Source organism: Brucella sp. TWI432 (assembly GCF_039674445.1).
Lineage (GTDB): Bacteria > Pseudomonadota > Alphaproteobacteria > Rhizobiales > Rhizobiaceae > Brucella > Brucella chromiisoli.
On the sequence record NZ_JBDJNL010000002.1, the window covers coordinates 1 to 57671 of the forward strand.

Sequence of the window (57671 nt, forward strand, 5' to 3'; positions counted from 1 at the left end):
CGAAGAATGAAGATAATTCCACTCAAGACACGTCTGTCATCAACGCGTGGTCGTCCATGGCTCTTGGGAAAAAAGGGGCGAAGGCGTGACATCTGTCCTTCGCTCAGCCAGTAAAGATTGCTCATCGTTCAGTCTCCTCAAGCGAAACTGAATCAGCTCTTCATTCTCAAATCAATGGGTCCTGAGCCTAGGCTGTTCGGATGGATTTCCGTATGTAACGGAAATGGGGGGAGGGCGGTTGAGCTTTGTCTGATTCATGGCATGCGGACTGATTTGGAGGTCGGCATGAGCACGAAGATCACGGGCGAAGATTGGGCCGTTGCGCTTGAAGTGTTTCAAGCGTCCTTGCCTCGTCGGGGCGACAAAGGCTGCAACAACTGGCTTTTTCTGGAAGCTATCCGTCATTGCGCTCAACATCTTGGTGACAAGTGGCACTTGGATGAACACGTGATATTGATCAAAGGTGAGCAATACATTTTGTGGTGAGCGGTTGATCAGGATGGTTTTGCTTGGGAGGTTCTGGTCCAGAAACGCCGCAATACCAAAGCCGCCAGGCGTTTCATGCGCATGCTCCTATCTGGTCAGGGCTATGCGCCGCGACTCGTGGTCACCGACAAGTTGGGATCAGTCGATCCGGGGACGCGAGCGGGATATGAAGCGTTTTTAAGTCAGCGCGGCATGTGCAAAGATTCACGTCGATACACGATCCGGTCGACAATTTTCATTACTTTCCTCGCAATCAATTTAACGCTGCTGGTCATTGTGAGTTGCGGCGTTCCGCTACCAACATGGGGCGAGAAATTGCACGCCTGAAGCGCGTATAGGAATTGTGTCAAAGACCGAGTTACATCTGCGCTTACGTTAACGTATCAGTGCCATATTAGCCGCTCTCGCCTTCAACAAGTTTCATTGGCCAGACGATCTGGGTTTGCTGGATTGGATATGCAGAGCTGTATGATGGCATGGTGGAGAGCAACAATTGGCCTACCGATATGCCCAATTCACGCAAAGATAGCCGGAAGCTCGTCAATGGTGGTTGCAGGAAGCGTCCACGGGATTCTTCGCGAAACCCAATGACTGCGATATCGCTACCGGGAGAGACGCCCACCTCTTCGAGCCGTCTATATAAACCCAGAGCCATGAGTTCATAAATCAGAACAATTGCTGTGGGGCGTGGTGACATCTGGAGTAATTCGCTGCCCGCGTGATAGCCACCCTGTTCACTGGATTTTGCGCGAATAATCAGGGAAGGGTCAAACGAGATTCCGTTCTCAGCAAGGCCCAGTTTATAACCATCCAGGAAAAGATAGCCGAGATTGGTTTCATTGTCCGGAACTGCGATTGCTATGTATCGATGGCCGTTGGCTACCAGTCGGTTGACTGCGCAGCGCGCCACCCCTTCAAAGTCCAGATCAATCCATGCATGGGAACCGCCCGATTGTGAGCGTCCAAGCGCGATGAACGGTAATCGTGCCCGGATCAGAAAATCGATGCGCCGGTCGATGCGTTTAGTCGAAGAAATAATCATGGCGTCCACCATGCGGCGGGCGACCATACGTTTGATATATTCTTCGCTGTCTTCGCCTTCGGGGCAGGGGAGAAGAATGAGATCGAGATTGTGTTGCGACAGCACGCTCTGAAGCCCATCTGTCAGCCCCACGAAGAAATTATCAGCATTTTCGACGGTTTCGGGTGTGCTGCCGGTCATAAGCCCGACGACATTTGTCACGCCTTTCCTCAGGCTGCGCCCTGACTGATTGGCGACATAACCCATTCTTTCCGCTGCTTCGAGCACACGCTGGCGCGTTTCTTCGTTGACATCGGGTTTGCCATTAAGCGCTCTTGAAACAGTGCCGATGGAAATATTCAGATGCTCCGCAAGTTGGCGTATACCCTTCATGATACTCTCCCAAGGCGCAATTTCTTGTTCTGGTTTTTCAGGTCTTGACATAAATAGCACTCATCGCATAGCGTCGTAAACGTTTACGGAATATGTGCGTTAAGGGGAATGCACGCTGTAATCGGGAGGAAATCGTGACATTGAATGCCGTTATATGCGGATGCGGAGCTATGGCCAAAGGATGGCTGCGCGCAATCGTATCGTCTCCGGAGCTGTCTTCAGCGATCCGCATTGCCGGGTTGGTTGATCTGCACCAAGAAACTGCAGAACGCTTGGCGCAGGAGTTTAATCTATCTAGCGCGGTGATCGGCACTAATCTTGCGGAAGTGCTCAGCACGACAAATGCCGATATCCTGTTTGATATTGTCGTTCCGGCGGCACGATTTTCTGTGGTTTCCATTGGTCTTGCCGCAGGGTGCCATGTTTTGAGTGAAAAGCCGATGGCGTCATCGCTTGACGAGGCGCATCAGCTGATTGATCTGGCAAAAAAAGCCGGAAAGATTCATGCTATCGTGCAAAATCGACGCTTTATCGCAGGAATACGCCGGTTGCGGCGCGCTGTGGAAGAAAGTCTGATCGGTGAAATCTCCGCGATACATTGTGATTTCTTCATTGCGCCACACTTTGGTGGATTTCGTGAGGAAATGCAGAATGTTTTGTTGCTTGATATGGCAATACACACATTCGATGCGGCAAGGTTCGTTGCTGGTGAGAAGCCGGAAGCCGTCTATTGTCTCGAAACCAATCCGACAGGTTCGTGGTATGCACATGGCGCGGTTGCCAATGCGGTTTTCGAGTTTTCCAACAATGTGGTTTTCACGTATCGCGGGTCGTGGTGCGCGGAAGGAGAACGGACGAGTTGGGAAAGTCACTGGCGTCTTGTCGGTTCAAAGGGGATGATTACCTGGGACGGCGAGGATCATCTGCGGGCCTCCGTCTCGGGGCATGAAGAGGGGCTTCTGCATGGTTTTGTGACCGTAAACGTTTCTGAGCCGAAGAGTGCGCGCGAAACACAGGGGCATGCGAGCGTTATCTCGTCGTTCCTGCATGCGGTTCAAAATGGAACGGTTCCAGAAACCGTATCCTTCGACAATATCAACAGTCTGGCGATGGTGGTTGGCGCGATTGAAAGCGCCCGCCTGCGGCAGCGCGTAACAATTGCAGCATGAGGTGCAGACAGTGAACAATCCGGCAAAATCCGTTCGCATCGGTACAATGGTCAGCGCTACCAAGGGCGACGCGGCAAAGCGCATCGGGCAGATTGCCGATCTGGGCTTTGAGAGTTTCGAGCCATTTTTCTGGCAAACTACAAATAGTCAGGATCTGGCAGAACTGGGCAAACGTTGTGTTGAGGCAATTGGAGATCGCGATATTACGATCTCAACGCTTGGCATGTTTGGTAATCCTCTGGAAACCACGGATGTAGATCTTGAGACGTTGCAGGGCTGGAAAGATTGCATCGATAATGCGCATCACTTCGGTGCGACTTGTGTTGCTGGTTTTACGGGGCGTGTGCGCGGCAAGCCGCTGACGGACAGTCTGCCGCGCTACAAGGAAATCTGGAGTGAGCTGGCCAAGCGGGCCGCTGACAAAGGTTTAAAAATCGCATTTGAAAATTGTGCGATGGATGGCAACTGGGCAACTGGTGACTGGAACATCGCCCATAATCCTGATGCTTGGGAATTGATGTTCAATGAAACCACGGATGATCACATTGGCATCGAATGGGAGCCGTGCCATCAGATGGTTTATCTGATTGACCCAATACCGCAGATCCGCAAATGGGCTAGCAAAATTTTCCACGTCCATGGCAAAGATGCGACCATTCGCTGGGATGTCATCAAAGAGCATGGGATTTTTGGGAAAGAAAAGTTTGTTTTCATGCGGACGCCGGGCTTTGGCGACACGAACTGGACGGATGTCATTTCGGAACTGCGTCTGGCTGGCTGGTCGGGATCTATCGATATCGAGGGTTGGCATGACCCGGTATATCGGGATCAACTTGAAATGACAGGACAGGTCCACGGATTGAATTACCTTAAAAAATGCCGTGGGGGAGAATTTATCGTCGATCCGGTATGACTGAGCGGATAGGTGGCCGAGGGAGCGGCACCTGTCAAACTATTGAACGCGATAACCAAAGAGGAGGAGACTATGGGTATCGTAAACTATTTAGCTGTTGGCGTTTTGGTGCTGACCGGGGTTTCGTTTCCATTGATTGAAGCCCAGGCTGAAGACATCACAATCAATGTCTGGGCAGTGGATAGAGAGATCCAGCCTGCCCCTAATATGATCAAAGACTTCAATAAGCTTAACACCGGTATCCGTGTAGAATACCGGCAAATCCAGTTTGATGATGTCGTTAGTGAGGCGATGCGCGCCTATTCCACGGGCAATGCACCCGATATTATTTCAATCGATAATCCCAACCATGCCATGTTTGCGTCGCGTAACGCTTTTCTAGACCTGACTGATAGGATCGCTGCATCAGACGTGGTGACGGTGGAGAATTATTTTCCAGGACCTCTCAAATCGACAATGTGGGATGGCAAATATTACGGTATCCCGAAAGCCACCAATACGATTGCGCTCTATTATAATAAGGATTTGTTTAAAGCCGCAGGACTTGACCCGGAAAGCCCACCGAAAACTTGGGAGGAGTTGGTAGATGTTGCACGTAAACTGACCGATCCATCAAAGAATGTTTACGGACTGGCGTTCTCTGCCAAAGCCAACGAAGAAGGAACATTCCAGTTTCTTCCATGGGTGCAGATGGCCGGTGGTTCTTATAAGAACATCAATGCCGATGGTGCGGTGAAGGCGCTGGAAACCTGGAAAACCATTCTTGACGAAAAGTTGGCCTCTCCGGATACGCTCACACGCAGCCAGTGGGACGCAACAGCGACCTTTAACGCCGGCAATGTCGGTATGGCTATCTCCGGTCCATGGGAAATTGACCGAATGGTCACCGACGCAAAATTTAGCTGGGGCGTGGCGCTCTTACCTGTGCCGAATGCAGATGCTTCACGTTCATCTGCGATGGGGGATTACAACTGGGCGATCTTCTCTACCAGCAAGCATCCAGATCAAGCATTCAAAGTTCTCGAATATTTCGTGTCCCAGGACAAAGACATGTTCAAGAACTTTGGGCAGTTGCCAGCAAGATCTGATATCGCGGCGCCTTCGACTGGTAACCAGATGAAAGACGAAGCACTTAAGGTCTTTGTCGAACAGCTGCAATATGCTCAGCCGCGTGGGCCGTCGCCGCAATGGCCTAAGATTTCAAAGGCGGTACAGGATGCAATTCAAGCCACATTAACGGGCCAAATGTCGGCAAAAGAAGCGCTCAATCAGGCTGCAGATAAGATCAAGCTTATTGAGGGCTGAGGATCCTGAAACGTACCATGTTTGGATGGTCAGCCTTTCGCAACAAAACCGAGCTTTATCCTCCCGGATGGGCTGTTTGTCACTGAGTGACAGGCAGCTCAATTGGAACCAAGGGATGTCAGATGAAGAAGATATTTTCCAGCATGAGCGATGGTCGCGGCTTCGATATCATGTTGCTAGCCGTGCCATTTGCGTTTCTATTCGTGTTGGCCGGCATACCGCTTGTTTACAACATTGTAATGAGCTTTCAGGAAGTTGACATGTTTAGCCTTGGCACTTTTGCCAGGCCTTTTGTTGGGTTTCAGAATTATATTGATTTGTTCAAACAGCCCGAAACGCTCCCCATACTGATCAATACACTCGTGTTTGTTGTTGCTTCCATCGTCGGGCAGTTTCTGATCGGATTTGGACTCGCATTATTTTTCTGGAATGATTTTCCTGGCTCAACATGGTTGCGTGGTGTGTTTCTCGTGTCCTGGGTAATGCCTGGACTTGTGGTGGGGGCGATATGGAACTGGATACTTTCCGGTGACTTCGGCGTACTCAACTTCATGCTCCGAGAGAGTGGTATTATCGATGGCAATATTTTCTGGCGTTCGGACCCTGATTTTTCGCTTTGGGCGGTTGTTATTGCCAACATATGGCTGGGAACATCTTTCAATATGATCCTGTTATCGGTTGGACTTGCCGCCATACCGGCAGATCTTTATGAAGCCGCGGAGCTTGATGGTGCGAATGCATGGCAGCGCTTTTACACAATTACGCTGCCGATGATGCGGTCGACAATTGGTGCAATGATCGCGCTCGGGCTGATTTTCACCCTTCAACAATTTGATCTTTTTGCTGCTATCACTGACGGTGGCCCTAACAATACATCAAACGTGGCTCAATATTGGGCTTGGGATCTATCGTTCCGGCAATATGACTTTGGTAAGGGCGCTACAATCTCGGCCATCATGCTCGGTTTTGTCATGCTCGCTTCAGTTGTCTATGTGCGCTCGACTCGTCATGAGGTGCGCGGATGAGCCGGAAAACCCGTAATCGCCTCATGCTCGTGATCGGACTGGTTCTGGCAACGGTGTATTTGTTTCCGCTTTATTGGATGTATATTACATCGCTTAAAAGCGGTTCGGAGATGTTTGCCACGCCGCCGACGTTGCTGCCGCGTTCCGCACAATGGGAGACTTACGCGAATGTCTGGCAAGGCCGCAATTTGGGGCGCTATCTGTGGAACTCGATCGTTATTGCGCTCGGTGCAGTCAGCCTGATAACTGTTCTTGGTGTTGGATGTGCCTATGTGCTTGCGCGCTATCGCAATGTCTGGATTGATATCGGGCTTTTTCTGATCCTGACACTTCAGGTGTTGCCGCCATCGCTCATGATAACGCCAATTTTTGTCGGGTTCTCGCAGGTTGGTCTTCTTGATTATCCGCGATTTGCTGTTGTTTTGGCCATCGCTGCCAAGAGCCTGCCATTCTTTGTCGTTCTGGTGCGCGCGACATTTATGGCCGTGCCGCAAGAGCTTGAGGAAGCAGCCCTTGTGGATGGCAACTCCAGAATCGGTGCTTTCTTCCACATAGTGTTGCCACTCGCACGCAACGGCATTCTCGTCAGCGCGATCCTGATCTTCATGCAGGCCTTTGGCGAGTTTGTTTATTCGAAATCGCTCATTCAAGCTGTCGAACTTCAGCCAGCCAGTGTCGGGCTTAATTCCTTCATGGGGCCCAATACGAGTGAATGGAACAACATCATGGCTTACGCGGCTATGTATGTTACTCCCATTCTTGCTCTTTTCATCCTCTTGCAGCGCCGTATTGTATCCGGCCTAACCTCGGGAGCGCTCAAATGACCCTCCAGATCGAATTATCTAACGTGAATAAGCATTATGGTAATTATCATGCGCTGAAGAATATCAACCTTTCTATTGAAAAGGGCATGTTCGTAGCGCTGGTCGGCCCTTCAGGTTGCGGAAAGTCGACTTTGCTGCGATCTCTCGCAGGACTTGAAAGCATTTCCGGTGGGGATATGCGTATTGGCGGCAGGTTGATGAATGGTGTGCCACCTCGCAAACGAGATGTCGCAATGGTCTTCCAGTCCTACGCGCTATATCCGCATATGACGGTCGAGGAGAACCTGACTTACTCACTTAAAGTACGTGGTGTGAACAAACGTGAGGCGCGAAAGGCAGCTGAAGAAGTCGCGGCTACGACAGGGCTTTCTCATCTCATGAAACGTTATCCGCGCGAATTGTCGGGTGGTCAGCGACAGCGTGTGGCTATGAGCCGGGCGATAATTCGTAATCCGCAAGCTTTTTTGTTTGATGAGCCGTTGTCCAATTTGGACGCCGCTCTGCGTGTGCATATGCGTAAGGAAATCCGTGCGCTTCATGACCGGCTTCACGCCACATCAGTCTATGTTACGCATGACCAGATTGAAGCCATGACAATGGCAGATCATGTTGTTGTGATGAAAGATGGCTTGATTGAACAGCAGGGCACACCAATCGATCTTTATGATAAGCCGGTCAATCGCTTTGTCGCCGGCTTCATTGGTTCTCCCGCAATGAATTTTATTCCTGCTGTTGTTGGTGCGGACGGACTCACCTTGCTGCTGGAATTGGGTGCAGATACTGTGAAACCGTTACGCGCACCACGGGTTCTGCAATCAGGGCGACGTGTTGTTGTCGGGGTACGGCCAGAACACATCAGCCTGTCTTCATCGAGTGACACGTGTCTTAGTCTTGAAGTCGCAACAGTTGAGACGACAGGCTCATCGACATTTATTTCGCTTAAAACGGAACCTGAAATTTCATTCGTTCTTCAGGGGCGGAGCGATGTTAGAGCCGGAACTACAGTTGGCCTTTCGTTTGAAACATCGGCAATGCATCTGTTTTGCGATGAGAACGGAATTCGCATCTGAGTCAATAATTCAGGCGTTGTGCATTCTCCTGAATGCCCAAACGCGGCTTTAAGTTCTAGGCTATTTCATATGAATCAGCATGTTTCGTGCCGGTTCTTTTTTTGCAGCAAATTTACCGTTGTTTAGAAAATTATTATAAACTGTAACGTTACAGTATCCAATCAACGGCTACCCTTGTGCCCCTGGATACTGCTAGTGGCCTGCTATCTCCACAAATCCGCAGGAATTTTACGTAATATCTGCCAGTTCCGAGGGGCGTGCCTAAATAAGCGCTTGCATCCGGTGACAACTTGATTAGTCTACCTGTAACGTTTCAGATTTGGGAGGAAATGAAATGTTCAGCTTAAAGTCGGCCGTTGTGGCTTTGTCCGTTGGTACAATTTTGACAACTCTGCCGGCGGTCGTGGGCGCGCGGGCTGCAGACCTTGAAGTGACCCATTGGTGGACATCCGGTGGCGAAGCCGCGGCGGTCAGGGTTCTGGCTGAAAAATTCGACGCACTTGGCGGTGATAAATGGGTGGATGGTGCAATTGCTGGCAGCGGGTCCACCGCCCGCCCAATCATCATCAGTCGTATTCTGGGCGGCAATCCGATGGGGGCAACGCAGCTTAATCACGGTCGGCAGGCTGAAGAGCTCGTTGAAGCCGGGCTCATGACGGATATGACCGAACTGGCGGAAAAGGAAGGTTGGGCTGACTTTATTCGTCCCAAAAGCTTGCTTGATTCCTGCACATTCAAGGGCCGACTTTACTGTGTGCCGCTTAACATTCACTCATGGGAGTGGATGTGGCTTAATCCGCAGGCTTTCCGCGATGTGGGCATTAAGCCGCCGGAGAATTGGAATGATCTGGTTGCTGCCGCGCCAAAGCTCAAAGAGAACAACATAGTCCCGCTCGCAGCCGGAGATGGCTGGCAGGTCAATGGTATTCTAACGGTTCTCATGGTTTCTATTGGAGGTAAAGAGCTTTATCTGAAAGTAAACCGGGACAAAGATGCTGAGGCTGCACGCGGACCGGAGATGAAGAAGGTCTTTGAGGCGTTTGCACAGGCGCGCGATCTTGCCGATCCTGGCTATGTCGGGCGGTCCTGGAATGAGGCAACGGGCATGGTCATGTCCGGCCGTGCCGGTGCTCAGATCATGGGTGACTGGGCGCAGGGAGAGTTTAGCACCGCGGGTAAAGTTTCGGGTAAGGATTATGATTGCCTGCCAGGGTTGGGTGAAAAACCCTATCTGGATACGGGTGGAGATGCAGTTTATTTCCCGAAGAATAAAGATCCAGAAGTCACCAAAGCCCAGCTGAAGCTTGCCAGTATGCTGGTGGCAAAAGATACGCAGGTGGCATTCAATCTCGCAAAAGGCTCATTGCCTATTCGGGGTGACGTTGATCTTAATACGGCCTCAAGCTGTATGCGTGCCGGCATCGACATCCTTAATAAGGCAGACAATATCGTACCATCGATCGATCAGTTGCGCGCACCTGATACGCACGGACAGATGGAAAGTCTTGCGGCGGAGTTTTTCGCCAATCCTGACATGACGGTTGATGAGTTGCAGGAGCGTTTTGCGGAGATCATTGAACAAGCATTTTAGCGCATCAGCTTATCTGAAGCCAATATGTCTGAGAAGGCTTCGAAGCTGAAACTGGTGTGGTCTGGGAGGGCTATGCTTCATTATCGGCGATGACAGCGAGGACAGTCATGGCAGTGACGAATGGAGGCGGTTATCGAAAACCGTCACGCTTATTTCGAAATCTGAATGCAAAGGTCGCAGCGCTTCCGATGATTGCCACAGTGTTGGTGGTTTTTATCGGCTGCACGGCTTGGACCATTCTCTATTCTTTTACATCCTCGAGGTCGCTTCCGGTATTAAACTTCGTCGGTGTTGATCAGTATGTGCGGTTGTTTGGCGCTTCGCGCTGGCACATCTCGGTGCGTAACATCGCCATTTATGGCGTGTTGTGTATGGGGTTTTCGTTGTTTGGCGGGTTTGTTCTCGCGGCGTTGATGGATCAGAAAATCCGTTTTGAAAACACGTTTCGCACAATTTTTCTGTACCCCTATGCTCTCTCATTCATCGTGACGGGTCTTGTGTGGCAGTGGATTTTCAACCCTCAACTGGGGCTTGAACAGGTCGTTCGGGATATGGGGTTTGATAATTTCCAGATGGCGATTTTGTCGAGCCGCACATATGTCATTTATGCCATTGTAATTGCTGGTCTTTGGCAAATGACCGGGCTTGTGATGGTACTGATGCTTGCCGGTCTGCGCAATGTTGATGACGAAATATGGAAGGCCGCACGTGTTGATGGCATTCCAAAATGGAAAACCTATCTTTTTATCATTTTGCCGATGATGCGGCCCGTGCTGGTCACAACTGTCGTGATGATCGCTACTGGTATCGTCAAACTTTACGACCTTGTTGTCGCCATGACGAATGGTGGTCCGGGCATAGCCTCTGAAGTGCCTGCAAAATATGTCTACGATTTCATGTTCGGCTGGGCCAATCTTGGGCAGGGCCTCGCTGCCTCTACGGTCATGCTGACCACAGTGCTGGTTATCCTTGTTCCCTGGGCAATGCTCGAATTCGGACGGAGGAAAACGCGATGAGCGAAGCTGTTGTGAACCGCAAGATGGAAAGCGAGGGCGGGCATCACAGGCAAGGTGTTTTTGTGCCTGCGGTGCAAGGCAGAGAGCCATGGGGGCGCAAGCCGAAGCAACGCTTCGCACCTGCGACCATCATGCTCTACAGCATCTTGTTTGTTGCCGCAGTTTATTATCTGTTGCCGCTTTATGTAATGGTGGTCACATCGCTCAAAGGCATGCCCGAAATCCGGCTTGGCAATATTTTTGCCCGGCCCGTCGATATCACTTTTGAGCCATGGGTAAAGGCATGGAGCCAGGCCTGTACGGGGCTTTATTGCGAAGGTATCAGTACAGGTTTCTGGAATTCTTTGAAGATTACAATTCCAAGCGTTATCGTCTCAATCGCCATTGCTTCTGTGAATGGCTATGCGCTTGCAAACTGGAAGTTTAAAGGTTCGGAAGTCTTCTTCACAATACTGCTTTTCGGGGCGTTTATCCCTTACCAGGTTATGCTTTACCCGCTGGTTATCATAACGCGCGAACTCGGAATTTTTGGCACTCTGACAGGTGTCGTTTTTATCCATACCATCTTTGGCATGCCTATTTTAACGCTCCTGTTCCGTAATTATTTTACGGGGCTTCCGCCTGAGCTCTTTAAGGCTGCGCGCGTGGACGGCGCAGGGTTCTGGCGCATCTTCTTCCAGATCATGTTGCCAATGTCATTACCGATTTTCGTGGTTGCAATTATTCTGCAGGTCACGGGGATCTGGAATGACTTCCTGTTTGGCGTGGTGTTTGCAGGAACGCAAAATTTTCCGATGACAGTGCAGCTCAACAATATCGTCAATTCGGTGCAGGGCGTGAAGGAATACAATGTCAATATGGCTGCAACCATTCTCACCGGTGCTGTGCCGCTGCTCGTTTACTTCGTGTCGGGGCGCTATTTCGTTCGCGGCATCGCCGCAGGTGCCGTGAAAGGATGAACATCATGCAATCAAGTGTTTCTGTCCAGGATCTGTCTCTTGGTTTCGGCTCAGTCGATGTGCTTAAAAACCTTAATCTGGAAATCAATGAAGGCGAATTTCTCGTTCTTCTTGGGCCATCCGGATGTGGCAAGTCCACACTTTTGAACTGCGTTGCCGGGCTGCTCGATATTTCGGAAGGCAGTATATATATCAAAGGACAGAACGTGACCTGGAAGGAGCCAAAGGACCGGGGTATCGGCATGGTTTTCCAGTCTTATGCGCTCTATCCGCAGATGACCGTTGAGAAAAACCTGTCATTTGGTCTGCGGGTTGCGGGGCTGCCAAAAACTGAGATCGACAAGCGCGTTAAACACGCTGCTGCAATTTTACAGATTGAGCCCTTGCTGCAACGCAAGCCGTCTGCGCTTTCCGGCGGGCAGCGCCAGCGCGTTGCCATCGGCCGTGCTCTCGTGCGTGATGTTGATGTCTTTTTGTTTGATGAGCCGCTTTCAAACCTTGATGCCAAACTGCGTTCCGAGCTTCGGGTCGAAATCAAGCGATTGCACCATAAGCTTGGCAACACGATGATCTATGTAACGCATGACCAGATTGAAGCCTTGACGCTGGCTGACCGTATCGCTGTGATGAAAGGCGGTGTGATTCAGCAATTGGCTGATCCGCTGACCATTTATAATCGTCCGTGCAACCGCTTCGTTGCTGGTTTTCTCGGATCGCCGTCAATGAATTTTTTCTCTGGTGAGATCAAGGTTCAGGACGGTCTTCCCTATTTCCATATCGGTGACGCGGCCATTCTTCTTGATGGTTATGATGGCTCTGTCGAGCATGGGCGCAAGGCGACACTTGGCATCAGACCTGAACATATTTGTTTGGATCAACAAGATGGCTTGGAGGCAACTGTTGATCTGGACGAACCCATGGGGGCTGACAGCTTGGTCTGGCTTCGCTTCGCCGGGCACCCCATCTCAGCGCGTGTTGAAGCGAGCAAACGTTATCGGGCAGGCGATAAGGTCAGGATCGGATTCAAGCCTGACACGCTTTCGTTGTTCGACGCCCAGACAGAGGAAAGGCTTTAGATGATCAGCAATATGCTCTCCTCCTAATTCCCCGCGCAATTCCAGTTGTTTCAGCAACGTGATTGAAGAGCCATTTCAATCACGCGGGATTGTTATTGCCTTTTAAAAGGCAGGCCTATCAGCGATTAAACAAAGGTTTAAAATTATGAATGGGTATTCCTATCAGCTTTATAGTTCGCGGAAGTTTCAGCCATTGAAGCGAACTTTAAAAATGCTGCGTGATCTCGGCTATCGTCAGGTTGAGGGTTATGGCGGAATTTATAATGATCCAGCTCAACTCAGGGCGGAACTGGATAGTCTCGGACTTTCCATGCCGACGGGACATTTCGGGATCGACATGCTTGAAAACGAAGTCGATCGTGTGCTGGAAATTGCCAGGGTCATCGATATGAAGGCTATTTTCTGTCCTTATCTTGATGCTGAACGCCGACCCGATACACCTGCCGGATGGCAGGCGTTTGGTGAGCAACTTGCTGCAGCAGGCGAGCCATATCGAAAGGCGGGATATGCCTTTGGCTGGCACAATCACGATTTTGAATTCCGTCCCTTGTCAGATGGTTCTGTCCCACAGGAGCACATTCTCAACGCATCACCAGACCTTGTCTGGGAGGCGGACATTGCCTGGATTATCAAAAGTGGCGCTGACCCGTTTGAATGGATCAAGCGTTATGGAGATCGGATGATTGCTGTCCATGTTAAGGACATTGCCGAAACTGGCGAGAAGGCGGATGAAGACGGCTGGGAAGATGTGGGGCATGGTATCGTCGATTGGCCGCGGCTCATCGCGGCGTTGCGCAAAACACCTGCCCGCTATTTCGTCATGGAGCATGACAATCCGTCTGATGACACGCGTTTTGCAAGCCGTTCTATCGATACAGTTCGCGATTTATAAGTGGAGAATGTAATGATCAGGACACTGGGTGTTGGCATCATTGGATGTGGAAATATCTCAGCCGCTTATTTGCGACTGGCTCCCTTGTTTCGCAACATCGAAATCAGAGCCTGTGCAGATATCAATCCGCAGGCTGCAGAAGCGCGGGCCGCTGAGTTCGGGATTATTGCGCAGTCGATTGATGCGCTGCTGCAGAACGACGACATTGATATTGTGGTCAATCTAACGGTTCCAGATGCGCATTATACCGTTTCAAAACAGATTCTGGCGGCAGGAAAGCATGTCTATTCTGAAAAGCCCCTGGTGCTTTCAGTTGAGCAGGGGCTCGAATTGAAAGCACTTGCGGACGGGCGATGCCTGAAAGTGGGATGCGCACCGGACACTTTTCTCGGTGGTGCGCATCAGCTGGCACGGCGTGAAATCGACAGCGGAAATGTTGGGCGGATTACCTCGGGAACCTGCCATGTGATGAGCCATGGCATGGAGCATTGGCATCCAAACCCCGATTTTTTCTTCAGGGCAGGAGGTGGTCCAATCCTTGATCTGGGACCTTATTATATTGCCAATCTCATCAATCTTCTGGGCCCCGTTCAGCGGGTTGCCGCGCTGACATCTGCAGCAACGAGTACTCGTGTCATTCGCTCCGAACCAAGAAAAGGCGAGATCATCCCGGTTGAAACGCCAACCACTATTCAGGCATTGCTGGAGTTTGAACAGGGGGCCACAGTTACGTTGATGGCAAGCTGGGATGTTTGGGCACATCGTCACGCCAATATGGAACTCTATGGCACGGAAGGTTCGCTCTATCTGCCGGACCCGAACTTTTTTGGCGGTGAGGTGCTGCTGGCAAAACCTGAAAACGCTGCCGTTGCCGTAGAAGCCTGGGACCATCCTTTCGGTGTTGAGAATGAGCAGCATTCCAGTGGAATGATGGCGAATTATCGCACTGCAGGGCTGGCTGATATGGCTGCGGCCATTCTTGGAGGGCGCGAAATGCGATGCTCTCTTGAGCGTGCATTGCACGGTGTGGAGGTTATGCTTTCAATTCTTAAATCGGGTGAGGAGAAGCGCTTTATCGATATCCAAACCACATGCACGCGGCCTCAGGCACTGGGTATTGCCGATGCCGAGGCACTCCTGCGTCCGATGGATATGCACAGGCGACACGCCGCCAGTTAGAACGGCTTAGTGCGCTCAATGGGGCGCACGGTCTTTCCATGTGTTTAAATTAGATCAGTGCTTTAAGACCTTTTCTTTGAAGCACACTCTTATTGATACTCGCCATCGTTTCAACAGGACTTTATGCTCTAGCCTACCGTTTGCAGGGATGAAATATCCAGTCCATTGATCCGCCCCAGGATAGCTTTGCCTAATTGCTGACCGGCAAGTTTGAAGCTTTCTTCAGCAACAATCAGTTCGGGTCGGAACCAGTGCAGTATCTCGGTTGACTGTTTAGCCGCAACGTCCACGTCTTTACCAATGGACAAGCCGGCATCTTCTATTCCTGCGACCACAGCCAGCGTTGCGGCGCTGCCAGAACAAATAATGCCATCTGGCCGCGCCGGCAATTTCATTCGTTCTGCGATGTAGCGGCGCAAGTGCTGAAGGGGGCTGTCCAGGTCGACATTTTCCAGCGTTGAACCATTGCACCCAAACTGACGCAAGCCTTCATAAAATCCAGAAACCATATGACTGTAATAGGTGAGTTGCGCCGGGGGTGTCAGGAGAACAAGATTCTTACGCCCAAGCGAGGATAACCGGTCGACCATATCTCGCGCAAAGGCATGATTGTCAAAATCATGATACGGGTGTTCAATTCCGGTATTTGTGCGGCCGTGCGTAGCAAAGGGGAAGTTATGTTCGGTCAGATAATGGACGCGCTGATCATCCGGTTCAGTTCGCGAAAATATAATCCCGTCAGCTGAGCCTGTTTCAACGATATAACGGATCGGCTCAATTGATGCGCCGGAACTGAAATAAGGTGTGAGAATAAGATGATATTGTGTGTCGGCCAGCATATCCGCGACACCATGGATCACTTGACTTGTAAAACCCATGATCTCGTCTTGCGTGTTGAGGACGAGCGCAATGACATTTGTTTTCCCGGTGCGCAGTCGAACACCCGCACGGTTCGGCCGATAGCCGATCTGGCGTGCGATAAGCTGGACACGCTTTCGGGTTTCCGGACCGATTTCCGGTGCATCTTTGAGTGCACGCGAAACTGTAGTCACGCCAAGCCCTGTCATAAAGGCGATTGTCTTGAGAGTGGGCCTCTCATTTTCGATGAAAGCCTTCGCGGGATTCAACGGCTTTGAAGTATCAGAGCCTTGTTTATCATTCATATACTGTTCGTCCAGGCAAGACAGGGAAAGATATTTTGCGAGGAATATTATAGCATTCTCAATGGTTCTGTCGCGAGTTTTTCACTTCTGCTGCGCTATTGTATTCGGTTCGCATAATTGAATGACGGTGAATGGGTATGGTGATCGATTACAAAGGCGCTTACTTTCCCAAAAGTGTCACCCTGTATGCTGTTTCCTTTTACCCGAACTATCCCGGCTCCTATCGTAATGTTCAGGAAATTATGGCTGCACGTGGTGTGAACGTTGATCATGCAACATTGAACCGCTGAGTTGTTCGTTACTCACGGTTCTGTCGCAAATTTTTGACAGCGCAAAAAGGCTAGAAAATCATTTCATGAACCTCCGCTACAGGCTAATATATTGGCCAGTGAAGGCGAGGCTGCAGATCTTAATAAGCGGATATAATCGGCCTGCTTGCAGGGCGCATATGTCTACAAAGAGAATTAAAGTCTACGTTCGAGAATTTTGCGACAGAACCTTCGATTATAAGGATTATGCATTATTTTCAGAATGCTTTACCGCGCAGATGGCTGGCCAAAAATCCAAGATTATCTTGTCCCCAATAGGTTTCATCATCGTACACATAGGTTGGAAAACCGAAAACGCCCTTGTCGAGTGCATGTTTCCGGTCTGCTTCCCACTTGGCTCGAACATCGTGATCGTTTTCGCGCCCGACCAGATATCGGCCGTTGAAACCAGCTTCATCCGCGATAGCACTGCGGATCTCAGCCTGGCCAATATCCTTTGCGTCAGACCAGAATGCATGTTGAAGCACGCGGGTCAGTTGCAACCAGTTCTGGCCATCAAGATACGCCGCTATAACGCTATAGGAAGCAGGGGTGGGATCGCTTAAAGCTGGCCGGTCATCAATGAAAAGCGGCTTGCCACGAAACTTGGCCCAACGCTTGAGATCCTGTGTGCCATAAGCGCGGCGCACCTCTGGCCTGTTGCGAGAGAAAATTCCGCCATTTTCCTCTATAACGGTTGCCAGATAAGGCTTGATTTCGACCACATGCCGCTCTGCCAGTTCCTCAAGCGTATCAAGCCCGAGATAAGACCATGGCGATCCAATGGAAAAGAAATAATCAATAGTTTTGGCCACGTTTTGTCCTTTGGTATGAGGTATCGTCGATCTCTTATTTGAACTTTGGCAATCCCGGCGGATTGGTTTGAGATTGTTGCAGAGCTTCTTCGCTCAAATGCCAGCGATCAAGGATGCGTGCATAGTCTCCGTTTGCAATTAGGCCGTTGGTGGCAATGGTCAGAGCATTTGCAAGTCCGCTGCCTTTGCGGGTGGTAATCGCCACATCGGATCGGTCCGGCCAGCCCGCACTCAATGTGCCGACACGCCGGATGTTTTTGTCACGAGAGGCGATAAAAATGAGCTGTGCATGTGGCTGGACGATTACATCCGCACGCCCTGACTGAAGTGCGAGCAGACTGGCCGCTTCATCGTCGTAATATTGCAGGTCCAGTGGTTTAAGCCCGGACTTTTCGTTTTCCTCGCTCCATTTAACAAGAATGCGCTCCTGATTGGTTCCCGCACCCACAATAATACGCAGCCCTGCGGCATCTTTGGGTTCCCTGATGGACGTAATGCCACTATCAGCCTTCACGAAGAAGCCATGAAGCCCTTGCCGATAGGTTGAGAAGTCGAATTTTTCCTTGCGTTCTTCCGTCACGCCGACATTGGATATCACAGCATCATATTTGCCGGACGCCAAGCCAAGCGGCCAATCGATCCATGCGACAGCAACGCTTTCGAGTTCCAGCCCAAGACTTTCGGCAATTGCCGATGCGTAATCTGCATCTGCACCCACAACTGTTTTTGCATCGGTTGCATAGGCTGCAAGCGGCGGGCCACCAGGTGCCACAGCGACGGTCAGTTTGCCCGGCGTGACAAACTTGAAATCTGCGGGAATGGCAGCGATTGCGGTTGCATTCTTTTTTACATGGATGCGTCCAGCCTGCTCAGGTGATAAATCAAAATCACTCGCCGCTGAGGCTGGAAAAAATGAAGCGATCACCAATCCCAATGTAGCCGTTAGCAGAGCGCTCGCTCTCATGAACCATTCTCCATCTCTTTGAAATATTCGCGGGCTGGCACAAGTACCCCGGCATGGGTCAACCCAGGCCCTCAAGAACCGCTTTTTGGCAGTCCGGCTGGGTTGGTCTTTGCCTCATCAACGGCTTCCGAGCTCAGGCTCCAGCGTTCAAGCACCTGATGATATTTGCCATTCCTGATGAGTTCGTTGAGCGAAAGCGTCAACGCGTCGGCAAGACCGCTACCCTTACGGGTCGTGATCGCGACCTCAGCGGTCTGCGGCCAGCCACCACTCACTGTGCCCACCAGCTTGGTTTTACCATGCTGCGATGCGGCATAGGCCTGCACGGCATTGACGCTGAAAACCGCATCGGCACGACCGGATTCAAGCGCAAGGGCTTTGACAGCATCGTCGTCGTAATACTGCACTTCGACGGGCTGGAGGCCAGCGGCCACGTTCTGCTTGTCCCACTGAAGAAGGATATTTTCCTGATTGGTACCGGGATCGGTAATGATCTTCAATCCGGCGATATCCCTGGGCTCTTTGAGGGATGCAATCGGGCTGTCCGCCTTGACATAGAAGCCAAGCTCATCCTTGCGATAGGTCGAGAAGTCGAACTTCTCCTTGCGTTCTTCGGTCACGGTCACATTTGAAATAACAGCATCCAGTTTTCCGGATTGCAGTGAAAGCGGCCAGTCAGCCCATGCGATTGGCACCAGTACCAACTCGCGTCCCAGAGTGTCGGAAACAAGCTGGATAAGATCTGGATCAAATGCAACCACGGTTTTTGCATCGGTCGCATAGGTGCTGATCGGCGGAACCCATGGGTTGATGCCGACGACGAGCTTGCCGTCCTGTACGAACTTGAAATCCTTAGGGACGGCATTGATGACAGCATCGCTCTTTTCTGTGCGCAGACGGTTTGGCTGCTCCGGGCTCAAATCCAGTTCTGCAGAAAAGGCTGGTGCGCTGAGCAGTGTTGCTGCTGCGAGAATACCCCCTACAATTGCATTTTTATAATTGCCTGATTTGGCTGTTTTCATTGTCTGGCTCCTGATGACTTGAATTTTGGACGAACAACGCCTGTCGATCGCTCGCTCAAAAGCGATCAAGGTATTGAGAACTTGTGGTTTGCTCTAAAAGGGTGTTCTTGCTTCAGAGGACTTTTGCGAGAAACTCCCGGGTTCGTGGATGGCTTGCCGCATTGAAAAGCTGTTCCGGCCTGCCGGTTTCCAGAATGCGACCTTCCTCCATGAAGACAACTGTGTCGGCAACTTCGCGCGCAAAGCCGATCTCGTGGGTCACGATCACCAGTGTTGTGCCCGAGCGTGCCAGTTCCTTGATGACATCGAGGACTTCACCAACCAGTTCGGGATCAAGGGCAGAGGTTGGCTCATCAAAGAGAATAACTTTCGGATTAAGTGCGAGGGTGCGGGCAATGGCGACACGCTGTTGCTGCCCCCCGGAAAGCTGACGCGGATAAGCATTAATCTTTTCGCTGAGGCCAACGCGGGCCAGCAGGCGTTGCGCAATGAGGGTGGCAGCTTCGCGGCTCATGCCACGCACAATCATTGGTGCTTCAATGATGTTTTCCAGCACGGTCAGATGCGGAAAGAGATTGAAGTTCTGGAAGACCATTCCAACATCGACGCGCTTCTTCAGAATATCCTTTTCTTTCAGCTCATAGAGTGTGTTGCCATTCTGGCGATAACCAAGCAGCTCGTCGTCAATCGCAATGAAACCATCATCAACGCGCTCCAGATGATTGATCGAGCGGAGCAATGTGGATTTACCTGAACCCGACGGACCAAGAATAGCAGTTACGCTACCGGGCTTGATATGCAGGCTGATATTATCGAGAACGCGATTGTCGCCAAAGCTTTTAGAGACGCCATGAATATCAACCGCTCCGCGCCGTGCACTTTTGAATCCGTTTTCGGCCAGCGTCTGGATAAGTTGTGCATCCTGCTCGTTCAAAACAACATTCTGGGCTTTGGCCGGTATCGCGGTTTGCGCCGGAATAAAGCGCCCGAAAAGACGTGTCAGCATAGCCGGTGGCGGGTTACGCAACGCGCCGCGTGAAAAATGCCGTTCAATATAATATTGCGCAATCGACAAAACTGTCATGATGATGAGATACCAGACGGTCGCGACCATCAGCAACGGAATGACTTCAAGGTTACGGCGATAAATCACCTGCACCGTGTAGAAGAGTTCGGGCAGCGCGAGCACGTAAACCATCGACGTGCCTTTTGCGAGACCGATGATCTCATTGAAGCCGGTCGGAAGAATCGTACGCATGGCTTGCGGAAGCACAATGCGGAATGCCTGTCTGCGGCGCGGTAAACCCAGAGCTGCTGCTGCTTCAAGCTGCCCCTGATCGACCGAAAGAATACCGCCACGAATGATCTCGGAAGAAAAAGCTGCCTGATTGAGACTCAACCCCAGAAGCGCTGCAGCAAATGGGCTTAATATCTGAACGGTGGGATATTCAGCAAATGTAATATCAGTATAGGGAACACCAAGCCTGACCGTTTCATACAGATAACCGAGATTGTTCAGAACAAGCAGCAGGACAATCAGCGGAATAGAGCGCAGCAACCATATATAAGCCCAGGATAGACCAGATAGCAGAGGCGAGCGGGAAACGCGTGCCAGTGCAAGAGCCGTTCCCAGCGTAAAGCCAAGCACTGTCGCAAGTACTGTCAGCCATAGCGTTCGCATCAGCCCAACAAGAACCGGCTCCGAGAGGAACCATTCTGCAAAGACCGGCCAACCCCACTTTGGATTGGTCAAAACCGATTGCAGCACGGCAATGATAAGGCCAGCCGCGAAGATTGTACCAATGACGCGGGCTGGATAGCGCGCCGGAACGATGCGATAGTGTTTGAAGTCGCCAGCACTGACGTGGGCATCTGTCCCTCGGTCGGTCCCCGCAAAATCTGTAGCAATAGACATAATCAACGCTGCTCCGAATTGCCATTTAACTGATGACTCAATCCAGACGCGTCTGTCATGGAAGTCACTCTATCCAAGTGTCGGAGAAGAAGGGCGGAGTTTCAAAACAAATAAGTCTATTTAAACGCACCGTAGCGGATGTTTTTTCCATAACATCCACTGCGCAGCCACGCACTTGCTCAGCCAAAAGCAGCTTGCTTCGGCGTGTTTTCGGAAAGCAGGAAATTAACTTCACGGATGTTTTCAATGTTTTTCTCGAAAGGAAGTATACCGTAAATTTCCGGATCGGCGGTCACATCAAAAAGCGCTGTATATCCATTGCGCAGGTAAAGCTCTTTTGCTTCCGGCTGTCTGAAGCCGGTTGTCAGATAAACGCGCTTGTAACCCTGCCGATGCGCCTGCGCTTCCAGTTCTTGAAGCACTTTTTTTGCCAGTCCCTGACGACGCAGATCGCTATGGGTCCAGATACGCTTAAACTCTGCTGTTACGTCATCATAGCGCATGAATGCGCCGCCACCAATTGTCTGGCCGTCACGAAGCAACAGCAGAAAATTACCATATGGCGGTGCAAAGACTTCCGGCGGATATTTATTCATTTCCGCGGCAGCACCTGCTTCACTGAAATAGGTGCCGTAGCGCGTATCATACTCAAACGTCAGTGCTTCAATGAGTGGTACTGCACGACTATCTGACGTTGATGTATAGAGAAACTCATCTGCCATGATGGAACATCCATAGTAAGGAAATCTGCAGTTTCAGATCAGAGAGGCTTCGGTCAGCCGAACCCAGAACAGAGAAGCTGGCAGCAGGATTTCATCGTTGAAGTTGTAATTGGGGCTGTGCAGACTTGCACTGTCGCCATTGCCGACAAAAAAATATGTCCCCGGCTTTTGCTCAAGCATAAAGGCAAAATCCTCGCTCGCTGTGCGTGGACGAAACGCCTCAATAACGGTGCCGTTGGAGAAGGTGCTCAGAGCGAGCTGTCGCGCAAACTCCGTTTCAGCTTTTGCATTAATCAATGCAGGAAAACCCCATTGATAATTCACATCCGCAACCGCGCCAAAGCTTTCCGCCTGCGATCGTGCGACTGCTTCGATGCGTCGTCGCAACTCTTCACGCACGCTTTGCGAGAACGAGCGAATGGTAATACCAAGATCAACATGTTCGGGAATGACATTGAGTGCGTCACCACCATGAATGGAGGCCACGGTTATCACTCCCATATCAAGCGGGTCCAGATTGCGTGCGACCACTGTTTGCAGTGCCAGAACAATCGATGAGGCAACCACAACCGGGTCAATTGATTTGTGGGGTTCCGCGCCATGGCCACCGCGACCGTTGACTCGAATTCTTGCACGATCGACCGATGCCATTGCAGGACCGCTTACAAAGCCAAATTTTCCGGCAGGCACGCCCGGCCAGTTATGAAGGCCATAAATGGCATTGCATGGAAAGCGATCAAACAGACCGTCCTCAATCATGCGGCGGGCACCCGCACCAATTTCTTCGGCTGGCTGGAAAATCACATTCAATGTGCCGGAAAAGCGACCGGACTCTGCAAGATATCGCGCTGCAGCGAGCAGAATACTCGTATGTCCATCATGGCCGCATGCATGCATGACCCCGGAAACAGTGCTTGCATAATCGAGACCTGTTGCTTCAGAAATTGGCAGGGCATCCATATCGGCGCGGATGCCAATGGCCTTGGAGGAATTACCGCGCTTCAATGTGCCGACCACCCCTCGACCGCCAATACCGGTCGTAACATCATAGCCCCACTGGCGCAGGTAATCTGCAACCAGAGTGGATGTGCGCTTTTCCTTGAAGGCCAGTTCCGGGTGCGCATGAATGTCGTGACGCAAAGCGATAAATTCGCCGATAAACGAGGCAAGCCCTGCTTCGATTTCGAGCTTTCTGTTCACGTCTGCCGACTGCTGAATATTCATGCGGCGCCTTTTTGGGGGCTTGTGCTATCACTGTTTTCAGCAGGCTTTGAATAGCGGCTGCCAGGATGTTCAAGTCCCAGATTTCCTCGCAGCGTATCGTGGCGGAGCGTGCCTTCGTGATATCCGCGTTCTTGTAGAACCGGCAGCACATGCTGAATGAAATCATCAAGCCCTTCGGCAATCACCGGGAAACCGAGAATGAAGCCATCAGCGGCTTTCTGTTTTTTCCAAAGGATGATCTCGTCTGCAATTTTCCCTGCCGTGCCGATAAAAGGGGTACGCGGTGTTGCAACATTCAGAGCGACTTCGCGTAAGGTCAGCTTGTTTTCGGCGGCGTCACGCTTTATGCGATCCGTTGTCGAACGGAAGCTGTTTTTGCCAACATCACCAAGATCAGGAAAAGGCGCATCAAGATCATAAGCGGTGAAGTCATGGTGATCAAAGAAGCGTCCGAGATACGAAAGCGCTTCGTTGACACTGACCAGATTGCGGATTGCCTGATATTTTTCCTCAGCTTCTGCATCAGTACGGCCAACTATAGGGCCGATACCGGGGAAAATTCCGACATCATCTTGTGCACGTCCATGTGCAACGGCGCTGGCTTTGATCTGCGCATAAAATGTCTGGCTGTCTTTGATCGTGCCTGTATTGGTAAAGACCGCATCAGCATGCTTTCCAGCAAGTCCAACACCTGCTTCAGACGCTCCCGCCTGAAAAATAACAGGCTGTCCTTGTGGCGAACGCTGGATATTCAGAGGACCTTCTACCGAGAAGAAGCGGCCCTTGTGGTCAAGGCGGTGAAAGCCTTCGGGCTTATAAAACTGTCCAGTCTCGCGGTCCCGGACAAAAGCATCGTCATCCCATGAATCCCAAAGCGCTTTGGTTACGTCGAGATATTCATCGGCAATTTCATAGCGCAATGCATGGTCAGGATGCGGCTTGCCATAATTGCGGCCCGATCCTTCCAGCGGTGAGGTTACGACATTCCACCCGGCGCGGCCGCCTGAAATAAGATCAAGCGATGCGAATTGGCGCGCCACAGTAAACGGATCACTGTAAGACGTCGAAACAGTGCCTGCGAGGCCAAGGCGTTTGGTATTCGCTGCAAGCGCAGAGAGGATCGTCAAAGGCTCGAAGCGATTGAGAAAATGCGGTATTGAGATTTCGTTGATGTAGAGCCCATCTGCAATGAAGGCAAAGCTAATGCCTGCCTCCTCAGCCTTGCGTGCGGTATCAATGAAAAACTGGAGATTTACGCTGGCATCCGCAGGTCCGGATGGATGTTTCCAGGCATTCATATGTCCGCCTGCACCTTGCAGCATCACGCCGAATTTAATCTGCTTGGAACCCACTTCAAACTCTCCTTTTAACAAGAGCATTTCCAGATATGAACGAAACTTTCAAAGCACTTTATCTGTTCGTTTTTGCGCACATAGTTTCTCAAAGCCGTCTCAGACTTATAGGCGTGCGCTTGTGTGCTCCCGGGCCTCAGGCAGCAATGGCCAGCTGCACTTCGGCAAGGGCTTTAATGGCAGCTATTCTTTGTTCTTGAGACACCGCGGGGAATTCGAGCACAAACTCGTTCACCCCATGTTGTGCGTGCAGTACATCAAGCTTCTGCTTCACCTGTTCAGGCGAGCCCGCAAGAATGCTTGGCTGCTTTTCTTCGATATGATAATCGCTTTCGCCTGCCTGACGCGCAAACTCCACCGCAGCTTCAGGCGTTCCTACTGAAACGGACGTTCCGGAAGCCAGATGGATCTTGAAAATCCGGATCTTCGCCAGAGCGGCATCAACCTGATCTTTGCTTTGCGCAACAACTGCGCCCAGCGCCAGAACTGGCACTTTTCCGGTCGCATTGCGATATGCATCGAAGGTCTTTTGCAGGTTTGCCGTGTCACCGTTGAGATGCCCTGCATAGACAAAATCCCAACCGGAACGGGCAGCGAGAAGCGCGCTATCGGGGCTCGCACCGAGTAAAAATTTCTCCGCAGGCGTGAGTGGTTTAGGCGTTGCAGCAAGTCCTTCAAAAGGACCAGAGATAATCTTGTCGCCCCCCAGAAAAGCACTGAGCTGTTCAAGCTTGTCGTTAAAATCGAGCCGACTTGCACGATCAATTTCCTGCTGCAAAGCTTTGGTCGACAATGGAAGGCCCCCGGGAGCCTTGCCGACACCCAAATCAATCCGTCCTGGCGCGAGAGCGGACAGAAGATTGAAGTTCTCAGCAACTTTATAAGGGCTGTAGTGTTGAAGCATAACCCCGCCGGAGCCAATTCTGATGTGCTTCGTCAATGCCAGAATATAGGCAGCCAACACCTCTGGCGAAGGTCCAGCAAGCTCGTCGGCATGATGATGTTCAGCGACCCAGAAACGCTTGTAACCGGCACGTTCCGCAGCCTGGACATAGGCCACGGTATTGGCCAGAGCAGTTTCTGCATTCCCTGTTGGGGCAACAGGGCTTTTGTCGAGAATACTTAACGCATATGACATCTGAGCAACCGCTTTCATTAAGAAGCTGGAACAATCTGAATCTTTATCGGCAAAACTGCTCCATAGCTCCGCCAAGAACGGTGCTTATGTTAGGAACGGCCAATAATAATTTCCCGGTTTCCCACCAAAATTGCAAAGCTCAGGCGACCTAATTCGTCGGTGATTTGGTAATTTTATTTCTTCGTGACGGATTTTATTAAAACCTGAATCGCAGGAACCAGGCTTCCCATGAATATGTTACACGATAATGAGATCCAGAAATAAGGTCGTATAGTCCCTATAAAAACTTTGCGGCAGAACCTTTCTTTTGAAGATTTCGCCGTGGCTTTGGTTGATGAAATTGAAAACCCTGTTCACATTCGGATAACTTTGTCACAGCCGATGACTTTCAGATAGGTGAAATCGGTCTGCCACATCTCATTCGCGGTTACCCCATCCCCGATCATGATTTTTTGACCAGGTGGTTTTCCAGCGTGGCATCGGTCAATGCCTCCTTCAGGTCACGGCCTTCACGATGCAGTGCCTTAACCTCGTCACTGGTCCCGAACGGGTAGTATCACCGGCAAGACATTTCTTGCTCGCTTCAAGGAATTCTTTCGATCAGCTATAATAAAGACTCTCGGCGAGCCCTCCACGGCGATATTGTCTTCACCGCGCACCCTTCAAGTACGATACGGATTTTATCTTCAGCTGAATAGCGGTTACGCGTCGCGCACCGTATATTCTTGATCGTCTTCCTCGCGGAAGACGTTTGCGGAACGGTGTTCTGCCTCATCTTTATCATCGCTTTGCATCGGCAATATTACCGACTCATCCGCAACGCATAAACTGCTGCATATTCAAACAGGTGCATGATCAGGGCCAGTCGGCATAGGTTGCATTCGCTACCGCAACTTCTTTCTGCAAGCGTGAAGCCACGCGAAACCGGCTCGGGGCCTGGTTCATCCCCTTGTGGAAAAAACGGCTGAAATTATTGGCATCTGTAAAGCCACATGCATAAGCTATTGCTGAAATAGATTCATCCGTGCGTTCCAGCCGCATAACAGCCTCACGCAGCAACCGCTGATGCACAAGCTGCAACGGTGTTCGCCCCAGCTTTCGCTGACAAATACCGTATAAGCGATCATATCCTATCTCCAGAAGCTTGGCATAATCAGCGATGGAGAGATGATGTCGAAAGTGCAATTCAACCAGCCTACGAAAAGCCCGCAACTGCTCCACCTCACTCACACTGTTATGTTTTGCCTGGCTGTTATGTTTTGAATGTATGTCGTCTGGCCTCTCGCGCCACAGAGCAATCAGCATCAAGCGTATCCAGGCAACGATTGCGATCTGCGAACCGGCAAGCCCTGCATTCACCTCCCTCTCTATATTGCGCGCAAGCATCATATATGTCTCAGCCATATGATCTTGAGACGGATGAAAAACTCCATTTTCTTCAAAAAGCTCTCGCAGCATGATCGATTCCGCACTGCGGCCAACCAATTCATCGGCAATGGTTTGCGGGATGGTGAAGATATAGCCCATTGATCCGGGGCCAAAAAACACAAGACTGCGGTGTGTGTTTTGAAACAACCAGACCATTGGAGCGGCATATGTCAGTCTATCCTGCTCCGCGTTCTCAAAATGCAGCTCTCCCGATGAGAGTAAAATAAGACATGTCTGCAACGCATCATCATTTGCAGCCAGACGGCGCGATATTCCACGCAATGTCGGATCAATTTTCTCAGCCTTAATCATCGGGCCGCGCTGATCAATTATAGATGCCTGGTGCATGTCTTTAGCCGTTATATCCATCACACCCAAACAGCCGGAAATTGATATATTTTTACAAGATTATGATATTCCTTATCAAAGGTAAATCATGATTATACTGTTGATGTGCGTGCACCTAAGCGGGAAACCGTATCAGACTGGGAGGGTCTGGTTGCACGAAACGCGTGAGGAGGATGAATGACCTACAATGCGCGACAGCGTCCGCCTTGCATGAGCTTTCTGCAAGGTGAGATCGGTATGTTTGATCGTATAGATCCCGTCTTGGGAACGGTCGCCTATTCGGCACCTGATTGCACAGCGCCGATGCAGTCTGTGCTGCAAACTCTGCTGCGCGCGCCTTTTCTGACTGGTCGAAAACTGCCCCTCAAGAACGCCGCCATATCCTGATGGCCACTGCAAAACTGATTGGCCAATATCAAGATCGAATAACATCACTCATGATGGCCGAAATCGGCGCAACGCATGAATGGATTGCGATCAATATTCGATTGGCCCAAGAGCATTTTGAAGAAGCAGCCGCTCTGACCACACAGTCTGCGGGCCGCGTCACCCAAGACATGAAGGCGTTTTCTTTTCGCGAACCGGTCGGTGTTTGCTTAGCGATTGCACCATGGAATGCGCCGCTTGTGCTTGCCTCGCGCGCTGTCGCAACCGCACTGGCACTTGGCAATTCTGTCGTGCTGAAAGCCTCTGAACTTTCGCCGGGCACGCATCTGCTGATCGGTGAAATTCTAACCAAAGCCGGCCTGCCGGAAGGTGTGTTGAATATTGTCACCCACCGATCTGATAATGCATCGCAGATCATGGAGACGCTCATCTCTCTGGAAGCTGTGCGCCGTATCAATTTTACCGGATCAACCCGTGTCGGACGTTTGATTGCAGAAATGTCAGCGCGTCACTTGAAGCGCTGCTTGCTGGAATTAGGTGGCAAAGCACCCTTCATCGTATTGGATGATGCAAACTTGGAACTGGCGGCCGAAGCCGCCGCTTTTGGCGCTTTCATGAATCAGGGCCAAGTGTGCATGTCCACTGACCGGATCATCGTGCTGGATGCCGTAGCGGATCGCTTTGTTGAGATGCTTGTTGAAAAATCCAGAAAATTGCGCGCCGGAGATCCGCGAAGCGGCAAATGGGCGCTTGGTCCGCTCGTGAGCGAGCAGGTCGCAAGACGGCTTTCAGAGCTGATAGTGGATGCAGAGAAAAAAGGGGCCGATATTGTCTGCGGCGGTCAGGCGAATGGTGTTTTCATGGACGCAACCGTGATCGACCATGTTGTGCCGGGAATGGCCGTCTATGCAGAAGAATGCTTTGGGCCGATTGCAACAATTTGCCGGGCATCATCAGAAAAAGAGGCCATTTTTATCGCCAATGATACTGAATATGGTCTTTCAGGCGCAGTTTTTGGCCGCGACATTCAGCGTGCCATGCAGGTCGCTCGCCAGATCGATGTCGGCATTTGCCACATCAATACAACCACGCTTCATGACCGTGCCGACATGCCCTTTGGCGGCGTAAAAGCAAGTGGTTACGGACGTTTTGGTGGCCTTGCGGCCATTGATGAATTTACCGAAACCCGTTGGATTACTGTCAATTCCCGCGCTGAACACACACTTTGGGACCCTCATTCCTGAGCAAAACAATCAATCTGGCTACACCATATTGGCTGCCCAGTCCTGACAAGAAGGATGATAAACATGATGTTATTTGGTAAAAAGATCGTCGTGACCGGTGTCGCGAGCGGAATAGGACAACGCACGGCAGAGCTTGCTCTCCACCTCGGCGCCGAAGTGATCGGCATTGACAGAGCCAAACCAGAACAGCGTTTTGGTGAGTTTTTAGCCGGCGATCTTGGCACGTTCGATGGTGTTAAAGCCATTATCGATGCAATACCGGATGGTTTTGACGCATTGTGCAATATCGCGGGCGTATCCGGGCAGACAGGTGCCGCACACACTTTGGCAGTTAACTTTTTCGGTCTGCGCGCCCTCTCAGAAGGTCTCGCTCCGAAAATGCGTGAAGGTGGCTCCATTGTAAATGTCGCCTCAATCGCTGGGTATGGCTGGCGCTCAAATGTCAGCCGCGCCAAGGGCATTGCGCACAGTCAAGGCTTTCCCGATCCTGCGAAGATCGTCGCTGAATATGAAATTCCGAACGATGCCGGTTATCCGGTTTCAAAGGAAGCGCTGCTCGTTTGGAACCAGCTTGCTGCACATGATCCGCAATTCCGCTCACGCGGAATCCGCGTCAATGCCGTATCTCCGGGGCCAGTCACCACGCCAATTCTTACCCAATTCCGCGACACGTTGGGAGATTCGAGGGTCAATGCCGATATAGACCGGGTTGGTCGCGCCGGAACTGCCGGTGATATTGCCCCGGTTATTCTGTTTCTTTGTTCAGATGCCGCACGTTGGGTAACAGGTGCCAATATTCCGACGGATGGTGGACTTGAAGCATCTGTAAATACCGAATTCTTTGGGCTTTGAAGGAGGCAAAACCAATGAAAATAGACCTTTTGATCAATGGTGCCGCGCTAAAGGCAACAGGAAATCGTAGTTTTGAACGCCGTGATCCGGTGACAAACCAAGTCGCAACAACCGCGGCAGCCGCCTCGGTTGAGGATGCATTGGCAGCGGTTGCGGCTGCGGCTGAAGCATTTCCTGCATGGTCGCAAACTCTGGTGGGTGAACGGCGCAAACTGCTCAACCGTGCCGCTGATATTATGGACGCGAAAGCACCTGAATTCATCGCCGCCGCAATCGCAGAAACCGGCGCAACCGCCCCCTGGATCGGCTTCAATGTCACACTTGCAGCCAATATCCTGCGCGAAGCGGCATCGATCGTCACCCAGATCGGTGGTGAAGTGATCCCGTCAAACAAGCCCGGCACCCTTGCAATGGCAGTCAATCGTCCCAAAGGCGTGTGTCTCGGCATCGCCCCATGGAATGCGCCTGTCATTCTTGGTACGCGTGCAGTTGCCATGGCGGTTGCCTGTGGGAATACTGTTGTTCTGAAATCGTCAGAACTCTGCCCTGCCACCCATCATCTGATCGGCAGCTGCTTTGCTGAGGCTGGTTTTCCGACAGGTGTTGTGAATGTGATCTCCAATGCGCCGGAAGATGCGGCTGTGCTCGTTGAAGCCTTAATCCGCGCGCCGGCTGTGCGCCACGTTAATTTCACCGGCTCCACAAAAGTTGGTCGTATCATCGGCCGTCTTGCGGGTGAAGAACTAAAGCCCGCCCTGCTTGAACTGGGTGGCAAGGCACCATTTGTTGTCCTTGCTGACGCAGATATTGATGCAGCAGTCAATGCGGCTGTTTTTGGTTGTTTCATGAACCAGGGCCAGATTTGCATGTCAACGGAACGCTTGATCGTCGATGCCAGCATTGCCGATGAATTTGCAAGCCGTTTGGCCGCGCGCGCGGCTCAGCTGCCTGCGGGCAATCCACGCGAACATGTGGTTCTGGGTGGCCTGTGCACTCCGGGCGCTGGCGAAAAAATGGATGAGCTGATTGCTGATGCCGTTTCAAAGGGTGGCAAGCTGCTGGCAGGGGGCACCCGTAATGGTGCCATCGTGAGCGCAACATTGATTGACCATGTTACGCCAGAAATGCGAATTTATTCTGAAGAGAGCTTTGGCCCTGTTAAGCCGATCATCCGTGTTAATGGTGATGCAGAAGCCATTTCTGTGGCAAATGACTCAGAATATGGTCTCTCTTCCGCGGTCTTCTCGCATGATCTGCAAAGAGCCATGGCGATGGCCAATCAAATTGATACGGGCATTTGCCATATTAACGGCCCGACCGTTGGAGATGAAGCACAAATGCCATTTGGCGGCGTCAAAAATTCCGGCTACGGCCGCTTTGGTGGCAAGGCTGGCATCGCAGAATTTACTGATCTGCGCTGGTTGACGGTTGAAGATCCGAAACAGCATTATCCATTTTAAGCATAAAGCGGCAGTTTCATCTGCCGCATGAAAAAATGCCGGGAGCCATGTGGTTCCGGGAGTCTGTCTCTAAATTTCAGCAGGCTTCATATGTGCGAATGTCTGGATATACTTGTGTTGTCAATTCCGTAAAGATCTGAAAGGGCGACTGGCTGTCATTGGCGCAGTCGTATGGTCGACAACGATACCGCGTTCGGCTAGGCCGTGCACTTATAAATAGTCTAGCTATTTGAATGGATTAGTGATTCAAAGGTTTCGGATTTGGAGGTCTTTGATGTCACGTCGCCGCTATGAACTTACAGAACGCGAATGGTCGATTATTGCGCCGCTGTTGCCATGCAAACCGCGTGGTGTGCCCCGCGTCGATGATCGCATGGTACTCAATGGCATTCTATGGCGCTTCCGCACAGGATCGTCATGGTCTGAAATCCCTGAGCGCTATGGTGTTGCAACGACTTGCTACAACCGGTTCGTTCGTTGGCGACGTGCTGGTGTCTGGGATCGACTGCTGGAGGCCGTCTCTCAAGCCTATGACGGTGATATTGTGATGATCGACAGTACCTGTGTCCGCGTTCACCAGCACGGGGCCACAGGAAAAAAGGGGATGCCGACGATGGTTGCATGGGACGTTCCCGTGGCGGCCTCACAAGCAAAATCCACGCGATTGTTGATGCAGAAGGCCGTCCGATCAATCTTTGCCTGACAGGTGGACAGGCCGCTGATTGTTCACAGGCTGAGGGGCTCTTAGAATGCATCAAAGAAGGCGGCACGCTGCTTGCGGACAAAGCATACGATACCGATACGATCCGGAAGACCGCAGCGGAACGGAAAATCTGGGCCAATATTCCTCCCAAATCAAACCGTAAGGACGTATTTGCGTTCTCGCCATGGGTCTATCGCCAGAGAAACTTGGTCGAGCGCTTCTTTAACCGCCTCAAGCACTATCGCGGCATTGCAACACGTTACGACAAAAACCCGGCCAATTTCCTGGCTGCTGTCAAACTCATCGCTGTCCGCATCTGGTGCATCAGTTTATGAGTCTACGCCGTAGAATTTGGCTGGGGCAACTTTCCAAGAAGGAAGAAAAATGACGTGCTGCAACGCTCGCAGCAGCGGCGTTGGAAGGGGCTTGATAACAGTAAGAATAAGCGGGTGAACATAGCCCCGACCGGCGCCTAATGGATCGCCGGGCGGTGCCAATCCTCTCGCTAAAGTTCTTTCACTTAAGCATTCTTTTCAAAACATCATCCTTTTTGTAGAATTGATGCCAAAGTGCAGCCAGAGCATGTATGCCAGCGACAATAAGAATGAAATTCGCAAGAAATTCGTGAACTTCCTTCACCGTTCCAGCGAGATCTCTATTTGGAACCAAAAACTGAGGAATAGTGAAGATTCCAAAGAAAGAAAGTTCGTTGCCTCTAAGCTCGGCAAGCCAAATGCCTATTACAGGGATCAAAACTAGAAGAGCATAAAGCAGGTGATGTGCGAATTTCGCTGCGGTTTTCTCCAGCGGCGACATCGTATCAGGCAGTGCGGGTGTGCCTATCGAAACTCTGGTGATAATCCTCCAGACCACAAAGGCGAGCAGCAGAAGCCCAACGGAAATATGCAACCACCATATAGTGCCACGTTCCGGAGATCCCCGAGGATAAAAATCCTCACCGAAAGTTATGAGATAGGCAAAAAGGACGAGAAAAAATACTGACCAGTGCAGAAACTTCTGAACCGGTGTGTATGCAGAGCGTGACATAGGAAGCCCCCAGTTTCGAATAGTTCTATTTTTGCTCAAATTACGGCAATCTTTTGTCTATTTATAATTGGGAAGAGAACGAAATTCCAGACGCAGACAGATCTATGCTGAAAGCCAGAAAAGGCTGGTTGGTGTGATGGTTCTTGGCAGGCATCCGGCCGACCGATTGGGGAGGGTGTATCATGTGACGTGAAGTGACAGGCCCTGCTAAACGACAATCACGAAACAATAATGCCAGTTGCCGTGAGGGCTATTTCAGTCGCTTAGCGTTTGAAGGTGTAATCTGACAATGTGTTCCTTGGCTAAGATCATAGTATACTGCCGCATCCAGTTGAATGGGCGAGGGGAGATGTCCCATTGGAAGTCATTACACGAATGTAGCCTTGGAAACTGATCCCCAATTCAAGGGAGGGGCCTATCCAAATGTTCTGAGTAAAGCCTGCGAGTGGAGGGGTTGCTCCCTCAGCAGTTCGATCAATCGACGTAATCACCTTGTAAAAAAATAAAGTTCAAATAAAAAACAGGCACTTGAGTTTTTCAGAGAGAGAGTCTATCCACACCAACACGTTGGGGCGTAGCCAAGCGGTAAGGCACCGGTTTTTGGTACCGGCATTCCCTGGTTCGAATCCAGGCGCCCCAGCCATGAGTCACAAGAAAAATCATACGCATATTGATTTTTCTTCTCTTTCCACACAGGTGGAGTTCTTCAATATTCTCATATTCGCCGGATGTGCACTTAACTGTGGCACAGAGCTATGACACATGCTGATTCGCTTTCGCCGCCAGTCTTGAGAATCAACACCTTCCGCACATCCGAAAATTTCGATGCTTTCCTATTCTCTGGTCCTGCTCACCGCCTGACGTAGGATCGTAAGAGTTTGCGGTTCGGTAAATGTGCTTGTCCTCATAGAAATCTCCTCAATCATATTGCCGAGAGAATTTTACTTTTAAACCTCATTAATTCCCGTGGTAATTTACCGACCCACTATCAGCGTGTGCGTGCTCTGAAATAATCCGGTGATTCCATACATACCCCATCAAAGATGCAGCATCTCCCGGTGAAACCAATATTCTGTCGAAGAATGTATTAAATTCTCGCAACATACCTATCTGCTCGCTTGAAAGGGAATAATCGTTTGTTCTATAAGTATAACGCACGCCTTCTTTGAAAAGATTAGATATATGCGCGATGTCTTTGGTTTTGATGATGTTTATTTCAATCATCATTGACACCTTGTTATCGCTGCTAAATTTTTCCAGATATTTTCTACGCAAAACGTTTGTCATCCAGAGTTGTGTAACAGATCCCGAACTTGTGACGGAGCTTTTATGGATACGATGGTTATACAATGATGCGTTGAGGTAATGGAACTTGCCTTTTCCGATGGCTCGCAATGCAAGATCCCAATCCTGCACTCCTGAATAATTATTATCACATCCTCCAAGCTCCAAGTAGAACTGCCGTCGGATAACCTTTAAATGGGAAGCCACCATTCCAAGTAAAATATCGTTTTCGATTGAAGCCGAGGGCGCAAGCCACGGATATCCGCCGTAATTAAAGCGTGATATAAGCTTTCCGTTTTCGTCTACATGATCCTTATCGGTAAAAATATAATCTGCAGACGTTTCAGATATTATGCCAGATACCCTATCAATAACTGTATTCGAAACATAATCATCACAGTCTACAAAGGCGATATATTTTCCTTTACATTGCATAACTGCCAAATTTTGTGTAATCGATATACCATAGTTTTCATCATTTTGAAAAACTTTATAAGGTATTGACCCAGTATCCATGCCACATAGAGCATCAATTACGCCAACCTCATTAGATCGGTCATCGACAACAATGACCTCATACGGAATTTTGGTCTTTTGATGGATAAGGGAGTCGATACATTGCTTCAAGTAAGCTCTGTGGTTGAAGACTGGAACGACAAACGAGATAAGGGGATCGATATCCTTTAAAGACCCGCTCTCCTTTTTTAAAGTGACGCTTGGTTTCGAGCAATCAGCAGGGCTTTGTTGTTTCTGGCTTTCCGCTGAAACATGTCTTTTGGTAGAGATTTGTTTTTTTTGTTCGTCGGGCAGTCTGCTGCCTCGATAGAATTTCTGATGCCATTCGTTTGATGCGGTCGCAAACTTTGGAAATTGAGCCGCGAAGCGTTTGTCCAGTATTTCGGATGCCTGTAGCCAAGATTCCCCCATTTTATTGAGCGATCTTGTCATGCCGTTACCGTGTAAGCGATAAATGACACCTATAAACGGGCAGTAAATAAAACCATTCCACAGCTTGCCGGCTAGCGTAGACCAAAAAACCCAATCTTCTTTTCCATAAAGCTCTTCTTCAAAAAGCAGGCCCTCGAAAATAGAACGATGAAATAATCCGCAATGAATCGGTATTGAAAATCCGCGTTCCCATCCAAAAAGGAAGCTTTCAAGTGTAAATGGAAATCGGTTTATCGAATGCGTTTCATCCTGCAGTTCCCCCATCCACTCGTTCGAAATATAATAGCCGCATATAGAAACGAGCCTGTCTCCGGAGTGCTGCAACTGCCCTACCTGACGCTGGATTTTTCCAGGCAACAAAACATCATCGCAATCAAGGAATTGGATATATGTACCTTTGGCTTCATAAATGCCGGCATTTCTCGCCGAAGAAAGCCCACCGTTTTCTTTGTGAATAATCCGAACTCGTGGGTCGAGATTTTGGGCTTGATTGCAGTAATGGTTTGCATGCCCTTCAGTACTGCCATCATTGACGACAAGCACCTCAATATCCCCTTCATAAGCGGACAGCGCTGATTGCACAGCCGATTGTAGATATTTCCCTTGATTATAATAAGGAATAATCACGCTAACAGTGGTCATGTTATTACTATGCTCTTTCATATCCAGGAATTTCTGCAAGAGCTTTAAGATAGGATTGCTTATTATGACGGCTGTGTGCCAGTTTAATAAGCCGCTCCGTTCGTTTATTAGCTTCTATCTGATCGTGAAATACTTGTCTTAATGCGTGTGCATAATCTGCAGCTGGAGCATACTTATCTATAGGCCAACCCGTCTCAGAGCTTACAAGCTCTCCAACTCCACCAACATTAGAAGCAACAATCGGATAGCCTAAATAGGACGCCTCAATGAGAGCATTGGGCATGCCTTCTTCTCGCGAGGTGAAAAGGAAGACGTTACCTTTGCCCACAGCATCCCATTCAGTGGGGCTTGTATATGGTCCGCACAAGCTTATATTGCTTCGCTCTCTAAGTTGAACTTCGTAATCCCCATCGACAACCGAGCCGCCAAAAACTTGAAAATCACAAAAATCCTCTGTTAATTCTGCAATTGCCGCAAGCAAATCGGGTCTTTTCTGCCTATCCAAACGTCCAGCCCAATGAACTGTAAGCCTTGAGTTAGCCTTTTTCGTAATAAGACGGGTATTTAATAAATCTAGCGATGCATCTATACTTATAGTCAGATCGAGCTTTGATTGATTGTAAACCACTTTAAATTTACTGGCTTGATCTCCGATTCCTAATCGGAGAGGGCCTTCAACAGCAAACATGTGGTTATCTGTGACAATGCAGTCAATTTTATCGATATTCTCCGGAAGAAAATCCCGGCCGTATCCTATGATTTTCGTGTCATCGGTGGAATCAAACTGCAAGCAAAAAACACTCGCTATCATGTTTATTTCCGATATAAACGCATCGGGAACTCGTTTCAGAAGATTGTATGCTAATATTGAATTGACAATATGAAATGTTTTCAGCGGTAGCGTGCGCAATAGCAGGAATAGATAATCCTCACGCGTATTTATGTCTGCTGCTTCAGCCCTCAAATCAACCACCATTATATTGCTTGGAAGTTTTGGTGTTTTTCGGTTTGGACCGTTGTCAGTCAAAATGATTATTACCGAACCATCAGAGTTACCTTCGGCATAAGCCTTCGCGTAGTCTAGTGCTACGGATTCAGCTCCACCTCCTGCATAAAAATTAATTGCTAGAACCAGATTAACCGGTCCGAACTCTTTCATAAAAGAAATAATTTTATCCAATAGCATTAAGGGCAGCGTTGTCTGGTTACTCCAAAAAGGACCTGAAGCCAGGTAATCGTTTGCAGATATGCTATCCTTCGTTGCGGCTTGATTAAGTCTCCTAGCTTCTCTGAACTGCCTTAACTTAGCAGGAAGCTGCCCCCTAACAGTCCAAATGAATAGCTTTATGCTTCGCTTAATAAATTTGCTTAGTAATGGGTACTTATCAAGTGTGCTGTTAAGTTTTTTAACAGCACGCCAAGAAAGGCTGTTCTCGATCGCCTGTAAACGTGAAACTGCTTGTACCGCCCGCTGTTCTTGCGTCGCCCCCCAAGCAGCACTGTTTGAGAGGCTTTCTCTGAAGCTGAATTCTTGATCGGCTATCTTCTTAATCAAAATATCCACAACGGACTGTAGGCTTTCATTTTCGAGAACCAACCGCATATCGTCGTGTTTGTCGTCTGGGATTTGTTCTTCCGAATGATTACGCATCCCGTGTCCTTGCTCTGATCTTTGCCTTCATTGCCAATCCTCCCGCTTTTTATTGTATTGGCAACCAATAGCTACTGCCGTATTCGGTTTGCACGTCCTATGTCATATGATTATGGCTGCACAACGTTGCGTTGGTTGAAAATTGCTTTCAAAAAAAGGCGTATGAGAAAGGCATTATAATGTATGAAATATGGCTCGCTTCTGATGAAGCTTGAACAAGCACCTCAAATTCATTGCTGTGAAAGCCGCCAATTATCCACTAATGTTTCTATTTTCTGCTGGGCTTCTGCTATCATTGGGGAATATCGCGCGTTTTCGAAGCCCCAAAGAGTTGACGTTGCATCTTCCTTATGTCCAGCAATAAACGGCAAGGCCACAACGACCCGAAGTTCTTTCTGACGCTCCAAATATCTGTCAATTGTATTCGTGACAGCATCGGTATCGAGGGGGGACCACTGTGACAAGAGTTTCAACGCGCTTTTATTATATACATTGAAAACAGTACTGGTCATTTTGTCGATGGTGACATAGGTACGTCCACCAAACTGATCAACAGATAAAACCTCTGCATTGGGATGAACATCAGCCATCAAACCCGAAAAAATATCCCAGTTCTCTTTCCGTGTGTCGAGGTATTCGTTTAGCTCATGAAGTATGCTATTAAAATCGTCTGGAAGGTCAGCATCATCTTCGATGATCGTCAGCCGATCTATTTTATTTGTGAGCGCATAGCGCGATAAGGCGTTAAAACTGCTACCACAGCCGATCCAGCCCAAATTGTGTCGGATACCGTCAAACAATTCGCAACCATCCGGCAGCGATTTAACCAGTGCGTTGCGCCGCTCTATTGTTTCCGGCAACGAGAGGGCGAGAAAAGCACTTTCCCGAGCTAAATATATCGGTCTATCAAGAATAACATTGGCTGGAACAACCCCAATGGCCACCAAAAAGCGATCGAACATAAAGTTGAAACGCGCCGCGCTGGCCGACACCGCACCTGCAACAGCCTTGCTTATCATTTCAATATTATTCAGCATCTCTGACGCGTGAGCCATCATGCTATCAATTGAGCCCTCCTCGAAAAATGTTATCGCACCTTCGAGTTCTGGATATTGGCTCTGGTCATTGGTGCCTTCAGAAAGAACTGGCACGCCTAATGAAATACACTCGCATATGCGGGGCATCTCTAACAAAGCACCCTCATAGTAATGAATGTTGATGACAGCCTTGGCTTCCTGAATAGTTTCATAAAGTTCGCGACCAAACAAATCATTGCAGAGTTTTACGGTATATTTCTCTTGAAGCGTTTTGAGAAATTCACGTCTTCTTTCGCTGCTCAAACTATCGCCATAAAAAATAAAATCATATTTTTTGGGTGTCGTATTGCCGCCGAATGTCTCGTCTTGCGATGCCCCTATAGGCAGATAATGCACGTTAGGATATTTCAATCCATTCTTTGAAAGAAAATCAATATTTTCCAGAGAATATTCCAAAACACCTAGAGAGCTTGTGAGTGTTTTCAAATATTCTTTAGTGAACCACCTTGAACTTACCGATTGCTCAAGCTGAAAGATGACACGTTTGTGTGCCGGTGGAAGACGTTTGAACATTTGAGCGCACAGAACGACATAAAAATCATGATTAAAACTCTTTATAGAGCCCATCAAGATTTCACTTTCGATCCCGTGAACTGCCAGACGATCAGCTATTGTGCGCGCTATAAATAAGGTATGCGGGGTGCACAAAATGCCCCACACAACGCCGTTTCCATTTGTGAGCCGCCGCCGCAATTTTACATGAGAATATTCTCGCCCATACCACTTCAGGCGGTTCGCCAGCCCTGAAAAATCTCCGCGAGCCAGATAGCGCAACGCATTGGTTAACTGTCTGAAACGGCTAGAGAATTTTGACATAGTTATACGACACTCTCCAATGGAAATGAAAAATCGCACACCGGAAGATTCCAGCGCTAACAGTTACTTGCACACGCTGCATATATAGAGGGCAAGCGTAATCCACTTTAAATGCCAAATGAGTTTTTAGCATTACCAAATGGCACGCCAAGGCACACTACCTTTTATTTCTATTCGATACGTTTTGGATTTTAGAAATGCAGACGCAATCCTATCACTCGCCGAAGTAGGATTGGAGAACCTCGTCAGGCGGCCCATCCATTTTAACCTTCCCGTGTTCAAGCCAAATGACTCGGTTACAGTTCTTTTTCATCAATTCTTTTGAGTGGCTTGCTAGAACGAGTATTTTAGTTGAATCAACAAGCTCGCGCATACGCTCATTTGCTCGCTCTTTAAAATCCTCATCACCGGTTGAAAGCCATTCATCCATTATCAGGATTTCAGGTCGAACAGCCGTTGAAGTCGCAAACGCCAACCTCAACTGCATTCCCGAAGAGTAAGTACGGAACGGAACATCCAAAAACTCTCCAAGGCCCGAAAAATCCGCGATCTGGTCAAATTTTTCAGAAATTTCTTCAGGTGGCATACCCATCATCGCGGAGCGTAGACGAATATTCTCTTTTCCAGTCGCATCTGGGTCTATTCCGAGATTAATGTTAATCAATGAAACGCAGTGGCCATTGATAACCGCGCTTCCGTGTGTTGGGGTATATATCCCCGACAAGACACGAAGTAATGTGGTTTTCCCGGACCCATTGTGACCGATCAGTCCGACCCGGTCCCCATCCTTGAAAGTCATCGAAACATCATCCAGGCCACGCACAATGACCAGACGGTCGCTGCGTCTTTCAATTTTGCCGCCAGTTGCGATGCTTAGGACTCGGTTTTTAAGTGAACGACTTGTCGAATTATAGATTGGAAACTCGACGCTAACATTCTGAAGGTGAATTAAACTCATTTTCTACAACCAGTACGCTATGCGCCAACGATATCGTCCAAAAAACACGATTGCGGCTATCCAACCGAATATCGCGCATGCAAAGCCAAAGGTCCAATCCAGCAGAGATGGGGGCGAGCCGAATAACGGAGCCCTCACAAGTTCGATAAAGTGATAGAATGGGTTCAATTCAATGAATGCTTTGGATACATGATCGGGCAGAATTTTAACCATCCACATGATTGGCGTAGCATAGAACAAAACTTGCAGAATGTTTGTGACCACCTGAGTCATGTCACGAAATCTGGCGCAAAGAATAGCCAGAATGAGCATCATCCAAGCTAGATTTAAACACAAAAGAAGAAACCCTGGAATTGCCCATAGCGCATTAAGGCTAATCATTTTACCCAAAATCAGAAGAAGAACAGGAAAAATAACGATGTTATGAGCAAAGATTATTACATTCCTCCATATAGCCCGCATTACATGCGTAAATAGAGGCATTCGAACTTGCAAAATTATGCCGTCCGATGAAGTAAATGTTGTGCACCCTTCGCTTAAGCACGTTGATATAAATCCCCAAGTGATAACACCTGCACACAGATACGGCAAAAACTCACGCATCTCACTTTGAAAAAGCGTTCCAAAGATAAGTCCAAGCGCGCCAATGAATACGGCCATGTTCAAAGTCAGCCAGAAAGCACCGACACGGGAACGGCGATACCGTTGAGCCACGTCTTGCCATCCGAATATTAAAGCCAGTCGATATTTTGACAGAGCTTCCGAGATATCACGAAGAGCGACCCTAGCCCCCTTTGTTGGCTCGGCGATCACAACCTCATGGGTTGCATTTGTTATAGAAATGTCGGTACTCATGATTTTATCTGGGCCAATCTTCTATTCGTCACGACTGCCACTTTCTCGAATAATCTTTTTACCAATGCGTTATAGCGTAATTGAAGAAATAGCGCTCTTGAGTCAACTCCGTGGTTATCAATGAATAAGGCCCTTTTGTGGTCTTGTTCTGCATCTATGATAGGTGCCCTTTAAACCGCCACGGTTTTGCCGGATGCTCCAACTTCTGAAAAAGTGGGATCGGTATGAGCAAGACAGCGAATAAATTTTCATCTGAAGTCCGCCAACGTGCCATCCGTATGGTGCATGAAGAAATTTCGAAGCCGTTGAATTCGTCACCCTCGAGTGGGCTGATTGGGTCAACCACCGGCATCTTGTTGAGCCCATTGGAAATATTCCCCCAGTGGAAGCTGAACAGCGAGGCTGCGCCATGCTGGGCGAGCCAGCCATGGCAGCATAAGTTAAACCAAACAGCTTCCGGTAAACCCCATGCAGTCAACAAGTGCACTCTGGAAAAAATTAAAATAATTTTAGACCATTTATATAGAAAAACTTAACTGCGGACTGGATGAAAACACTTATGTGCCACAGACCTTTTTTTGAGGCGTGGCCGCCCGTGTGCACTACCCGTATTGTAGGGACGTAAGCAGTGTCGGCGATTTCGCCAGATCTCAAGGCAAGATCGAAATCTTCAAAATACAGGAAGAAATTATTACTAAAACCGCCTGTATTTCTTAAGGTAGTACTCCTGAAAAACATGAAGCACCCGCTTACAATTGAAGGATTCCAATAGACGGCGTCTTGTGTTTCAGCTTGCATCTCGTATCGTGCTAATCTGGCTGAAAAAAGCGAGCGTATCTTTTGGGGTGCGAACCCTCTCAGTATTAAATCAAAGACAGTCGGATAACGCTTACAAAGGTATTGTCTTTGCCCATTTGGCCATGATGCGTGTGGGCTCAGTAGTCCACAACGTTCATTGGCTCTCATGAACTCTATTGCATTTACTAGCGCATCTGGATCAAGTTGAATGTCCGGATTGAGAATGAGGTGAAATTCACCTATGTGCTGAATGGCAATATTGTGAGCTCGACCAAAGCCCACGTTGCCTTGCCCATGAACTAATTTAATTGGCAAGTCGGAATAGTTGCGGAGTAGAAATGAGCTAACCTCATTGCTGACAGAATTGTCTACAATTGTGATCATGAAGGATTCATCTGCGAGCCCATTGAGTGCTATTTTCAGGCTATTCAGTGTTTTTTTAAGTTCAGAAAAATCAGGATTAAACGTAACAATTGAAATAGTCAGCAATGATTGCTTATTGGTTGATTGATCTGTAGCTGAAACGCTCTTAATCATTCTTCTAATTCTCAGTTCATTAGGTATGGTTCGGCTTTGAAATTAATACGATAAGCTGAAGGGGTTAATTGCCATATAGATAGTTTATCACTCCATCACGGTCCGACTGTCGTCAAAGCGACGCCATCATTTTGATCATAGTAAGCGTCTATATGAACAATGTGAGACAAGTAAGATGCTAGAAAGTGAAATCGCATGAAGGGAATTATTCTAGCTGGTGGCAGTGGTACAAGGCTGTACCCTTTAACTATCGCCGTCTCCAAGCAGATTCTGCCAATCTATGACAAGCCAATGATCTATTACCCGCTGAGCGTTCTTATGCTCGCAGGGATTCAGGATATCCTCATCATTTCCACACCGCATGATTTGCCGCTTTTCCAGAAGCTTCTTGGTGATGGAAGTGAATTCGGCGTAAACTTTTCTTATGCCGCACAGGACCATCCTAATGGGCTCGCAGAAGCGTTTATTATTGGTCGCGAATTCATCGGCGATGACAGTGTAGCCATGATTCTTGGTGACAACATCTATTTCGGTGATGGACTTTCACAGCTGTCGCGTCTCTCTGCGAATCCTATGAAAGGCGGGACAGTTTTCGCTTATCGCGTTGATGATCCTCAGCGTTATGGTGTTGTCGAATTCGATAACAAGACGGGACAAGCTATATCAATTGAAGAGAAGCCGGAAAAGCCTAAGTCTCATTGGGCTGTTACGGGTCTTTATTTCTATGATAATCAGGTCGTCGATATCGCACGTTCGATCAAACCATCTGCTCGTGGTGAGCTTGAGATCACAACGGTGAATAACGTGTATCTCGAACGTGGGGAGTTGAACGTCCAGCGTTTTGGGCGGGGATATGCTTGGCTCGATACCGGGACGCATGACAGCCTCCATGAAGCTTCTTCATTTGTTCAAACCATTGAAAAACGACAGGGCATCAAGATCGCTTGCCCTGAAGAAATTGGGCTGGATAAAGGTTGGCTGAGCAGTGAAGCTGTGTTGGAGCGCGCAGCGAAGCTTGGCAAGACTGAATATGCTGCTTACTTGCGTCGCCGTGTCGATGAGTTAGGAAAAGATTAATGGAAATCCGCTCTTTAGGTTTAGACGGTGTTTTTGAGATAATTCCACGAAAATTCGGTGACGATCGCGGTTTTTTTTCCGAAACATACAAGGCTAAAGCTCTCGCAGAGGCCGGCATCAATCTGAGTTTCGTTCAGGACAATCACTCCTATTCTGCTGCAAAAGGTGTGGTTCGTGGGTTGCACTATCAACTGCCACCTTTTGCTCAAGATAAGCTGGTGCGCGTTATTCGCGGTGCAATTCTCGATGTTGTAGTCGATATTCGTAAAAAATTGCCGACCTTTGGCAAATGGGTATCACTGGAAGTCTCGGCGGAGAAATGGAACCAAATTCTCGTACCCAAGGGCTTTGCTCACGGGTTTATAACACTCACTGAAGATACTGAGGTCGTTTATAAGGTCACAGAATATTACGCACCGGAGTATGACCGTTCGATCTACTTTGCTGATCCAGCTATTGGCATCGACTGGGCTGCTCCTACAATTAGTGTGCAATTATCCGATAAGGATAAAAAAGCCCCACTTCTCGCTGATGCTGAAGTTTTTGCTTGAGGGATAATATGAATATTCTTGTTACGGGTGGTGCTGGCTTTATCGGTTCAGCAGTTTGCCGCCATCTCGCAGCCGATCCTAAGGTCAATGTCATCAATCTCGATAAACTAACCTATGCGGGGAATCTGGCTTCACTGCGACAGATTGAAAATCATCCGAACTACAGCTTCCTTCAGGCTGATATTTGCGACGACACGAGCGTGCTCGAAGCTTTGCGCGCCCACGAAATTGACATCGTCATGCATCTGGCAGCGGAAAGCCACGTCGATCGATCAATCGATGGGCCTGGTGCATTCATCGAAACGAATATTGTTGGGACGTTCCGTCTTTTGAATGCAGCACTCGCCTATTGGCGCGAGTTGCCAGAGCCGCGCAAATCGGGCTTCCGTTTTCACCATATTTCGACGGATGAAGTATTTGGCGATCTGCCGTTCGATAGCGGCATCTTCACGGAAGAAACACCCTATCAACCGTCCTCGCCTTATTCGGCTTCGAAGGCAGCCTCCGATCATCTGGTGCGGGCTTGGCATGAGACTTACGGGCTACCGGTTGTGCTGTCCAATTGCTCGAACAATTATGGGCCGTTCCATTTCCCTGAAAAGCTGATCCCACTTGTTATTCTCAACGCGCTCGATGAAAAGCCGCTGCCCGTTTACGGGGCCGGGGCGAATGTGCGTGACTGGCTATATGTCGAGGATCATGCGCGTGCTCTGGCATTGGTTGCGACCACTGGTAAGCTGGGCGAAAGCTACAATATCGGCGGGCGTGCAGAGCGCACCAATCTTAATGTGGTGGAAACGATTTGCGCCATTCTCGACAAGAAACGGCCTCGCGCAAACGGCAAGAGCTACGCTGACCTGATAACCTTCGTGACGGATCGACCCGGCCACGACCGCCGCTATGCGATTGATGCGTCGAAGATCGAGCGTGAACTTGGCTGGAAGCCTAAGGAGAGCTTTGAGACCGGGCTGGAAAAAACCATTGAATGGTATCTCGATAACGCATGGTGGTGGGAGCCAATCCGCAGCGGTACCTATGCTGGTGAGCGTCTGGGCAGCACGTCAGCAAAAGAGGCCAAGGCATGAAAATCCTCGTCACCGGGCGGGAAGGGCAGGTTGTCCAGAGCCTTCTTGAGAAGGCAGCTCAACGACCCGATCTGGAAGTGATTGCGTTGAGTCGCCCGGAACTGGATTTGGCAAAGCCGGACACCGTGCATCGTGCCATTGAGGCGATCAAGCCCGACCTCGTTGTTTCCGCTGCGGCCTACACAGCGGTCGATCTGGCTGAGGATGAGCCTGAATTGGCTCTTGCGGTAAATGCAATTGGCGCACAATCAGTTGCTGAAGCGGCAAAGGCCTGTGGCGCCCCTGTTATTCATATTTCGACGGATTATGTTTTTGCGGGCGACGCGGACGAACCCTATGTTGAAACGGACGTCACCGGATCTCGCAGCGTCTATGGAAGCTCCAAGCTTGAAGGTGAGCATCTCGTTGCGCAAACGAATCCACGCCACATCATATTGCGGACAGCTTGGGTCTATAGTCCGTTCGGCAAAAACTTCGTCAAGACGATGCTGAAGCTTGCAGAGACGCGAGATACTCTTTCGGTTGTTTCCGATCAATGGGGCAATCCGACAAGTGCGGTCGATATCGCTGACGCAATTATTCAGGTGGCGGATCATTTGGCGGCAACGCCGGACTTTTCCGCTTTTGGTGTTTATCATCTGGTGGGTACCGGCGACACAAACTGGAGCGACTTTGCACGGGCAATATTTAATGAAAGTGCCAAGCTCGGTGGGCCAACCGCCTCCGTTATTGATATTGCTACGTCCGACTATCCAACCAAAGCTGTGCGGCCTGCCAATTCACGCTTATCGACCGCAAAATTCCAGAAAGTGTTCAACTGGTCTGCACCGCATTGGCAAGTGTCATTACGGAATGTTGTAGCTAAATTGGTTTAGCATCAAAGTAGCATGGTAATCCCACCTTTAATAATGGAGGGGGGCCGGTATCTTTCTGTGCGAACGCAATATAAGTGAGAAACTCGCAGAAAAAATTCGTAACGAGATTAGGTATATTCATATATTTAAATAATTTAATAAATTATGGTTTTGTTTATTCTTATTCCTAATCCGTGTGCTATTTGTATTGGAAATTGAATTCCAGATTTTTTGAATTTAGATCGCAAACGTGCAAGTGCTGCGTCTAAACTCCTACTATCTGGATTCATCTCACCATCAGAGAACAAATTACTGATTTCGTCTCTCCTAACGGTTCTGCCTGAATTCGATATGAGATATTCAAACATTAATGCCTCACGGCCAGATAGTATCACTTTTTGATTTTTGGAATTATATAATGCTCTTTCATAAATACTAAAACGAAGTATATCCTCCTCATCCGACTTTTGTTCTCGCAATTTAGTACGGGTCCGCTTCGCGAGGTTATTAATCGCAAGTCCGAGTTCTTCCCCGTCAACAGGCTTTGTCATATACAAATCCGCACCTCTACTATAGCCATCTATACGGTCTTCGCGTGCGGTTCGAGCCGTTAGCATAATGATTCCGATAGTATTCAGTGATGAAAGCTCCCCTACTATATCGAAGCCACTGGTATCGGGCAGATTGGCGTCGACCACTGCGACATCAAAAGTTCCCTTGTTCAACGCCTTGTAGAACTCTAGTCCAGAAGCTACTTCCGTCACAATCATCTGGCGTAGTCTCAAATAATCAGCGAGACTTTGGCTCAAATCAAGGTCATCCTCTACGAGAATAATTTGCAAGGATTGTTTATCTGGTGCGGATAGCGTCATTCGCCTGTATCAGTTTAACGATTTCAATTTTTCAAATGAAGGTTCGGAAGTATCCATGGAGAAGATAGCGGAGAGCCACAAAGATCGAGCAGTGAACCAAAATAAGACCAAACATATGATCGTTGTTGCTCCTCGGCGTGATCCTTGTGTAGCTCTTTTTCTCGTACTGCTAATGTACTTTATCAGCATAGGCAAGCTTGCCGCGCAAGAAATGACTTATTCTCCTCGACTCTCAGGCCACGTCTCTGTTCTGATTGACGGAAATTCGAAGCTCAGCTTTGACGATATTTTACACGGTAATTACCAAGGCGAGTTTAAGCCAATAGCGAGCTCAACCCTCAATATTGGTTTCAAAAAAGCTGCAATCTGGGTCAAGCTGTCAATTCCCAGTGAATCGTCGTGGGAGGGATTTTTGAGCGTTACGCCGAATTATCTCGACTTTGTGGATATATTCGTCGCAAGGCCCGGAAGAGATCAGGCTGTTTCCGATTTTGTTAAATACGAAGCCGGTGATCATCGCCCTTTGCTTATGAACGGTCTTTCAGGGATCGATCCAGCGGTCGCCGTGTCTTTCTCTCAGAGGAAGATTACGACTGTATACGTTCACGTCGTCAATTTAAATTCCGCTACCCAGTTGAACTTGAATCTGGATGTTCAGCAAAATAACAGCCAGGATTCGGTATTCACGGGTCTCCTTTACGGTACATGGTTTGGAGGAATGACAATTTTGTTGCTTACGCAACTTGTTTTCTATTTTTTCTCTCGCAAGCCGGAATATCCACTCCTCGCGTTCAGTACTTTGGGCGTCATAATGATTTACTTCGGAAATCTAGGATTGAGTCATATTTATTTGTTTAAAGGGGCCGGTACGGGTAATGATGCCTTTATTGGGGTTAGTGCGTGGGCGGGGCTTGCTGCAAGCGCCCTTGCTTATATGCAAATCCTTAATCTGAGGCGTTATGCACCCAAAGTACGTTTTTTCTATTTATTTACGGCATTTTGCGGAATCGTCGGCGTTGGCTTTGCTCTAACAGGCAATACAGTCGTGTTCGGACCATTCGGATCTATTTTGAGTATTTTGGGAGTATTTGTAACTGTTTTATGCAGTTTATATCTAGTTAATAAAGAGGGTACATCTAGCAAGTTGCGGGCTGCTGCGTTTTGTACGATGGGAGTTGGCGCCACTCTCACCATGCTGCAAAGACTGGGAGTACAATGGCTTCCAAACTGGACTTTGCATGCATATGGAGGGGCCATACTTTTGCAGACTCTTTTGCTTACGGGGGCACTTGCGGTCCGATTGCGTGATTTAGAGATCAAGAATCACAAACTACATAAAGACGCCTTAAGACAGGCGAGGACAGCTGAGCGTTCTTCTGCGAGACTCGTTGAGGAAAGAACGAAAGAACTTGTCAAGGCGCGAACTGCTGCTGAAAATGCTTTACGTGCTGAAATTCAGTCACAACTTTCTCAAGTCAGATTTTTGGAGGTTGTTTCTCATCAGTATCGGACACCACTTGCGGCAATTCGTTCGAGCGTCGACAGTATCGAATTGGCATTGCCGGCAGACGATTATGATAATCGGAAACGTATATCGCGTATTCGCCGATCGATTTTTCGGCTCGTTGATTTGTTAGAGGTAAATATGGTCCGAAGCCGCATTCAGGGCCCATCTTATAAGCCGACGATGAAAATGATCGAAGTTCAGGAGTTTGTGCAGAAGGTTCATCTGCGTGCTAAAGACCTGCACGGTGTTGAGGTAGGGTTGAGTTTAAGCAGCGATCTTCTGGGAATTAAGATTGAGTCAGATCCTGACATGTTGGATTTGGCCTTAACAAACTTGATTGATAATGCGGTAAAGTACAGCCACCCAAACAGAGAGCTCGTGATACTTCTCTCTGTTTTCCTAAGGAAATCAGAAGTTGTAATTGAAGTCTCGGATGAAGGGAGCGGAATCAGCCCAGATGAATTGCCTCGTGTATTTGACAAACTTATGAGAGGCAGTAACGCTGAATCGATTGAGGGGTCAGGGCTGGGATTATATCTCGTTTCCAAAATAGTATCCATCCATCAAGGTACCCTTGAAGCAGAAAGCACTCCCGGCCAGGGAACGCGTATTCGTATGCTTATCGCGGCTAAATAAAGGGTATCTAAATTATAAAGACAGTGTAACTGGAAATACACAGTTTTAGTTACATTTCGTTACATTCAATAAGTTTCGTTACATTTGAAAGTATTGTCCAGTTATTTCCCGGCAGCTACACAAGAAGGATATAGCAACTTTTAGCTAACACTTATTCGTGTGGCGGTGGGGAACAGATGTCTTCAGTTAACGGCAATTTTTCTATTAAAAGAGAAGCAAACGTTCAGGCAGGGCGGCAGATCGGAACAACAAGATGTAGGAAGAACCTGCTTGCGTCCGTTTCGCTGAATATTCTTGCCGCTGTCATGAATTTTAATCAGCAACACAGGTATCTTAACAAAATTGGCCTGGTGGCTTTGGGTGTGATGGTTGCGCCGATAGCAGCGCATGCGCATACCGATTCGCTCGGATACATTCTTTCCCCGGGGAGTTCGGAGGGTCTCTATAACGCTCGGATCGTCTATGGCAGTTGGCATTCCGGCACAATCGCGGCAGAGGGGGCTGCAAAACTTTTTGAGGACGGAGTTGAAGTTGCAACGAGCAATTTTGTGATGTTCCCCGGGCCGTTCTTAAACGGAGATATGCCAGCGGGTCTCGTCCTTGGTCAAAATTATTTTTATGCAAGTTCTGACGGGCAGACATTGACGGACACGCCTCATCCGAGCGGTGTTTATAACTTTCAGTATGCAGAGTTTCTAAATCTTCAGCCAGGAAGTTATACGTTCGGCTATGCAACGACGGCGGGGCTTACGGTAAACTGGGAGCCGGCGGGAGATGCGATTAGTAAGGGAAGCTTTATTATCACGGCGGATGGAGTGATCGTCGTACCCGGAACCACTTCCGATATTACGGGAGAGGGAATAACATATGATGCGAGCAATCTGGGCGATACTGTAAATCCTGTTTTTACTGGCGGCACGCTCGTCGCAAACGAAGACAATCAGTCATATTCTAATGACTTTACGCTTGATTCTTCAGCATCAAATACGATTGATGCGAATGGTAATAATAATACCATTACGGGGACATTCTCGGACGCAGATTCGGCGCAGCCAGGAAAAATAACGTTTGTTGACAGTTCCGATAGCGGCAACGGACAAGTTACTCTCACCGGTGAGAATACTCATTCGGGAGGTACAACGTTGAAAAGCGGCACTCTCGCGCTTTCAGGCAATGGTACACTGGGTGCCGACACCAACACAACGACTGTGAGTGGCGGGACGCTGGAACTGGGCGGTACAACGCAGACGCAGCAGGCTCTGGTCCAAACGAGTGGCACAGTCCAAAACGGCACCGTGAATGTTGACGATTATACACTTTCGGGTGGTATGCTCGCCAACGATGCTGAGATCAATGCCTCACAGGCGATCTCTGTCAGCGCGGGACAGGTTGATGGCGTTCTGAATGGCTCAGCAGAGCTGACCAAAACCGGGAGCGGCACCGTCACACTGACAAACACCAATGGATACACCGGTGGTACAAAAATCGAGGGCGGAACACTGGTCGTTGGCGATGGCGCTAGCGCGGGCTCGATCAGTGGTGACGTTGCCAATAACGGAACGCTTGTCATTCATCGTTCGGATAAAGTTGATTTCGGAGGAGACATCTCCGGCACAGGTTCCCTTATCCTTGCAGGTGGTGGTGTAACTCAACTTGGAAACAACAATCGATATGCAGGTGGCACGAACATCGCCAACAGTGTTGCTTTGGGAACGGCATCAAGCTTTGGTACGGGTCAGATTAGCAACAACGGTCTTGTCATCTTCGGTCAGCAACAGGCTGGCGAACTGAATAATGTTCTTGCTGGCTCGGGTTCCTTCGTGAAAGCGGGAACAGGAACGCTCACACTTTCCGGCGACGGCGATTTTAGCGGTACATTTTATGTCGAAGAGGGAGAAGTGATCGCCAACTCTCAATTAAGTCAAAGCAACTTTGAGATTGGCAACGGCACAGTGTTTGGTGGAACAGGACACGTTGGCAACCTAACACTTAAACAGGGTTCTGTACTTGCTACCGGCCAAAGCATTGGCACTTTGGATGCGACCGGGAACATCCTGCAGCAAAGTGGATCACTTTGGCAGGTCGAAGTCGCACAATCGGGTGTGAATGACAGCCTTATTGCTGGCGGAAGTGCCACAATTGAAGATGGTGCCGTCTTGAATGTCGACAATGTAACGGGTGAACGATATGCTCTTGATGCTTCTTTCAAGGTACTCAGCGCACAAGACGGTGTATCAGGCACCTACACATTAACCGGTGATACATACATCTCAACATTCTATGGTTTGGTCGCTGATTACAGCGATCCAAATGCTGTTGTGTTGCGCGTTTCTCAGAACCGCTCCTTTGATCAGCTGAGTGGACTGAACAGAAATCAAAGCGCTGTTGCAGGCGCTCTACAGTCTCTCGATATGAACAACCCGCTCTATCAGGCCATCGGTTACTTGACCGACGAGAACGAGGCAAAACGCGCATTCACACAATTGGGCGGTGGGATTCATTCGTCTGGCCAAGCTGTTTCGATAGAAGACAGCCGTTTTGTTCGTGAAGCAGCCTTTGTACGTTTGCGCAGCAGCATGGGAGGCGTTGGAGCGGAAGAAGCGATTAAAGATGATGGCATTTCATGGTGGAGCCATGGCTTCGGTTCTGGCGGGCGGTTTGAAAATATAACAAACAATGGTGCATCTGATCTTGACCGCACTATTGGTGGAGGATTTGCGGGTGTAGATGTCGCGCTTAACAATTCATGGCGCATAGGTGCACTTGCTGGTTATAGCCATTCAAACTTCAATACACGATGGTTGGATTCAAGTGGCGAGTCGGCTGGCTATCACGTCGGTGTTTATGGCGGCGGCAAAGCTGGCATGCTGGATGTAAAGTTGGGGACTGCCTATAGCTGGCAGGAGATTGATACATCACGCGCCATCGGCTTTACGGGTTATACAGATGCGTTGTCCGCCAGTTACCGTAATCATGTCACGCAGGTTTTTGGTGAAGTATCGCATCAATTCGATGTCATGGGCGTTGTGGCAGAGCCGTTTGCAAACTTGGCATATGTTCACCTGAACAGCGGAAGCTTTACTGAAGATGGTGGGGCGGCTGCATTGAAGGCTGGTAGCAACAATTCCGGCACCGTGTTCTCAACTATTGGTTTGCGCGCGAGCATCGCAGTGTCTGAAGATGGCGCAACAAAATTGTATGGTTCCGCTGGTTGGCGTCATGCTTACAATGATCTCAATCCTGCTGCTACATTAAGCTTTGTGGCCGGGGGGATGGGTTCTCGACTGGTGGTGTGCCGATTGCAGAAAACGTGGGAGTTATGGAGTTCGGGCTCGATCGGAAGTTCACCGATGGTTTGAGTGTCGGCATTTCGTATTCAGGACAGTTTAGTAAGGGGTCTCAGGATAATGGCGCCAAGGCGCGCCTGCAGTGGAAATTCTAAGCGGCACTTTATCATGACAAGAGAGAAGCCGGAGAATGTTATTCTCCGGCGTCTTCAACACATCAGGGGTAGCATGTTTAATCTATTGAAATCTGCTCAAGCAAGTTTTGTCATTCTCTTAGCCATGAGCTTTCCTGTTTTTGCAGCGTCTGAACAGCCAAAAGCCGTAACCGAAATATATGGAGACTGGCAGGCAGTGTGCAAGGAGAAGAGCGGGAAGCGGCTTTGTGCGGCGGTTCAGCAAGTGGCGGGACAGATTGAAGGACAACCGAATGCCCAGCAGCGTTTGATAGCATTAGAAATCATACGATCAGGGACTTCCGCAACGGGGAGTATGATCTTGCCCTTCGGAATCGATGTGAGCAAGGGGGTCTCTTTGGGCCTGGATGGGACTCAAACAAATGCTCCGCGCCTGGCATTCAAAACATGCATACCTGCGGGTTGCATTGTACCCTTGGAATTTGGACCTCAGGCCGTAGATGCCTTGAAAGATGCCAAAATGATCTCCGTGAGATTTGAGGGGGCTGCCGATGGGAAAGAAAAAACGATAGACGTTTCTTTGAGGGGCTTCGCAGCAGCTTTTGAGCATATTAAGTAGTTCCATTGGTAAATATGAATAATATTAATTATAATTTTGATTTAATATTTTTTTCCAAAATAAAGTAGAGTCTTTCCGTCGCTTTATGAGGCAATAATATAATGTTAATGATCAGAAATATCCATGTTCGCCATCATGGTATCCTAAATAAATTATTGAAGAATGATTTAGCTGATTTGGAAACTAATAGATGTCAATTTTTCGTAAAATTCTTATATATGCGTCGGTAATTTTTTATCTTATTGCGGATTATTTTTCCGATGAGGCATGATTAAAGAAAATAACGGTTCTGCCTTTTGCAATATTTTTAGGCTTTGAAAATGCAAAACTTCAAGATGAATTTTCTCGCTTTAGTGGTGAGATAGTTACAAAAATGCAACGCAGGCGGAAAAGTCACCTGTAAAACACTTCTTTTATTAAACATACCATGAAATTTAGCTACTACTAATAATTAATTGGGATTGATGAATTGGTGCGGCCATCAAAGTGGTTTTACCAAATCTCCTAAAATGGGGCGAATTTATCTGGGGTGTATATGTCTATTTTTTCGAGAAATAAAAAATCCACGCTAGCTTCAACAGCTATGCTGCTGATCTTGGGCTTGGCTTCAACTGCTCAGGCAGATCCTATGTTGACGGCTGTAGAAAATACGGCGGCAATTATTCACCGGGAAGGCAACACAAAAACCATTGCGTCTGAAGAAAATTTAGAAGTTAAGGCTTCGACGACGGCGCCTTCTAAGCGTGCGTGGGGAGTTTTGGTTTCTCAAGGTGTGGATGCGCCTAGTGTGCTTGAAATGTCAACGGTTGGCCAAGGTTCCATCTATATCGCCACAGGAGGTGATAAGGCTCATGGCGTACAGGTTGGTGCTAAAGGCTCGAATGCCGATGGGAAAGACAAATCTGAAATCCGTTTGACCGGCAACATTAAGGTGGAGACAGGCGGGGCAGATTCCTTCGCGCTTCATGCCATTGACGGCGGAACCATACATAGTCAAGCGGATATTACGACATTTGGGAATAATGGCTTCGGTGTATTCGCTGAATCTTTTTCCACTATCAATCAAACTGGTGGTTCAGTCACCACGAATGGTGAAAAGGGTCATGGTCTAATTGCCAACAACGATTTGAACGCGGTAGGCGGTAAAATTGTAGCCACTGATGTGAAGGTTGATACCAATAAAGATTGGTCATACGGCGCATTTGCAAATAACGGTGGTCAGATTGAGTTGAATGGTGGAACGGTCGTCACAAAGGGTGAGCGGTCGTTTGGTTTGCTAGCTGGTAAAAATTCGACGATCATTTCTAATGCGGTCGTTTCAACTGAAGGGCCGAAGGCTCATGGTGTTCAGGCTGGTGTGAATGGCAGTACTCCAAATGGCTTGGATCAGTCGCGTATTACACTAACGAATGGCGCAAAAGTTACGACTGTTAAAAATGATGCTTTTGGATTGCACGCCATTGATGGTGGTAAAATCGAAGGCACTGTTAGCGTCTCGACATCTGGCGACAATGGTTTTGGTGTATTTGCAGAATCCTACTCCACAATCACGCTTTCGGATTCGGATATTAAAACAATCGGGAGCAATGCATTCGGTTTGATCGCGAACAACGATGTGAATGCGGTTAAAGCGGGTGCAATTGTTGCTGCCAATACCAACGTTGTTACAGAAGGTGATTCTGCTTCGGGCGTATTCGTGAAGAATGGCGGAAAAGTCTCGCTTAATGGCGGATCTATAGAAGCAAAAGGTAACAATGCGGCCGCGTTGGAAATTGATGGCTCTGGAACTATTAATGTTGAAGGAACCGTTCTTAAAAGCGCGCAAGGGCCAACGATATCGGTAGGTTTCAAATCTTCTGATGACGTTGCTAACGTATCCTTTGGAGCGGGAACCGTTGCTATTGACAATAACGGCGTGCTTGTTCAGGTCGACCGCACAGGCGACGGTAAAGACGCCAATATGAACCTTACTTTGAGGGCGGGTTCTGAAGCGAGCGGAGACATCGTTGATACTGACCAAAAAGGTTCAGGCCAGACACACGTAAACGTCGAAAAGAATGCAAAATTCAACGGTAAGATTTCCGGCATTCAGGATCTTACAACTGAATCAGGCACTCAATTATCTTTCGCTGAAGGTACCTCAATCGGGGGGAATGTCGTCGCAACAGGCAGTACATATATCTTCCATTCAACAGGGGCATCGATTGCAGGAAACGTAGAGCTGTATTCTGAATCAGTAACTGGTGGTGGAACGGTCGGTGCTCCTATTATAGTTTCTGGGAATGTTGTTCTTGACCAGACATCTATTATGGGTGGCAACTGGAATATTGACGGTGATTTGACCGCTCATGGTACGCTTCGTCCAGGTAATTCTATTGGAACCATGACCGTTGGCGGAGATGTTACCTTCGGTGCTGACTCTGTTTATGAAGTCGAAATCGCCGGTAATGGAACAAGTGACCGTATTGAGACCACTGGTAAGGCAAATCTTCAGGGCGGACGTGTTGACGTCTTCGCTTTGGATAACAAAGTCAGCTATCAGGATGGCCAGACATACACGATCCTGACTGCCGCGAATGGTATTGATGGAACGTTTTCTGAAGCCGTATCAAAATCAGTATTCTTGACGACTTCATTAGACCATCAGGCCAACAAGGTCGATTTGAAAGTTGGCGTGATTGCCGATTCGGTTGATCCTGTTGTCTTTGAAAAGGTGGCAAAGTCGGCAAATGAAATTTCTACAGCGCGCGCCCTTGATAGCCTTGCTCAAGAGGGATCAGCATTGGGTCTTTACAACTCCATTCTGTTCCTGACAGATGAAGCTGAAGCACGCGATGCTTTCAACCAGCTTTCGGGCGATATACATGCGTCCGTCAAAACGGGTCTGATTGATACAGCGAACCTGACGGCAGATGCGATTAACAATCGTCTGCGTGCAGCCTTTGAAGGTGTTGGTTCACCAAATGTCCCGGTTCTGTCCTTCGCGCAGTCACCAAAGGGCAGTGCTCCGCAGCCGTTTGATGCAGTAAGGTCGACATCATTGGACTACGGTGTATGGGCATCCGGATTTGGTTCCTGGGTAAAGCATGACGGAAATTCTAATGCTGGAGGACTCAAGACATCCACTGGTGGTTTCCTTTCAGGTGTCGATGTAGGCCTTAACTCCGGCTGGCGTTTGGGTGTTGTTGGTGGCTATAGCCAAACGGACCTCAATGGTAAGGGCCGCAATGCTTTCGCAGACAGTGACAACTGGCATCTGGGCATTTATGGAGGCAATCAGTGGGGCCCAATCGGCCTCCGTGCTGGTCTCGTTCATACTTGGCACAACATCGATTCTTCACGTTCAGTCTCTTACACTGGCTTCAGTGACAGCCTCGGTGCAGACTATCATGCTAGAACCCTGCAGGCATTCGGCGAATTGGGATATCGCATAGATACCACTGTCGCTGCCTTTGAGCCATTTGCTAATCTCTCACATGTGCGCCTTCACACTGATGGCTTCACAGAGAAAGGCGGAGCGGCCGCACTTGCTGTCGATGGTAACAATACAAACACAACATTCACCACGCTTGGTATGCGTGCATCGGCACCACTTCCTCTTGGTGGTGCGAGTGCAAACCTCAAAGGTACGTTAGGATGGCGTCACGCCTATGGTGACATATCACCTGAATCCACCCATCTGTTTGCAGGGAGCAACCTTTTCACCGTGGAAGGGGTAGCTATAGCAAAGGATGCTGCTTTGGTTGAAGCAGGATTCGATATGGCTATTACGGAAAACGCGAAGTTTGGTTTGAGTTATGTTGGTCAGTTTGGCAGTGGAACCAAGCAGAATGGTTTCAACGCAACTTTGAATGTTAAGTTCTAAAAATAAAGAAGCCGCCGAAATATATTTCGGCGGCTTTAAATTCTATATTTGTGGAAATCGATGTGGGGCTCTTTTAGAGCGTTTCCCTTTCATTCTGGATCGCTTCCGCGGAAGCAAAGTCGTTTTGCGCCTCTTACGGGCCAATGAGCTCGACTATTTTCCAATCTGTAGAAAGCCTTTTCTTTTGGATCGAAGTTAGGGCTGCGCAGCTGATTTATGCGGTGATGGCAGGAGTCGCCCATACCCCATTATCCCCCATGACAGCATCAGACTTGAAGCCAGTCTTGCGCGGCTCTATTGCGAGCCGATTATATTTATTCTCACGAATATCGGTGAGGGCAGAAGCGGCGGCCTAACCAAGTGCGGACCATATTATTTCGCTTTATGCTCCGCTCATCCTTCCGCAATTTTTTAGCACGCCTTGTCGAAGGACAACATCAGTAAGCCTCTGGATTGGGTGTTCGGTGTGACGATTGCACTCGGTCAACAAGTTTTTAGGAGTCTGTTAAGGAAATAGTAACGCAATGAAACAATTTTTCATGGTGCGTGATTTCTTGGATATGGAGGTTTTAGGCAATGAATAAAAT

Annotated in this window: 47 protein-coding genes, 1 tRNA gene and 4 pseudogenes (1 of these 52 running past the window's edge); 31 read left to right on the forward strand and 21 right to left on the reverse strand. The window is 48.9% G+C overall.

Annotated elements, in window-relative coordinates:
* A partial coding sequence (locus ABE527_RS05105) for a transposase (protein WP_499695018.1) occupies positions 1-125 on the reverse strand: 125 nt, incomplete at its 3' end.
* Between the two features lie 160 nt (positions 126-285).
* On the opposite strand from ABE527_RS05105, the gene ABE527_RS05110 reads away from it, so the two are divergent.
* Complete coding sequence (locus tag ABE527_RS05110) at positions 286-486, forward strand: hypothetical protein (RefSeq protein ID WP_499696333.1); 201 nt, start codon at positions 286-288, stop codon at positions 484-486.
* 33 nt (positions 487-519) lie between these two features.
* On the forward strand, positions 520-813 hold the full coding sequence (locus ABE527_RS05115; protein WP_499696507.1) for a hypothetical protein: 294 nt from the start codon (positions 520-522) through the stop codon (positions 811-813).
* Between the two features lie 67 nt (positions 814-880).
* Here the strand turns inward: ABE527_RS05115 and ABE527_RS05120 are convergent, their stop codons facing one another.
* Positions 881-1900: a LacI family DNA-binding transcriptional regulator gene (locus ABE527_RS05120; RefSeq protein WP_499694954.1), complete on the reverse strand. Its 1020-nt coding sequence runs from the start codon at positions 1898-1900 to the stop codon at positions 881-883.
* 134 nt (positions 1901-2034) lie between these two features.
* Between ABE527_RS05120 and ABE527_RS05125 the strand changes: the two genes are divergently transcribed.
* The 12 genes from ABE527_RS05125 (at position 2035) to ABE527_RS05180 (ending at position 14919) form a co-directional block, all read left to right on the forward strand.
* Complete coding sequence (locus ABE527_RS05125; RefSeq protein WP_499694953.1) at positions 2035-3069, forward strand: Gfo/Idh/MocA family protein; 1035 nt, start codon at positions 2035-2037, stop codon at positions 3067-3069.
* 10 nt (positions 3070-3079) lie between these two features.
* On the forward strand, positions 3080-3982 hold the full coding sequence (locus ABE527_RS05130; protein ID WP_499696334.1) for a sugar phosphate isomerase/epimerase family protein: 903 nt from the start codon (positions 3080-3082) through the stop codon (positions 3980-3982).
* A 72-nt stretch (positions 3983-4054) separates the two neighbouring features.
* Positions 4055-5287 carry an ABC transporter substrate-binding protein gene (locus ABE527_RS05135; protein WP_499696335.1) on the forward strand — a complete coding sequence of 411 codons (1233 nt, stop codon included), beginning with the start codon at positions 4055-4057 and terminating at the stop codon, positions 5285-5287.
* A 122-nt stretch (positions 5288-5409) separates the two neighbouring features.
* On the forward strand, positions 5410-6312 hold the full coding sequence (locus ABE527_RS05140) for a carbohydrate ABC transporter permease (RefSeq protein ID WP_499694950.1): 903 nt from the start codon (positions 5410-5412) through the stop codon (positions 6310-6312).
* The gene (locus ABE527_RS05145) at positions 6309-7136 is read left to right on the forward strand and encodes a carbohydrate ABC transporter permease (RefSeq protein WP_499696336.1); all 828 of its coding nucleotides are present in this window, start codon (positions 6309-6311) and stop codon (positions 7134-7136) included. Before ABE527_RS05140 ends, ABE527_RS05145 begins: the two co-directional genes overlap by 4 nt.
* The gene (locus ABE527_RS05150) at positions 7133-8206 is read left to right on the forward strand and encodes an ABC transporter ATP-binding protein (RefSeq protein ID WP_499696337.1); all 1074 of its coding nucleotides are present in this window, start codon (positions 7133-7135) and stop codon (positions 8204-8206) included. Before ABE527_RS05145 ends, ABE527_RS05150 begins: the two co-directional genes overlap by 4 nt.
* A gap of 334 nt (positions 8207-8540) precedes the next feature.
* Positions 8541-9797, forward strand: a complete 1257-nt coding sequence (locus ABE527_RS05155) for an ABC transporter substrate-binding protein (RefSeq protein WP_499696338.1) — start codon at positions 8541-8543, stop codon at positions 9795-9797.
* Positions 9798-9904: 107 nt separating this feature from the next.
* Complete coding sequence (locus ABE527_RS05160) at positions 9905-10813, forward strand: carbohydrate ABC transporter permease (protein ID WP_499695480.1); 909 nt, start codon at positions 9905-9907, stop codon at positions 10811-10813.
* Positions 10810-11772, forward strand: a complete 963-nt coding sequence (locus ABE527_RS05165; protein ID WP_499695481.1) for a carbohydrate ABC transporter permease — start codon at positions 10810-10812, stop codon at positions 11770-11772. The genes ABE527_RS05160 and ABE527_RS05165 overlap by 4 nt, the downstream gene beginning before the upstream one ends.
* A 5-nt stretch (positions 11773-11777) precedes the next feature.
* Positions 11778-12848: an ABC transporter ATP-binding protein gene (locus ABE527_RS05170; RefSeq protein ID WP_499695482.1), complete on the forward strand. Its 1071-nt coding sequence runs from the start codon at positions 11778-11780 to the stop codon at positions 12846-12848.
* Positions 12849-12993: 145 nt separating this feature from the next.
* Positions 12994-13740 carry a sugar phosphate isomerase/epimerase family protein gene (locus ABE527_RS05175; RefSeq protein ID WP_499696339.1) on the forward strand — a complete coding sequence of 249 codons (747 nt, stop codon included), beginning with the start codon at positions 12994-12996 and terminating at the stop codon, positions 13738-13740.
* Between the two features lie 12 nt (positions 13741-13752).
* Positions 13753-14919, forward strand: coding sequence for a Gfo/Idh/MocA family protein (locus ABE527_RS05180; protein ID WP_499696340.1), 1167 nt, complete (start codon positions 13753-13755; stop codon positions 14917-14919).
* 128 nt (positions 14920-15047) lie between these two features.
* On the opposite strand, the gene ABE527_RS05185 is transcribed toward ABE527_RS05180, so the two are convergent.
* Entirely contained in the window at positions 15048-16082 is a 1035-nt protein-coding gene (locus ABE527_RS05185; protein WP_499695485.1) for a LacI family transcriptional regulator, read from the reverse strand.
* 137 nt (positions 16083-16219) lie between these two features.
* Here ABE527_RS05185 and ABE527_RS05190 point away from each other — a divergent pair.
* Positions 16220-16369, forward strand: a pseudogene (locus tag ABE527_RS05190) (IS6 family transposase); the annotation flags it as partial.
* Between the two features lie 239 nt (positions 16370-16608).
* On the opposite strand, the gene ABE527_RS05195 reads toward ABE527_RS05190, so the two are convergent.
* The 10 genes and pseudogenes from ABE527_RS05195 to ABE527_RS05240 form a co-directional block, all read right to left on the reverse strand.
* Positions 16609-17205, reverse strand: a complete 597-nt coding sequence (locus tag ABE527_RS05195) for a 2-hydroxychromene-2-carboxylate isomerase (RefSeq protein ID WP_499695486.1) — start codon at positions 17203-17205, stop codon at positions 16609-16611.
* A 34-nt stretch (positions 17206-17239) separates the two neighbouring features.
* Positions 17240-18169, reverse strand: a complete 930-nt coding sequence (locus ABE527_RS05200; RefSeq protein ID WP_499695487.1) for an ABC transporter substrate-binding protein — start codon at positions 18167-18169, stop codon at positions 17240-17242.
* Between the two features lie 71 nt (positions 18170-18240).
* Complete coding sequence (locus ABE527_RS05205) at positions 18241-19191, reverse strand: ABC transporter substrate-binding protein (RefSeq protein WP_499696341.1); 951 nt, start codon at positions 19189-19191, stop codon at positions 18241-18243.
* Positions 19192-19303: 112 nt separating this feature from the next.
* Positions 19304-21106 carry an ABC transporter permease subunit gene (locus tag ABE527_RS05210; protein ID WP_499696342.1) on the reverse strand — a complete coding sequence of 601 codons (1803 nt, stop codon included), beginning with the start codon at positions 21104-21106 and terminating at the stop codon, positions 19304-19306.
* Between the two features lie 179 nt (positions 21107-21285).
* Positions 21286-21828, reverse strand: a complete 543-nt coding sequence (locus ABE527_RS05215) for a GNAT family N-acetyltransferase (protein WP_499696343.1) — start codon at positions 21826-21828, stop codon at positions 21286-21288.
* Between the two features lie 33 nt (positions 21829-21861).
* Complete coding sequence (locus ABE527_RS05220) at positions 21862-23052, reverse strand: M20 aminoacylase family protein (RefSeq protein WP_499696344.1); 1191 nt, start codon at positions 23050-23052, stop codon at positions 21862-21864.
* Positions 23049-24374 (reverse strand): LLM class flavin-dependent oxidoreductase, encoded by a 1326-nt coding sequence (locus tag ABE527_RS05225; protein WP_499696508.1) that lies wholly within the window; start codon positions 24372-24374, stop codon positions 23049-23051. Before ABE527_RS05225 ends, ABE527_RS05220 begins: the two co-directional genes overlap by 4 nt.
* 166 nt (positions 24375-24540) lie before the next feature.
* Positions 24541-25542 (reverse strand): MsnO8 family LLM class oxidoreductase, encoded by a 1002-nt coding sequence (locus tag ABE527_RS05230; protein ID WP_499695492.1) that lies wholly within the window; start codon positions 25540-25542, stop codon positions 24541-24543.
* 423 nt (positions 25543-25965) lie between these two features.
* Positions 25966-26317: pseudogene (locus ABE527_RS05235) on the reverse strand (transposase); the annotation flags it as partial.
* 80 nt (positions 26318-26397) lie between these two features.
* The gene (locus ABE527_RS05240; protein ID WP_499696345.1) at positions 26398-27069 is read right to left on the reverse strand and encodes a helix-turn-helix transcriptional regulator; all 672 of its coding nucleotides are present in this window, start codon (positions 27067-27069) and stop codon (positions 26398-26400) included.
* A 426-nt stretch (positions 27070-27495) separates the two neighbouring features.
* Between ABE527_RS05240 and ABE527_RS05245 the strand changes: the two genes are divergently transcribed.
* The 5 genes and pseudogenes from ABE527_RS05245 to ABE527_RS05265 all read left to right on the forward strand — a co-directional run bounded on the left by ABE527_RS05245 (position 27496) and on the right by ABE527_RS05265 (position 32299).
* A complete protein-coding gene (locus ABE527_RS05245) occupies positions 27496-27705 on the forward strand; it encodes a hypothetical protein (RefSeq protein WP_499696517.1) in 210 nt (69 codons plus the stop codon).
* Positions 27609-28949 carry an aldehyde dehydrogenase family protein gene (locus ABE527_RS05250; protein WP_499696346.1) on the forward strand — a complete coding sequence of 447 codons (1341 nt, stop codon included), beginning with the start codon at positions 27609-27611 and terminating at the stop codon, positions 28947-28949. The genes ABE527_RS05245 and ABE527_RS05250 overlap by 97 nt, the downstream gene beginning before the upstream one ends.
* 66 nt (positions 28950-29015) lie before the next feature.
* The gene (locus ABE527_RS05255; protein WP_499695497.1) at positions 29016-29801 is read left to right on the forward strand and encodes a coniferyl-alcohol dehydrogenase; all 786 of its coding nucleotides are present in this window, start codon (positions 29016-29018) and stop codon (positions 29799-29801) included.
* A 14-nt stretch (positions 29802-29815) separates the two neighbouring features.
* Complete coding sequence (locus tag ABE527_RS05260; protein ID WP_499696347.1) at positions 29816-31261, forward strand: aldehyde dehydrogenase; 1446 nt, start codon at positions 29816-29818, stop codon at positions 31259-31261.
* Between the two features lie 274 nt (positions 31262-31535).
* Positions 31536-32299, forward strand: a pseudogene (locus ABE527_RS05265) (IS5 family transposase).
* A gap of 181 nt (positions 32300-32480) precedes the next feature.
* Here ABE527_RS05265 and ABE527_RS05270 read toward each other — a convergent pair.
* Positions 32481-33011: a cytochrome b gene (locus ABE527_RS05270; RefSeq protein ID WP_499696348.1), complete on the reverse strand. Its 531-nt coding sequence runs from the start codon at positions 33009-33011 to the stop codon at positions 32481-32483.
* 568 nt (positions 33012-33579) lie between these two features.
* Here ABE527_RS05270 and ABE527_RS05275 point away from each other — a divergent pair.
* Positions 33580-33654 (forward strand) — tRNA-Gln (locus ABE527_RS05275).
* 314 nt (positions 33655-33968) lie between these two features.
* On the opposite strand, the gene ABE527_RS05280 is transcribed toward ABE527_RS05275, so the two are convergent.
* The 5 genes from ABE527_RS05280 to ABE527_RS05300 all read right to left on the reverse strand — a co-directional run bounded on the left by ABE527_RS05280 (position 33969) and on the right by ABE527_RS05300 (position 41262).
* Positions 33969-35885, reverse strand: coding sequence for a glycosyltransferase family 2 protein (locus ABE527_RS05280; RefSeq protein ID WP_499693925.1), 1917 nt, complete (start codon positions 35883-35885; stop codon positions 33969-33971).
* Between the two features lie 7 nt (positions 35886-35892).
* Positions 35893-37536 (reverse strand): glycosyltransferase, encoded by a 1644-nt coding sequence (locus ABE527_RS05285; protein ID WP_499696349.1) that lies wholly within the window; start codon positions 37534-37536, stop codon positions 35893-35895.
* 230 nt (positions 37537-37766) lie between these two features.
* Positions 37767-39449 carry a methyltransferase type 11 gene (locus ABE527_RS05290; protein WP_499696350.1) on the reverse strand — a complete coding sequence of 561 codons (1683 nt, stop codon included), beginning with the start codon at positions 39447-39449 and terminating at the stop codon, positions 37767-37769.
* 214 nt (positions 39450-39663) lie between these two features.
* Positions 39664-40407: an ABC transporter ATP-binding protein gene (locus ABE527_RS05295; RefSeq protein ID WP_499693922.1), complete on the reverse strand. Its 744-nt coding sequence runs from the start codon at positions 40405-40407 to the stop codon at positions 39664-39666.
* Positions 40408-40410: 3 nt separating this feature from the next.
* Entirely contained in the window at positions 40411-41262 is an 852-nt protein-coding gene (locus ABE527_RS05300; protein ID WP_499696351.1) for an ABC transporter permease, read from the reverse strand.
* A 289-nt stretch (positions 41263-41551) separates the two neighbouring features.
* On the opposite strand from ABE527_RS05300, the pseudogene ABE527_RS05305 reads away from it, so the two are divergent.
* A pseudogene (locus ABE527_RS05305) lies at positions 41552-41701 on the forward strand (IS3 family transposase); the annotation flags it as partial.
* Between the two features lie 59 nt (positions 41702-41760).
* On the opposite strand, the gene ABE527_RS05310 reads toward ABE527_RS05305, so the two are convergent.
* Positions 41761-42597, reverse strand: coding sequence for a glycosyltransferase (locus tag ABE527_RS05310; RefSeq protein ID WP_499696352.1), 837 nt, complete (start codon positions 42595-42597; stop codon positions 41761-41763).
* A 195-nt stretch (positions 42598-42792) separates the two neighbouring features.
* Between ABE527_RS05310 and rfbA the strand changes: the two genes are divergently transcribed.
* From rfbA to rfbD, 4 genes are read left to right on the forward strand one after another with little or no spacing between them, the layout of a single operon-like run.
* Positions 42793-43674 (forward strand): glucose-1-phosphate thymidylyltransferase RfbA, encoded by an 882-nt coding sequence (gene rfbA / locus ABE527_RS05315; protein WP_499693919.1) that lies wholly within the window; start codon positions 42793-42795, stop codon positions 43672-43674.
* Positions 43674-44225 carry a dTDP-4-dehydrorhamnose 3,5-epimerase gene (rfbC, locus tag ABE527_RS05320; protein WP_499693918.1) on the forward strand — a complete coding sequence of 184 codons (552 nt, stop codon included), beginning with the start codon at positions 43674-43676 and terminating at the stop codon, positions 44223-44225. Before rfbA ends, rfbC begins: the two co-directional genes overlap by 1 nt.
* Positions 44226-44233: 8 nt before the next feature.
* Complete coding sequence (gene rfbB / locus ABE527_RS05325; protein WP_499693917.1) at positions 44234-45310, forward strand: dTDP-glucose 4,6-dehydratase; 1077 nt, start codon at positions 44234-44236, stop codon at positions 45308-45310.
* On the forward strand, positions 45307-46185 hold the full coding sequence (rfbD, locus tag ABE527_RS05330; RefSeq protein WP_499696353.1) for a dTDP-4-dehydrorhamnose reductase: 879 nt from the start codon (positions 45307-45309) through the stop codon (positions 46183-46185). Before rfbB ends, rfbD begins: the two co-directional genes overlap by 4 nt.
* 134 nt (positions 46186-46319) lie before the next feature.
* Here rfbD and ABE527_RS05335 read toward each other — a convergent pair whose 3' ends face one another.
* The gene (locus tag ABE527_RS05335; protein WP_499693915.1) at positions 46320-47036 is read right to left on the reverse strand and encodes a response regulator transcription factor; all 717 of its coding nucleotides are present in this window, start codon (positions 47034-47036) and stop codon (positions 46320-46322) included.
* A gap of 55 nt (positions 47037-47091) precedes the next feature.
* Between ABE527_RS05335 and ABE527_RS05340 the strand changes: the two genes are divergently transcribed.
* From ABE527_RS05340 to ABE527_RS05360, 5 genes are all read left to right on the forward strand, one after another.
* Complete coding sequence (locus ABE527_RS05340) at positions 47092-49179, forward strand: sensor histidine kinase (RefSeq protein WP_499696354.1); 2088 nt, start codon at positions 47092-47094, stop codon at positions 49177-49179.
* A gap of 176 nt (positions 49180-49355) precedes the next feature.
* Positions 49356-52538, forward strand: a complete 3183-nt coding sequence (locus ABE527_RS05345; protein ID WP_499696355.1) for an autotransporter outer membrane beta-barrel domain-containing protein — start codon at positions 49356-49358, stop codon at positions 52536-52538.
* Between the two features lie 96 nt (positions 52539-52634).
* Positions 52635-53219, forward strand: coding sequence for an invasion associated locus B family protein (locus tag ABE527_RS05350; protein WP_499696356.1), 585 nt, complete (start codon positions 52635-52637; stop codon positions 53217-53219).
* Between the two features lie 535 nt (positions 53220-53754).
* Entirely contained in the window at positions 53755-57084 is a 3330-nt protein-coding gene (locus ABE527_RS05355; protein ID WP_499696357.1) for an autotransporter outer membrane beta-barrel domain-containing protein, read from the forward strand.
* A 576-nt stretch (positions 57085-57660) separates the two neighbouring features.
* On the forward strand, positions 57661-57671 hold the 5' portion of the coding sequence (locus ABE527_RS05360; protein ID WP_499695645.1) for an invasion associated locus B family protein. Its footprint extends 484 nt past the window's final position; only the first 11 of its 495 coding nucleotides appear in the window; the start codon lies at positions 57661-57663; the stop codon falls past the right edge of the window.

What these genes read in the sequence shown, in the direction of transcription:
- ABE527_RS05285 (WP_499696349.1), bottom strand. Translation starts at nt 37,536, where the DNA reads ATGCGTAATCATTCGGAAGAACAAATCCCAGACGACAAACACGACGAT.
- ABE527_RS05290 (WP_499696350.1), bottom strand. Translation starts at nt 39,449, where the DNA reads ATGTCAAAATTCTCTAGCCGTTTCAGACAGTTAACCAATGCGTTGCGC.
- ABE527_RS05240 (WP_499696345.1), bottom strand. Translation starts at nt 27,069, where the DNA reads ATGGGCTATATCTTCACCATCCCGCAAACCATTGCCGATGAATTGGTT.
- rfbB (WP_499693917.1), top strand. Translation starts at nt 44,234, where the DNA reads ATGAATATTCTTGTTACGGGTGGTGCTGGCTTTATCGGTTCAGCAGTT.
- ABE527_RS05340 (WP_499696354.1), top strand. Translation starts at nt 47,092, where the DNA reads ATGGAGAAGATAGCGGAGAGCCACAAAGATCGAGCAGTGAACCAAAAT.
- rfbD (WP_499696353.1), top strand. Translation starts at nt 45,307, where the DNA reads ATGAAAATCCTCGTCACCGGGCGGGAAGGGCAGGTTGTCCAGAGCCTT.
- ABE527_RS05150 (WP_499696337.1), top strand. Translation starts at nt 7,133, where the DNA reads ATGACCCTCCAGATCGAATTATCTAACGTGAATAAGCATTATGGTAAT.
- ABE527_RS05260 (WP_499696347.1), top strand. Translation starts at nt 29,816, where the DNA reads ATGAAAATAGACCTTTTGATCAATGGTGCCGCGCTAAAGGCAACAGGA.
- ABE527_RS05270 (WP_499696348.1), bottom strand. Translation starts at nt 33,011, where the DNA reads ATGTCACGCTCTGCATACACACCGGTTCAGAAGTTTCTGCACTGGTCA.
- ABE527_RS05225 (WP_499696508.1), bottom strand. Translation starts at nt 24,374, where the DNA reads ATGCTGCAAGGTGCAGGCGGACATATGAATGCCTGGAAACATCCATCC.
- ABE527_RS05135 (WP_499696335.1), top strand. Translation starts at nt 4,055, where the DNA reads ATGGGTATCGTAAACTATTTAGCTGTTGGCGTTTTGGTGCTGACCGGG.
- ABE527_RS05210 (WP_499696342.1), bottom strand. Translation starts at nt 21,106, where the DNA reads ATGTCTATTGCTACAGATTTTGCGGGGACCGACCGAGGGACAGATGCC.
- ABE527_RS05300 (WP_499696351.1), bottom strand. Translation starts at nt 41,262, where the DNA reads ATGAGTACCGACATTTCTATAACAAATGCAACCCATGAGGTTGTGATC.
- ABE527_RS05110 (WP_499696333.1), top strand. Translation starts at nt 286, where the DNA reads ATGAGCACGAAGATCACGGGCGAAGATTGGGCCGTTGCGCTTGAAGTG.
- ABE527_RS05185 (WP_499695485.1), bottom strand. Translation starts at nt 16,082, where the DNA reads ATGAATGATAAACAAGGCTCTGATACTTCAAAGCCGTTGAATCCCGCG.
- ABE527_RS05215 (WP_499696343.1), bottom strand. Translation starts at nt 21,828, where the DNA reads ATGGCAGATGAGTTTCTCTATACATCAACGTCAGATAGTCGTGCAGTA.
- ABE527_RS05230 (WP_499695492.1), bottom strand. Translation starts at nt 25,542, where the DNA reads ATGTCATATGCGTTAAGTATTCTCGACAAAAGCCCTGTTGCCCCAACA.
- ABE527_RS05295 (WP_499693922.1), bottom strand. Translation starts at nt 40,407, where the DNA reads ATGAGTTTAATTCACCTTCAGAATGTTAGCGTCGAGTTTCCAATCTAT.
- rfbA (WP_499693919.1), top strand. Translation starts at nt 42,793, where the DNA reads ATGAAGGGAATTATTCTAGCTGGTGGCAGTGGTACAAGGCTGTACCCT.
- ABE527_RS05120 (WP_499694954.1), bottom strand. Translation starts at nt 1,900, where the DNA reads ATGAAGGGTATACGCCAACTTGCGGAGCATCTGAATATTTCCATCGGC.
- ABE527_RS05220 (WP_499696344.1), bottom strand. Translation starts at nt 23,052, where the DNA reads ATGAATATTCAGCAGTCGGCAGACGTGAACAGAAAGCTCGAAATCGAA.
- ABE527_RS05180 (WP_499696340.1), top strand. Translation starts at nt 13,753, where the DNA reads ATGATCAGGACACTGGGTGTTGGCATCATTGGATGTGGAAATATCTCA.
- rfbC (WP_499693918.1), top strand. Translation starts at nt 43,674, where the DNA reads ATGGAAATCCGCTCTTTAGGTTTAGACGGTGTTTTTGAGATAATTCCA.
- ABE527_RS05155 (WP_499696338.1), top strand. Translation starts at nt 8,541, where the DNA reads ATGTTCAGCTTAAAGTCGGCCGTTGTGGCTTTGTCCGTTGGTACAATT.
- ABE527_RS05140 (WP_499694950.1), top strand. Translation starts at nt 5,410, where the DNA reads ATGAAGAAGATATTTTCCAGCATGAGCGATGGTCGCGGCTTCGATATC.
- ABE527_RS05355 (WP_499696357.1), top strand. Translation starts at nt 53,755, where the DNA reads ATGTCTATTTTTTCGAGAAATAAAAAATCCACGCTAGCTTCAACAGCT.
- ABE527_RS05310 (WP_499696352.1), bottom strand. Translation starts at nt 42,597, where the DNA reads ATGATTAAGAGCGTTTCAGCTACAGATCAATCAACCAATAAGCAATCA.
- ABE527_RS05335 (WP_499693915.1), bottom strand. Translation starts at nt 47,036, where the DNA reads ATGACGCTATCCGCACCAGATAAACAATCCTTGCAAATTATTCTCGTA.
- ABE527_RS05280 (WP_499693925.1), bottom strand. Translation starts at nt 35,885, where the DNA reads ATGACCACTGTTAGCGTGATTATTCCTTATTATAATCAAGGGAAATAT.
- ABE527_RS05245 (WP_499696517.1), top strand. Translation starts at nt 27,496, where the DNA reads ATGACCTACAATGCGCGACAGCGTCCGCCTTGCATGAGCTTTCTGCAA.
- ABE527_RS05160 (WP_499695480.1), top strand. Translation starts at nt 9,905, where the DNA reads ATGGCAGTGACGAATGGAGGCGGTTATCGAAAACCGTCACGCTTATTT.
- ABE527_RS05170 (WP_499695482.1), top strand. Translation starts at nt 11,778, where the DNA reads ATGCAATCAAGTGTTTCTGTCCAGGATCTGTCTCTTGGTTTCGGCTCA.
- ABE527_RS05350 (WP_499696356.1), top strand. Translation starts at nt 52,635, where the DNA reads ATGACAAGAGAGAAGCCGGAGAATGTTATTCTCCGGCGTCTTCAACAC.
- ABE527_RS05345 (WP_499696355.1), top strand. Translation starts at nt 49,356, where the DNA reads ATGTCTTCAGTTAACGGCAATTTTTCTATTAAAAGAGAAGCAAACGTT.
- ABE527_RS05175 (WP_499696339.1), top strand. Translation starts at nt 12,994, where the DNA reads ATGAATGGGTATTCCTATCAGCTTTATAGTTCGCGGAAGTTTCAGCCA.
- ABE527_RS05205 (WP_499696341.1), bottom strand. Translation starts at nt 19,191, where the DNA reads ATGAAAACAGCCAAATCAGGCAATTATAAAAATGCAATTGTAGGGGGT.
- ABE527_RS05165 (WP_499695481.1), top strand. Translation starts at nt 10,810, where the DNA reads ATGAGCGAAGCTGTTGTGAACCGCAAGATGGAAAGCGAGGGCGGGCAT.
- ABE527_RS05255 (WP_499695497.1), top strand. Translation starts at nt 29,016, where the DNA reads ATGTTATTTGGTAAAAAGATCGTCGTGACCGGTGTCGCGAGCGGAATA.
- ABE527_RS05200 (WP_499695487.1), bottom strand. Translation starts at nt 18,169, where the DNA reads ATGAGAGCGAGCGCTCTGCTAACGGCTACATTGGGATTGGTGATCGCT.
- ABE527_RS05145 (WP_499696336.1), top strand. Translation starts at nt 6,309, where the DNA reads ATGAGCCGGAAAACCCGTAATCGCCTCATGCTCGTGATCGGACTGGTT.